This is a genomic window from Thermostichus sp. OS-CIW-30 (assembly GCF_054060215.1).
This window is the reverse complement of the sequence record NZ_JBSSCZ010000023.1, coordinates 1-55,812: the sequence shown is the minus strand read 5'-3', so window position 1 is coordinate 55,812 and position 55,812 is coordinate 1. Positions and strand designations below refer to the sequence as shown.

Annotated in this window: 51 protein-coding genes, 1 tRNA gene, 2 pseudogenes and 1 riboswitch (1 of these 55 only partly in view); of the genes and pseudogenes, 27 read left to right on the top strand and 27 right to left on the bottom strand. The window is 59.4% G+C overall.

Annotated elements, in window-relative coordinates:
- The 4 genes from menA to ACVWZF_RS10590 all read left to right on the top strand — a co-directional run.
- Window positions 1-288 carry the end of a 2-carboxy-1,4-naphthoquinone phytyltransferase gene (gene menA / locus ACVWZF_RS10605; protein ID WP_457411410.1) on the top strand. 654 nt of this gene lie to the left of the window's left edge, so 288 of the gene's 942 nt are visible here — the last part of the coding sequence; its start codon lies beyond the left edge, outside the window; the stop codon is at window positions 286-288.
- A 154-nt stretch (window positions 289-442) separates the two neighbouring features.
- Window positions 443-2,236, top strand: coding sequence for an LptA/OstA family protein (locus tag ACVWZF_RS10600; RefSeq protein WP_457411408.1), 1,794 nt, complete (start codon window positions 443-445; stop codon window positions 2,234-2,236).
- Between the two features lie 77 nt (window positions 2,237-2,313).
- Window positions 2,314-3,492, top strand: coding sequence for an LptF/LptG family permease (locus tag ACVWZF_RS10595; RefSeq protein ID WP_457384261.1), 1,179 nt, complete (start codon window positions 2,314-2,316; stop codon window positions 3,490-3,492).
- The gene (locus ACVWZF_RS10590; RefSeq protein WP_457411407.1) at window positions 3,474-6,926 is read left to right on the top strand and encodes a hypothetical protein; all 3,453 of its coding nucleotides are present in this window, start codon (window positions 3,474-3,476) and stop codon (window positions 6,924-6,926) included. Before ACVWZF_RS10595 ends, ACVWZF_RS10590 begins: the two co-directional genes overlap by 19 nt.
- A 44-nt stretch (window positions 6,927-6,970) precedes the next feature.
- On the opposite strand, the gene ACVWZF_RS10585 is transcribed toward ACVWZF_RS10590, so the two are convergent.
- The 3 genes from ACVWZF_RS10585 to ACVWZF_RS10575 form a co-directional block, all read right to left on the bottom strand.
- Window positions 6,971-8,602 carry an alpha-D-glucose phosphate-specific phosphoglucomutase gene (locus ACVWZF_RS10585; RefSeq protein ID WP_457411405.1) on the bottom strand — a complete coding sequence of 544 codons (1,632 nt, stop codon included), beginning with the start codon at window positions 8,600-8,602 and terminating at the stop codon, window positions 6,971-6,973.
- A gap of 139 nt (window positions 8,603-8,741) precedes the next feature.
- Window positions 8,742-10,028: an organoarsenical effux MFS transporter ArsJ gene (gene arsJ / locus ACVWZF_RS10580; RefSeq protein WP_011433874.1), complete on the bottom strand. Its 1,287-nt coding sequence runs from the start codon at window positions 10,026-10,028 to the stop codon at window positions 8,742-8,744.
- Window positions 10,029-10,053: 25 nt separating this feature from the next.
- Complete coding sequence (locus ACVWZF_RS10575) at window positions 10,054-11,064, bottom strand: ArsJ-associated glyceraldehyde-3-phosphate dehydrogenase (protein WP_011433875.1); 1,011 nt, start codon at window positions 11,062-11,064, stop codon at window positions 10,054-10,056.
- 226 nt (window positions 11,065-11,290) lie between these two features.
- Here ACVWZF_RS10575 and ACVWZF_RS10570 point away from each other — a divergent pair, with 226 nt between their 5' ends.
- Window positions 11,291-11,974, top strand: a complete 684-nt coding sequence (locus ACVWZF_RS10570) for a DUF2232 domain-containing protein (protein WP_011433876.1) — start codon at window positions 11,291-11,293, stop codon at window positions 11,972-11,974.
- Window positions 11,975-12,203: 229 nt separating this feature from the next.
- Window positions 12,204-12,443 (top strand): DNA-directed RNA polymerase subunit omega, encoded by a 240-nt coding sequence (locus ACVWZF_RS10565; RefSeq protein WP_011433877.1) that lies wholly within the window; start codon window positions 12,204-12,206, stop codon window positions 12,441-12,443.
- Window positions 12,444-12,539: 96 nt separating this feature from the next.
- Here the strand turns inward: ACVWZF_RS10565 and ACVWZF_RS10560 are convergent, their stop codons facing one another.
- From ACVWZF_RS10560 to ACVWZF_RS10545, 4 genes and pseudogenes are all read right to left on the bottom strand, one after another.
- Complete coding sequence (locus tag ACVWZF_RS10560) at window positions 12,540-14,414, bottom strand: mechanosensitive ion channel family protein (RefSeq protein ID WP_011433878.1); 1,875 nt, start codon at window positions 14,412-14,414, stop codon at window positions 12,540-12,542.
- 38 nt (window positions 14,415-14,452) lie between these two features.
- Complete coding sequence (gene cax, locus ACVWZF_RS10555; protein WP_011433879.1) at window positions 14,453-15,571, bottom strand: calcium/proton exchanger; 1,119 nt, start codon at window positions 15,569-15,571, stop codon at window positions 14,453-14,455.
- A 215-nt stretch (window positions 15,572-15,786) separates the two neighbouring features.
- Window positions 15,787-16,557, bottom strand: a complete 771-nt coding sequence (locus ACVWZF_RS10550; RefSeq protein ID WP_011433880.1) for a hypothetical protein — start codon at window positions 16,555-16,557, stop codon at window positions 15,787-15,789.
- A gap of 76 nt (window positions 16,558-16,633) precedes the next feature.
- Window positions 16,634-17,862 (bottom strand): annotated as a pseudogene (locus ACVWZF_RS10545) (RNA-guided endonuclease InsQ/TnpB family protein).
- A 13-nt stretch (window positions 17,863-17,875) separates the two neighbouring features.
- Here ACVWZF_RS10545 and ACVWZF_RS10540 point away from each other — a divergent pair.
- A pseudogene (locus ACVWZF_RS10540) lies at window positions 17,876-17,995 on the top strand (IS200/IS605 family transposase); the annotation flags it as partial.
- A gap of 1,031 nt (window positions 17,996-19,026) precedes the next feature.
- Here the strand turns inward: ACVWZF_RS10540 and ACVWZF_RS10535 are convergent.
- On the bottom strand, window positions 19,027-19,929 hold the full coding sequence (locus ACVWZF_RS10535) for a PLP-dependent cysteine synthase family protein (protein ID WP_011433884.1): 903 nt from the start codon (window positions 19,927-19,929) through the stop codon (window positions 19,027-19,029).
- 210 nt (window positions 19,930-20,139) lie between these two features.
- Here ACVWZF_RS10535 and ACVWZF_RS10530 point away from each other — a divergent pair, with 210 nt between their 5' ends.
- Genes ACVWZF_RS10530 through ACVWZF_RS10520 form a run of 3 tightly spaced genes read left to right on the top strand, consistent with a single transcriptional unit; the run spans window position 20,140 to window position 22,849 of the window.
- Window positions 20,140-21,288 carry a cob(I)yrinic acid a,c-diamide adenosyltransferase gene (locus tag ACVWZF_RS10530; RefSeq protein WP_041436711.1) on the top strand — a complete coding sequence of 383 codons (1,149 nt, stop codon included), beginning with the start codon at window positions 20,140-20,142 and terminating at the stop codon, window positions 21,286-21,288.
- A complete protein-coding gene (locus tag ACVWZF_RS10525; RefSeq protein ID WP_457411403.1) occupies window positions 21,288-22,037 on the top strand; it encodes a lysophospholipid acyltransferase family protein in 750 nt (249 codons plus the stop codon). Before ACVWZF_RS10530 ends, ACVWZF_RS10525 begins: the two co-directional genes overlap by 1 nt.
- On the top strand, window positions 22,034-22,849 hold the full coding sequence (locus ACVWZF_RS10520; RefSeq protein ID WP_457411402.1) for an alpha/beta fold hydrolase: 816 nt from the start codon (window positions 22,034-22,036) through the stop codon (window positions 22,847-22,849). The genes ACVWZF_RS10525 and ACVWZF_RS10520 overlap by 4 nt, the downstream gene beginning before the upstream one ends.
- Here the strand turns inward: ACVWZF_RS10520 and ACVWZF_RS10515 are convergent.
- Window positions 22,827-23,552 (bottom strand): HAD-IA family hydrolase, encoded by a 726-nt coding sequence (locus ACVWZF_RS10515; protein ID WP_011433888.1) that lies wholly within the window; start codon window positions 23,550-23,552, stop codon window positions 22,827-22,829. The genes ACVWZF_RS10520 and ACVWZF_RS10515 overlap by 23 nt on opposite strands.
- Window positions 23,549-24,532, bottom strand: a complete 984-nt coding sequence (locus ACVWZF_RS10510; RefSeq protein WP_011433889.1) for a PhoH family protein — start codon at window positions 24,530-24,532, stop codon at window positions 23,549-23,551. Before ACVWZF_RS10510 ends, ACVWZF_RS10515 begins: the two co-directional genes overlap by 4 nt.
- 555 nt (window positions 24,533-25,087) lie before the next feature.
- On the opposite strand from ACVWZF_RS10510, the gene ACVWZF_RS10505 reads away from it, so the two are divergent.
- Complete coding sequence (locus tag ACVWZF_RS10505; protein WP_011433891.1) at window positions 25,088-25,636, top strand: hypothetical protein; 549 nt, start codon at window positions 25,088-25,090, stop codon at window positions 25,634-25,636.
- Between the two features lie 155 nt (window positions 25,637-25,791).
- Window positions 25,792-25,882, top strand: a tRNA-Ser gene (locus ACVWZF_RS10500).
- A gap of 223 nt (window positions 25,883-26,105) precedes the next feature.
- Here the strand turns inward: ACVWZF_RS10500 and ACVWZF_RS10495 are convergent.
- The 3 genes from ACVWZF_RS10495 to ACVWZF_RS10485 all read right to left on the bottom strand — a co-directional run bounded on the left by ACVWZF_RS10495 (window position 26,106) and on the right by ACVWZF_RS10485 (window position 27,338).
- The gene (locus ACVWZF_RS10495; protein WP_011433892.1) at window positions 26,106-26,417 is read right to left on the bottom strand and encodes a hypothetical protein; all 312 of its coding nucleotides are present in this window, start codon (window positions 26,415-26,417) and stop codon (window positions 26,106-26,108) included.
- A 182-nt stretch (window positions 26,418-26,599) separates the two neighbouring features.
- Complete coding sequence (locus ACVWZF_RS10490) at window positions 26,600-26,887, bottom strand: hypothetical protein (RefSeq protein ID WP_011433893.1); 288 nt, start codon at window positions 26,885-26,887, stop codon at window positions 26,600-26,602.
- 130 nt (window positions 26,888-27,017) lie between these two features.
- Window positions 27,018-27,338 (bottom strand): hypothetical protein, encoded by a 321-nt coding sequence (locus ACVWZF_RS10485; protein WP_041436713.1) that lies wholly within the window; start codon window positions 27,336-27,338, stop codon window positions 27,018-27,020.
- A 110-nt stretch (window positions 27,339-27,448) separates the two neighbouring features.
- Here ACVWZF_RS10485 and ACVWZF_RS10480 point away from each other — a divergent pair, with 110 nt between their 5' ends.
- Complete coding sequence (locus tag ACVWZF_RS10480; protein ID WP_011433895.1) at window positions 27,449-28,579, top strand: geranylgeranyl reductase family protein; 1,131 nt, start codon at window positions 27,449-27,451, stop codon at window positions 28,577-28,579.
- On the opposite strand, the gene ACVWZF_RS10475 is transcribed toward ACVWZF_RS10480, so the two are convergent.
- The 3 genes from ACVWZF_RS10475 to ACVWZF_RS10465 all read right to left on the bottom strand — a co-directional run bounded on the left by ACVWZF_RS10475 (window position 28,556) and on the right by ACVWZF_RS10465 (window position 30,814).
- On the bottom strand, window positions 28,556-29,068 hold the full coding sequence (locus ACVWZF_RS10475; RefSeq protein ID WP_414402360.1) for an ATP-binding protein: 513 nt from the start codon (window positions 29,066-29,068) through the stop codon (window positions 28,556-28,558). The two genes, ACVWZF_RS10480 and ACVWZF_RS10475, sit on opposite strands and share 24 nt — an antisense overlap.
- A gap of 119 nt (window positions 29,069-29,187) precedes the next feature.
- Window positions 29,188-30,003 (bottom strand): OmpA family protein, encoded by an 816-nt coding sequence (locus ACVWZF_RS10470; protein ID WP_083757656.1) that lies wholly within the window; start codon window positions 30,001-30,003, stop codon window positions 29,188-29,190.
- Window positions 30,004-30,154: 151 nt separating this feature from the next.
- The gene (locus ACVWZF_RS10465) at window positions 30,155-30,814 is read right to left on the bottom strand and encodes an XRE family transcriptional regulator (RefSeq protein WP_011433898.1); all 660 of its coding nucleotides are present in this window, start codon (window positions 30,812-30,814) and stop codon (window positions 30,155-30,157) included.
- Window positions 30,815-31,456: 642 nt separating this feature from the next.
- Between ACVWZF_RS10465 and ACVWZF_RS10460 the strand changes: the two genes are divergently transcribed.
- The 6 genes from ACVWZF_RS10460 to ACVWZF_RS10435 all read left to right on the top strand — a co-directional run bounded on the left by ACVWZF_RS10460 (window position 31,457) and on the right by ACVWZF_RS10435 (window position 34,964).
- The gene (locus ACVWZF_RS10460) at window positions 31,457-31,705 is read left to right on the top strand and encodes a hypothetical protein (protein WP_011433899.1); all 249 of its coding nucleotides are present in this window, start codon (window positions 31,457-31,459) and stop codon (window positions 31,703-31,705) included.
- Between the two features lie 100 nt (window positions 31,706-31,805).
- Window positions 31,806-32,168, top strand: a complete 363-nt coding sequence (gene ndhC, locus ACVWZF_RS10455) for a photosynthetic/respiratory NAD(P)H-quinone oxidoreductase subunit C (protein WP_011433900.1) — start codon at window positions 31,806-31,808, stop codon at window positions 32,166-32,168.
- The gene (locus ACVWZF_RS10450; RefSeq protein WP_011433901.1) at window positions 32,165-32,899 is read left to right on the top strand and encodes an NADH dehydrogenase subunit K; all 735 of its coding nucleotides are present in this window, start codon (window positions 32,165-32,167) and stop codon (window positions 32,897-32,899) included. The genes ndhC and ACVWZF_RS10450 overlap by 4 nt, the downstream gene beginning before the upstream one ends.
- A gap of 1 nt (window position 32,900) precedes the next feature.
- A complete protein-coding gene (locus ACVWZF_RS10445) occupies window positions 32,901-33,452 on the top strand; it encodes an NAD(P)H-quinone oxidoreductase subunit J (RefSeq protein ID WP_011433902.1) in 552 nt (183 codons plus the stop codon).
- Window positions 33,453-33,499: 47 nt separating this feature from the next.
- A complete protein-coding gene (locus ACVWZF_RS10440) occupies window positions 33,500-33,673 on the top strand; it encodes a hypothetical protein (protein ID WP_011433903.1) in 174 nt (57 codons plus the stop codon).
- A 40-nt stretch (window positions 33,674-33,713) separates the two neighbouring features.
- Entirely contained in the window at window positions 33,714-34,964 is a 1,251-nt protein-coding gene (locus tag ACVWZF_RS10435) for a class I SAM-dependent methyltransferase (protein WP_011433904.1), read from the top strand.
- 35 nt (window positions 34,965-34,999) lie between these two features.
- On the opposite strand, the gene ACVWZF_RS10430 is transcribed toward ACVWZF_RS10435, so the two are convergent.
- Complete coding sequence (locus ACVWZF_RS10430) at window positions 35,000-35,866, bottom strand: hypothetical protein (RefSeq protein ID WP_011433905.1); 867 nt, start codon at window positions 35,864-35,866, stop codon at window positions 35,000-35,002.
- 608 nt (window positions 35,867-36,474) lie between these two features.
- On the opposite strand from ACVWZF_RS10430, the gene ACVWZF_RS10425 reads away from it, so the two are divergent.
- Window positions 36,475-37,989, top strand: coding sequence for a glycoside hydrolase family 3 protein (locus ACVWZF_RS10425; RefSeq protein ID WP_457411400.1), 1,515 nt, complete (start codon window positions 36,475-36,477; stop codon window positions 37,987-37,989).
- Window positions 37,990-38,010: 21 nt separating this feature from the next.
- Here the strand turns inward: ACVWZF_RS10425 and fabD are convergent, their stop codons facing one another.
- The 4 genes from fabD to hmpF form a co-directional block, all read right to left on the bottom strand.
- On the bottom strand, window positions 38,011-38,877 hold the full coding sequence (gene fabD / locus ACVWZF_RS10420) for an ACP S-malonyltransferase (RefSeq protein WP_457411398.1): 867 nt from the start codon (window positions 38,875-38,877) through the stop codon (window positions 38,011-38,013).
- Window positions 38,878-38,881: 4 nt separating this feature from the next.
- The gene (locus ACVWZF_RS10415; protein WP_011433908.1) at window positions 38,882-39,883 is read right to left on the bottom strand and encodes a beta-ketoacyl-ACP synthase III; all 1,002 of its coding nucleotides are present in this window, start codon (window positions 39,881-39,883) and stop codon (window positions 38,882-38,884) included.
- Window positions 39,870-40,994 (bottom strand): phosphate acyltransferase PlsX, encoded by a 1,125-nt coding sequence (gene plsX / locus ACVWZF_RS10410; RefSeq protein WP_011433909.1) that lies wholly within the window; start codon window positions 40,992-40,994, stop codon window positions 39,870-39,872. Before plsX ends, ACVWZF_RS10415 begins: the two co-directional genes overlap by 14 nt.
- 208 nt (window positions 40,995-41,202) lie before the next feature.
- Window positions 41,203-42,930, bottom strand: a complete 1,728-nt coding sequence (gene hmpF / locus ACVWZF_RS10405) for a pilus motility taxis protein HmpF (RefSeq protein WP_457411397.1) — start codon at window positions 42,928-42,930, stop codon at window positions 41,203-41,205.
- A gap of 263 nt (window positions 42,931-43,193) precedes the next feature.
- Here hmpF and trpC point away from each other — a divergent pair, with 263 nt between their 5' ends.
- The 6 genes from trpC to ACVWZF_RS10375 all read left to right on the top strand — a co-directional run bounded on the left by trpC (window position 43,194) and on the right by ACVWZF_RS10375 (window position 49,434).
- Complete coding sequence (gene trpC / locus ACVWZF_RS10400; RefSeq protein WP_011433911.1) at window positions 43,194-44,114, top strand: indole-3-glycerol phosphate synthase TrpC; 921 nt, start codon at window positions 43,194-43,196, stop codon at window positions 44,112-44,114.
- A 63-nt stretch (window positions 44,115-44,177) separates the two neighbouring features.
- Window positions 44,178-44,417 carry a DUF5340 domain-containing protein gene (locus ACVWZF_RS10395; protein ID WP_041436722.1) on the top strand — a complete coding sequence of 80 codons (240 nt, stop codon included), beginning with the start codon at window positions 44,178-44,180 and terminating at the stop codon, window positions 44,415-44,417.
- A 59-nt stretch (window positions 44,418-44,476) separates the two neighbouring features.
- Window positions 44,477-44,671 carry a heavy-metal-associated domain-containing protein gene (locus ACVWZF_RS10390; RefSeq protein ID WP_011433913.1) on the top strand — a complete coding sequence of 65 codons (195 nt, stop codon included), beginning with the start codon at window positions 44,477-44,479 and terminating at the stop codon, window positions 44,669-44,671.
- 112 nt (window positions 44,672-44,783) lie between these two features.
- Window positions 44,784-47,099 carry a heavy metal translocating P-type ATPase gene (locus tag ACVWZF_RS10385; protein ID WP_011433914.1) on the top strand — a complete coding sequence of 772 codons (2,316 nt, stop codon included), beginning with the start codon at window positions 44,784-44,786 and terminating at the stop codon, window positions 47,097-47,099.
- Between the two features lie 128 nt (window positions 47,100-47,227).
- Window positions 47,228-47,363, top strand: a riboswitch (cobalamin riboswitch).
- A gap of 30 nt (window positions 47,364-47,393) precedes the next feature.
- Window positions 47,394-48,437 (top strand): sirohydrochlorin chelatase, encoded by a 1,044-nt coding sequence (locus tag ACVWZF_RS10380; RefSeq protein WP_457411395.1) that lies wholly within the window; start codon window positions 47,394-47,396, stop codon window positions 48,435-48,437.
- A gap of 97 nt (window positions 48,438-48,534) precedes the next feature.
- On the top strand, window positions 48,535-49,434 hold the full coding sequence (locus ACVWZF_RS10375; RefSeq protein WP_238376777.1) for an SPFH domain-containing protein: 900 nt from the start codon (window positions 48,535-48,537) through the stop codon (window positions 49,432-49,434).
- Here ACVWZF_RS10375 and ACVWZF_RS10370 read toward each other — a convergent pair.
- Genes ACVWZF_RS10370 through obgE form a run of 4 tightly spaced genes read right to left on the bottom strand, consistent with a single transcriptional unit; the run spans window position 49,431 to window position 52,314 of the window.
- Complete coding sequence (locus tag ACVWZF_RS10370; protein ID WP_011433917.1) at window positions 49,431-50,048, bottom strand: PAP/fibrillin family protein; 618 nt, start codon at window positions 50,046-50,048, stop codon at window positions 49,431-49,433. The two genes, ACVWZF_RS10375 and ACVWZF_RS10370, sit on opposite strands and share 4 nt — an antisense overlap.
- Before the next feature lie 55 nt (window positions 50,049-50,103).
- On the bottom strand, window positions 50,104-50,817 hold the full coding sequence (locus ACVWZF_RS10365; protein ID WP_011433918.1) for an L-threonylcarbamoyladenylate synthase: 714 nt from the start codon (window positions 50,815-50,817) through the stop codon (window positions 50,104-50,106).
- An 18-nt stretch (window positions 50,818-50,835) separates the two neighbouring features.
- Window positions 50,836-51,210, bottom strand: coding sequence for a hypothetical protein (locus ACVWZF_RS10360; protein ID WP_238376778.1), 375 nt, complete (start codon window positions 51,208-51,210; stop codon window positions 50,836-50,838).
- 60 nt (window positions 51,211-51,270) lie between these two features.
- Window positions 51,271-52,314, bottom strand: coding sequence for a GTPase ObgE (obgE, locus tag ACVWZF_RS10355; RefSeq protein ID WP_457395673.1), 1,044 nt, complete (start codon window positions 52,312-52,314; stop codon window positions 51,271-51,273).
- Between the two features lie 195 nt (window positions 52,315-52,509).
- Between obgE and ACVWZF_RS10350 the strand changes: the two genes are divergently transcribed.
- Window positions 52,510-53,478, top strand: a complete 969-nt coding sequence (locus tag ACVWZF_RS10350) for a 30S ribosomal protein S1 (protein WP_457406009.1) — start codon at window positions 52,510-52,512, stop codon at window positions 53,476-53,478.
- Between the two features lie 330 nt (window positions 53,479-53,808).
- Here ACVWZF_RS10350 and ACVWZF_RS10345 read toward each other — a convergent pair whose 3' ends face one another.
- Together ACVWZF_RS10345 and ACVWZF_RS10340 are read right to left on the bottom strand one after the other, a co-directional pair.
- Window positions 53,809-54,693, bottom strand: a complete 885-nt coding sequence (locus tag ACVWZF_RS10345) for a hypothetical protein (RefSeq protein ID WP_457395664.1) — start codon at window positions 54,691-54,693, stop codon at window positions 53,809-53,811.
- Window positions 54,694-54,737: 44 nt separating this feature from the next.
- Window positions 54,738-55,706, bottom strand: a complete 969-nt coding sequence (locus tag ACVWZF_RS10340) for a CobW family GTP-binding protein (protein ID WP_457395667.1) — start codon at window positions 55,704-55,706, stop codon at window positions 54,738-54,740.
- Window positions 55,707-55,812: the final 106 nt, after the last annotated feature.

Sequence of the window (55,812 nt, the reverse complement as noted above, 5' to 3'; positions counted from 1 at the left end):
CGCTCGCCGGTGGCCCGCCTGGGGACTTTGCGCTCGGCCCGCCTCATCCCCTGGCTCTGCGGCAGCCTTTTTGGCCTGATGCTGCTGTTTGTGGGGCTGGGGATCTTTCCAGCTTGGACCCTGCTGAGTTTGGCCGGGATCCCGTTTGCAGTGCGGCTTTCCCGCCTGCTGGGGGCTTACCATGACCAGCCGCAGCGGATTAGCCACTCCAAGTTCATCGCCGTCAGTCTCCATTTTTGGCTGGGGCTGTTTCTGGGGTTGGGGTTCATCCTCAGCCGCTATGGCTGAAGGCTGAAAAGTCGGCTTAAGGCTAGGTGTGCGCGGGATCCCCCCGGTGCAGCCGGCAAAATGGGATAAGCTACAGCCTAGAGTGCTAGCTCAGAGCGTTGGCTCCAAGGGGAGTGGTCAGTTCGGGTCGAGGTGAGGCGGCAGCAAGAATAGGATGGGGCGATTCTTCAATTCCAACCTGGGAGTGGCGCTGTTGGGGAGCAGCATCTTGGCTGCTTTGGTGGGCTGGGCCTTGTCAATCGACATCGAGGAAGTGAAGGTGGAGTCTCCTTCCCCCGATCAGCCCCTCTCGGTCAGCCGCAGGGTAGACATCTTGGGTCGTCGGGGAGGCCATCAGCGTTGGCGGTTGATTGCCGAGCAGGTGGATCTGGCAGCTGGGCAACAGGTATTTGAACAGGGGGCACACGGCTACTTCTACGGAGAAGGTGCCGACCGGCAAAAAGGGGTGCCGGATCCCTTTTTTGATAGCAGCGAGCAGATGACTTGGCGGGCCAAGCGAGCCCGCTACAATGCCACCGCCGATGAGCTGTATTTGGATGAGGAGGTGGAGGTGAGGAGCGGCGACGGCAGCCTGCTCTTGACCAGCGCCTTGAGAGTCACCCCTGAAGAGCGCATCGAGGTGCCGGCGGAGTTCACCCTCAAAGGCCGGGAAATGGTGCTGCAGGGCCGCTCCGGTTCGTTTAACTTTCAGTTTGCCCTTCTCAGGGCCGAGCAGGGCAAGCTGATAGTGTTGCCCCCAAACGGCTCGGCACCCACCTCCACCACCATCACCGCCGACCAGATCACCTACGACCGCACCAACCAGGTGGCCGAGGGGAAAGGGAACCTGCGCATTCGCGAACGCGGCATCGAGATTCGCGCTCCCCAAGGCACCTACCTGCGCCAGCAGGCCCAAAGCATTCTCTCCGGCGGTGTGGTGTTGCAAGAGGTGGCCGGCGACAGCAGCCGGGATCCCTTATTGGCCGATCTGCGCTTGGCCCAGGCCTCTCCCGGCCCGGAGGCGACCCCAGACCAACAGGATCAAGAAGTCACCATCATTGCCGACCGCCTCACGTACGACCGCAACACACAAATTGCCCAAGGGGAAGGCAACCTGGAGATCCGCCAGGGGGAAACCATCATCCAGGCGGCCCAGGGCACCTACCGCCGCCGCGAATCCCAAAGTCTGTTGACGGGAGGAGTTACCCTGGAAGAGCCCGGACGGGTGCTCACCTCAGCCCGCCTAGAGGGCAACCACCGCGACAAGATCTTCTTCTTTGAAGAGAACGTCCTTTACCGGCAGATGGCTGCCTCTACCCCCACGCCCGGCGGGGGATCCCTGACGGAAGAACTGCGCCAAGCCGAAACCGAAGTGCGGGCTGCCCGCCTGGTTTACAACTCCCGCACCGGCACTTCCGAGTTTAGCGATGCCGTCGAGTTTATCCAGCGGGGACGTAGGGCCAAGGCCAACCAAGCCACCATCACCCCTGAAAAGGTGGAGCTGCGGGGAGAGGTGGTGATCGAGCAGATCGAGGGGGAGTGGCTGGCGCGGCGGCTACAAAACCCGGAGACCCAGGCCGATGTGGATCAGCCGACGGTGATCTACGCCGACCGGGTGGAGATCGACCAAGCCAGCGGCGATGCCCGCTTCTTTGGCAATGTGGTTATTGTGCAGGCCAACCGCGCCATCGAAGGGGATCGCGCCGATTACTTTGACCGAGAACAAATTTTCAAAATCAGCGCCGAACAGGCTCCTGTGGTGCTCTGCGATCGGGGAGAGGTCGGCCGCCTTCCCGGGGAGAGCACCCAAGCTCTGCCGGGCCGCAACGCGCTGGATCAGATGTGCCGGGGCGCCAATCGCCTCAGTGGCAAGCTGGTTACCCTGAACATAAAACAAGATGAATACACCGTCGAAGGGGACGGGCAACAGCAGGGCATGTTTCAGTTTCGCATCACCGACGCCCTCTGATGGGATCCCCCCTCGGGGAGCCATCTGTGGTTTTTGATCGTCCAGGTTTGGCTGAGGTTGTGATCCGAGGTGATGTCATGACGGCTCCACTCGCCGAGGGCAAACTGCGCAGAACCCCTGCTCAAGCGGGCAGCTTTTGGGGATCCCTGAAATTGGGGGCTGCCTTTTTGGAGTTTTATCTCTTCAAAGAGATGATCCGCCCCTTCTTTCTGGGGGTGGCCGGGGGCACGGTGATGATGCTGGGCAACCAGCTCTTTATCTACACCGATCTGCTGGTGAAAAAGGGCGCCCCTCCCCTGACCATTTTGCACATTCTCCTCCTCAATTTGCCCGCCATTTTGGTGGTCACCTTTCCCATTGCCGGCCTCTTTGCCACCTTGCTCACCCTGGGCAAAATGGGAGCCGACAGCGAGATCACCGCCCTGCGTGCTGCTGGGATCCCCTATCGCAAAGTGTTTATCCCCGTGCTCTGTATTGGCCTGCTGATCAGCGGCTTGGCGCTGTTGACCAATGAAGTGATTGTGCCGGAAACCAACCAAAAGGTGAAAATCCTGAACAAGAACCTCATCTTGGCTCAAGATGCTCTTTTGTTTAATCCAGAAGAGATCGTGCGGGTGGATGATGATCTCTGGTTTCATGTCGGATCGATTGACCCGAAGACCGGCTTGATGCAGGATTTGTTGATCCTGGATCGCAAAGCTGAGACCGGCCACCTGCGCTATCCGCAGGTGATCTCCGCTCAAACCGCGCAGCAGGTGGGCCAATCGTGGCAACTGCGAGATGTGGTGATCCGCCGTTATGACGAGCAGGGGCGCACCTACTATGAAGGCCAGGTGGAAGAAATGCAGCTCAACATCGTCAACAAACTGGTGGGCCTGGTGTACGCGGAAAAAGTGCCCCAAGAGCAACGGGCGGGGGAGCTGTGGGAGCAGTGCCAGCGATATCGAGCGGAGCAACGTCCTTCTGCCGATGTGGCCCGCTGCTTGACAGAATACCACCTCAAGTTCGCCATTCCTTTGGCCAGCTTTTTCGCCATCTTGGTGGCTGCCCCCTTGGGCCTGCAAACGGTGCGGCGAACGGGGCGCTACGGCGGCGTGGCGCTAGCGATTGTTCTGGTGTTTATTTACTATGTACTGATGAGCCTGGGACGAGCGATGGGTCGAGTGGAGCATATCGATCCCTGGCTGGCTGCCTGGTTGCCGAATATGATTTTCGGTGGGGTGGGCTTCTCTTTACTGTGGCGGTTTTTACGGTGAAATCCTGCAACTTCCCCCATGACTTCAGCCCTTGGGCAAAGTGGTTGGCTCTTTGCTGGGGCGGCTCCCTGTGGTTGGGGACGGGGGAGGCCGTCTTCGCCCAGTTGGATCCCCCGCCCACTGTTGGCGTCGGCGGGACGGAGTTCTCTCTGGAGGGCTACCAGCGCTTTCGGTCAGCGCAAACACTTGCTCAGCGCCTGCAACTGGCCCGCCGGGCTTCCAGCCCAGAACCGATGGCTGCCGCCGATGAGGAGCCCATCACCTTGGCCGAGGCGCAATCTTCTCTGCCTGCTACGGCCTTGACTGCGGCAACCCTACCCCCTGCGGCCCCGGTCTCTCCTCCCTCTGCCAACTCTCCTGAAAAGCCCCTCACGCCAGAAGAACTGAACCGACAGCGGCTACAACGGCTGTTGGCCGAAGGGGCAGCAGCCCATGCTCGGCGACAGGCGCAGCAGGCCCAGGCAACACCGGCTCCCCAGCCCGCTTCACTGGCGACGCCCACCGCGGCAGTTCCCAGCCTGAACTCCCTTCGGCTTTCCCAGCCCATGACTTCTCAGGCTGAAGCCCTGCAGGTGGAAGAGCAACCCTGGCTGCGCCCCACCAAGGACTCCGTCCCGCTAACGCGATCGGAATCCAATGGCGAAAACCGGGCTACGGCCCAACTGCAAGGTGGAGCCGGTTCAGAGGCAAGGTTAAATCGGATCCCAGCTTCGACGGTTCCTCCCTTGATCTCCCAAGCCGGTGGGAGCTTGGATTTGGGCGGTGTCCTGTTGGCAGAGGCCACCCCTGGGTCGGGGCTGACGGGATCCCCCATGGCCACTCAAAGGGGCAGGGAAGCCTTTGTCCCCACTGCGGGCTCACCCCTGGCTCCTCAACTGCTGGAGCAGTTCCCCCTTTTGCGGGATCTGGGCACCGGGGCAGATGCCGTCTCGGCGACAGGGAACGTTAGCCAGGGATCCCAGATTCGCCAGCAGCTCTCGGCCACCGCGCAGCGGCAAATTCCTCTTGACCCGGATCAAATCAACGTGAGTGGGGATGTGCTCAGCTACATCGCCGAACAAGACCTGGGCATTGCCGAGGGGAACGCCTTGATCCAACTGGCTGACGGCACCCGCATCACCGGCGACCGGCTGCTGTTTTATCGGCGGGAGCGACGCCTGCGCAGCGAGGGCCCTTTTCGCATGGAGCAGCCCCCTGGCCCCCAAGGGCGCGGGATCCGGCAAATCGAAGGGCGAAATTTGGATCTGGATATCCCCGGTCGCACCGCCCAATTTGAGAGCTCGCTGGTCATTCTGCCGGGGGAGGAGCCGGGCACCAAGGTTTTTGTGCGCAGCCAAGAGACCACCGCCATTTTGGGGGATCAGATCTTTTTCGAGAAAGCCACCGTCACCACCTCGCCAGAGCCACCCATCACCCACTACGTGCAAGGGGATCGGGTGGAGGTGTTTCCCGATGACCGGGTGATCGTCTACGACGCCCGCGTGTTTGCCGGCGGCGAACTCACAGAAGCAGGGGATCTGCGGGCAGGCCTGCAGATTGCCTATTTCCCCCTGTTCATCTACAGCCTGCGGGATCACCAGTGGGTGCTGCCGGGGCGCAGCGAGACAGAGGGGGTGTTTGTCAAATCCAGTTGGGCCTACCGCTTCGACGAATACAACTTCGGCGGCCTGCGGCTGGATGTCATGCAGAAAAAAGGCTTGGGCATCGGCTTCCTGCACGACTACATCCTGCCCATCCCGGACAGTGTCAACTACGGGCGAGCCCAGTTTTACTTGGTTACCGAAGCTGACCAACAGCGCTTCTCCAGCCGTTTCCGCATCGACCACAACTTCGACTTTTACGCTGCCAACCTCTTTGGGCAGGAAGGCCAACTGCGGGGGCAGCTCAACCTCAACCTGGACAACACCTACCGTCCTGCCGGCGGACGCAACGACAACGCCGATCTCCGCCTCAACGCCACCTTTCAGGGGGATCTCTCCACCACCACCCTCAACATCAGCCGCACCGGATCCCAGGAGCGGGGCATCTACAGCTTCCCCCTCACCCTCAGCCACACTCAGCGCTACGGGGGCGTGCATTGGCTGCAATCGGATCTGCGCTTGGACTACAACCAGCGGGTGAGCGTCAAAGATGGCCCCGACTTTGCCGATGCGCGGTTGACGCTGGGCACTCAACTGACCCCACCCGGTTGGGGAGGTACCTATCGCCTGGCCTACCGTGCCTACAGCAGTTCCAATGGCGACAACGAGCCGCGTCGCAACTTCGAGCTGGCCTTTAACCCCGACCTCGTTCGCATCACGCCCGATATTGCTCTCAGCAGCGCCCTCACCCTAACTCAAGAGCAACAGCCGGATCAGGAGGTGGGGGCGGGCCTCCACTTTTTCAATCGCTACGAGCTGCGCTCCAGCCTTCAGTTCAACGATATTCAACCGGCTCCCTGGATCACCTTCATGCCGGGTTCTATCGATTACACCCAAGTTCTCTACTCCACTCCTGACCAGGAGTCTACTGTCAGCCTCAACCCTCGCCTCAGCCTCAGACCTGCCGACTGGAATACCATCGACCTGCGCTACAGCCGCACCTTCTACGGCAACAATTCTGTGCCCTTCCAAACCCTCTCTACCAGCCCTAAAGATGTGGATCGCATCAATGCCAACATCAGCTTCTTTACGCCCCGCGATCCCCTACTCGATGTGCCCCCAGGCTACATTGCCTTTGAAGATGACCTGCCCGGCGAGCTGCCGATAGCCCTGACCTTCCCCGACGATACCCCGGAGGATTTGGCAGCGATTGCCTCCCGCAACTTGCAGGAGCTGCAGGCAGAGGTGAAAAACCTGGTGCGCCTGGACACCAGCCTTGGCTACGACTTCATCACCCAGAAGTGGGATACCCTCAACGCCAACTTCACCTGGAGCACCGCCCCTGATCTGTTCAACATTCAGTTGCAGACGGCCTACGACCTGAACCAGGGACAGCTCCAACCCGTTCGTCTGGAGTATCGGGGACGCAGCAGCACCACATTTAACCGGGATCAACGCTCCGGCCTGGAGGTGTATGAACCGGGGATCAGCTATGCCCTGCAGGCGGTTTACGATCCCCGGTTGGGCCAGATCTCTACCTATGGTCTGGAGCTGGATGCCACTCTCGGCACGCAGTGGCAAAACCACTGGCGGCTGCGCTTGGGCCTGACGGAAGAAGGGATCCGCCGCGTGGAAGTCCGCCGCGACCTGCGGGATTTTGAGCTGCGCCTGGCCTACGATCCGGTGGCAGAGTCACTGCGCTTGGAAGGGATCCTGGTGGCTTTCCCCAGTCGCCCGGTGGGCCTCACCCAAGAGCGGGGAGATTTTCAACTGACCTCTCCCATCACCTCTCCTATCGGCACCTTTTTGCTCCGCGACGCCGACGCGACCGGCTGGGATGGCCTCAGGCCCTGATCCCCGCTTCCCTGGGAAGGCTCCCTGTCCACTGTTGCGGCGGGTTAGGTGATGACGTCTGGCTGCTGCCGACCGGTGCGGGCGCGAATCTGGGCAAGGTGATCGGCCAGTTGAATCTGTTCGGCCAAGGCCGCTTGGGGCTCCAGGCCATGTCGGGCCGGATCCAGCTCCAATCGCTCCAGGTACACCCGCAGGGTGGCTCCGTGGGTGCCGGTTCCCGAAAGCCGGTAGATGATGCGGGAGCCATTTTCAAAGCCGATGCGGATCCCTTGGTGGCTGGTGGTGCTGCCGTCTACGGGATCGGTGTAGCTGAAGTCATCGGCATAAGCCACTGTGTGGGATCCCAAGCGCTGGCCCACCCACCCAGGCAGGGAGCGTCGCAAGTCTTCCATCAGCGCCTCGGCCACCTCCACCGGCAGTCCCTCGTAGTCGTGACGGGAGTAGACGTTGCGCCCATAGGTGCGCCAGTGCTCTTCCACGATCTGCCGCACCGGCTGCCGTCGAACGGCCAAAATGTTCAGCCAAAACAGGACGGCCCAGAGCCCGTCTTTTTCCCGGATGTGGTGAGATCCGGTGCCGAAGCTCTCTTCCCCGCAGAGGGTAACTTTGCCCGCATCCAGCAGGTTGCCGAAGAATTTCCAGCCGGTGGGGGTCTCATAGCAAGGGATCCCCAGCTTGGCCGCCACCCGATCTGCTGCCTGGCTGGTGGGCATGGAGCGGGCAATTCCCGCCAGCCCTTCTCGGTAGCCGGGTACCCGGTGGGCATTGGCTGCCAGCACTGCCAAGCTGTCGCTGGGGGTCACGTAAAATTGGCGGCCCAGGATCAGGTTGCGATCCCCATCCCCATCGGAAGCGGCCCCAAAGTCCGGCCCATCTTCCCGAAACAACAGTTCCACCAACGAGCGGGCATGCACCAGGTTGGGATCCGGGTGTCCGCCGCCAAAATCCGGCAGGGGCTGCCCGTTGAGCACACTGCCCTCTGGTGCTCCCAGGGATCCCTGCAAAATGGCGTGGGCATAGGGGCCGGTGACGGCGTGCATGGCGTCGAAGGCAATGCGGATCCCGGAAGCCAGGTAGTCGCGGATGGCCTCGAAATCGAACAGACGCTGCATCAGGCCCAAGTAATCGGCCACCGGGTCGATGACGGACACCGTCAGGGATTCCAGCCGTTGCTCGCCCAAGCGATCCAGATCGACATCGGGAGCTTCCAGGATGCGGTACTCCCGGATCTGCTGGGTGCGGGCGTAAATGGCCTCGGTCACCTTCTCCGGGGCAGGGCCACCGTTGCCGATGTTGTACTTGATGCCGAAATCCCCCTGGGGGCCGCCGGGGTTGTGGCTGGCAGAGAAGATGATCCCCCCGTAGGCGCCGTACTTGCGGATGAGACAGGAAACCGCCGGCGTGGAGAGGATCCCTCCTTGGCCCACCAGGACTCGCCCGATGCCGTTGGCCGCCGCCATCTTGAGCAGGATCTGAATGGCCTCGCGGTTGTAGTAGCGGCCATCCCCCCCCACCACCAGGGTTTGGCCGGCGGATCCCTCTAGGACATCAAAAATGGATTGGACGAAGTTTTCCAGGTAGTGGGGCTGCTGAAACACCGATACCGGCTTGCGCAGGCCAGAGGTGCCGGGTCTCTGGCCAGGGAAGGGCGTCGTGGGAACAATGCGCAGGCTCATAGGCTGCCGGAAAAGCTGCTTGCTCCTCTACTATCTCATCGTTGGGCCTCTCGTTTGTGCTGAGCAGAGTTCTTTCCCCTCCACCCATTTGTGGATGGGTTGAATGGATGCATCGATCTCCGCTGGTAGCCCTCCATCTTCAATCCCCTGGCTTAACCACCCACTCCACCGGGGTTTTGCTGGGATCCGGCAATTTCAACGAGAACAGCCCCGCCGCCAAGATCAAGAGGGTGGAAAACCAAAGACAGCCCTCCAATCCGTAGAACTGGAAGAGGATCCCAGAAGTTACCGTCCCCAACAGCCGCCCGCCGGAATTAGCCATGTAATAAAAGCCCACATTGAGGGCTACGTCGTCGTCTTCCGTGTAGGCCAGCACCAGGTAGGAATGCACTGCCGAATTGAAGGCAAAGACGATCCCGAACAGGATCAAGCCGCCGGTGATCACCAGCTCCGGTGCCAGCCCGGCCATGAAGGCTGTGGCAATGATCGCCGGCACCGCCGTCAGCACGAAGGTCCAAATCTGGATGGTGCGGGCCTTGGGAGCACGGCCAGGGCGACCCCCACCCAGCAGTTGCGGCGCTACAAACTGAATGAACCCATAGCCAATCACCCAGATGGCCATGTAACTGCCCACCTGCATAAAAGTCCAGCCCAGCTCGTCGTAGAGAAACACCGGCAGGGCCACCACAAACCACACATCCCGCGACCCAAACAGGAAAAAGCGAGCTGCCGAGAGGATGTTGATCTCTCTGCTCTTGGAAAACAGCCGCTTGAAGGGGATCTTGGCCTTGATTTTGCCCATGTCTGCCGGCAGCAGCGCCCCCGAACAGAAGATCAAAGCCAACGCCCCCGCCTGGACAAAGTTGGCCATGCGGAAGCCCATGGGATCCCCGTAGATTTCGGTGAAGATCTGCAGCAGGGCCGCTCCCACAAAGAACCCCACCCCCTTGAGGGCGTTTTTGGATCCGGTGAGCATAGCCACCCAACGAAACAGGCGGGATTCCGCTTCTTTGGGCACCACCAGGCGGATGGCGCTTTTGGAGCTCATCTTGGTGAGATCTTTGGCGATCCCGGCCAGAGCTTGGGCGGTCATCACGTAGGCCACCTGACTCCAGACCGGCCACTGCAGGTTGATCACCCCCAGCATCACCAAACCGAAGATCTGGATGGCAATGCCCCCATACAGGGTCAGCCGCAGGCCAAACAGGGATCCAATCCAGCCGCCCAGGAAGTTGGTGATCACCCCGAAGATCTCGTAGAAGAGAAACAGCATGGCAATTTGGATCGGGGTAAAGCCCAACTTGTGGAAGTGCAGCAGCACCAACATGCGGATGGCGCCATCGGTGATGGTGAACCCCCAATAGGCCGCTGTAACCAGGGCGTAGTTGCGAACCGCAGAGGCTTGAGCTGTCGAAACAGAAGTCATGGGCAGGTCTCCAAGGGAGATGTTTCTATAGACTGCGGGCCACTTTGCGGGCCAGTTCCGCCATGCGGTTGGCATAGCCCCATTCGTTGTCGTACCAGGCCAGGATCTTCACCTGGGCGCCATCCACCACCATCGTCGAGGGCGCATCCACAATGCTGGAACGGGGATCCCCTTTGAAATCCACCGAGACCAGGGGCAGCTCCTCGTAGCCGAGGATCCCCTTGAGTTCGCCCTCGGCTGCCGTTTTTAAGAGGTGATTGACTTCTTCCACGGTGGTGGGCCGCCTGACTTCGAACACCGCATCGGTCAGGGAAGCGTTCAAGAGAGGAACACGCACCGCAATGCCGTTTAATTTGCCGTTGAGTTCGGGGTAAATCAGACCAATGGCCGTAGCCGAGCCGGTGGTGGTGGGCACCAGAGACAGCAGAGCGGAGCGGGCCCGCCGCAGGTCTTTGTGGGGGGCATCCACCATGGTTTGGGTATTGGTAACGTCATGGATGGTGGTGATCACCCCGTGAACAATGCCGATCCCCTCGTGGATGACCTTCACCAAAGGAGCCAGGCAGTTGGTGGTGCAGGAAGCCGCCGTCAGCAAATGGTGCCGGGCCGGGTCGTACAGGTGATCGTTGACGCCCATAACAATGTTGAGGGCCTCTTCGTCCTTGACAGGGGCAGCCACAATCACCTTGCGCACCCCCGCTTTGAAGTAGGCATCCAGCTCCGCTGCCTTGACAAATTTGCCCGAGCATTCCAGCACTAGCTCGATCCCCAACTCTGCCCAGGGCACTTCACCAGGAGACTTGTGTTCGCTAAAGGTGAGGGTTTTGTCCTGAATGCGCAGCCGGTTATCGGATCCCTCAATGTCGATAGCCCAGCGGCCCTGCACCGAGTCAAACTTCAACAGGTGGGCCGCCGTCGCAGCTCCCCCTTTGATCTCGTTGATGTGGGCGAATTCCAGCTCTTCCCAGCCCCAAGCAGCCCGCAACACCAGCCGTCCGATGCGGCCAAAACCGTTGATGCCCACCCGCACTGCCATAGCATTGACCCTAGACTTGTCCAGAAGGGATCCCGCTCTCTCAGGGCAAATCCCGCCTCAACTTTATCAGAACGCCCTAGTCGTTTCAAGACAAGTTGATGGGTAGGGTCAGGAGAGACTGGCCGATGGGGGTCGGTTTGCAGTCCAAATCCACACCTCCAAGCAACAATTGCGCCCAGCCCGGCAACCGGTGGCCTAAGCTGGGAAAAGTTGTGCTTTTCTGGATGTGCCCCCGCCGCCTCAGCCTTCTGTGCAGGATGACTTTCCTCCCTTACCCCCCCCACCTCCCCGTTCTCCGGCTTTGAGGGTGGTGGAAACGGCTTTTTTGGCCAGTACCGCGGCCTTGATCTGGATCCTGAGCTACACGCCGCTGGCCCCCTTTATACGTCTGTTTTTCCCCATTCCGGTGGCGCTGGCGGTGATGCGCTGGGATCCCCGCACAGGGGCAATGGCCCTGGTGGTCTCCGGCCTGTTGCTGACGGTGCTGATAGGGCCCACGCGCAGCATTCTCTATGTCATTCCCTATGGTCTGCTGGGCTATTGGTGTGCCCGCCTGTGGCAGCAGCGTCTTTCCTGGTACGTCTCGGTGGTGAGCGGGGCTGTGCTCAGCGCCCTGGGCTTGATCTTTCAGTTGGTGCTTTCCTCCCTACTGGTGGGGGAAAACCTCTGGATCTACGTAACCATTCAACTTACCGGCCTAACCAACTGGCTCCTGGATGTGTCCCTCAGCCGATGGGGCGTCTACTGGGTGGCAGAACCCTGGATGGTTCAGGTGGTGGTGGTGGGATTTATTGCCTTCAATTCCCTCATCTACGTATTCACGGTGCATTTGGTGGCCGCCCTGGTGATGGAGCACTTTCGTTGCCCGCTGCCACCCCCGCCGAAGTGGGTACAGTTTTTGCTGGATTAGCAGCCCCTGTGAGTTGTACAAGAGCAGAGCAAGCTGCTCTACAAATGAGTTCTTGACAAATCTTGACAAATGAGTTCTTGGCAAAAGTCCCACCCTATTGCCATGCAACGCTACAGGAATGCAAGAACTGGAAGGTTCTCTGCTAGGATCGCGGTAGCGGGACGGAGTCCTTTCGCGTTAGCGGGACGGAGTCTCGTTGGGATCCTGGTGGCGATTTAAGACTGCGATTATGGCTTCCCGCAAGAATCAACTGGCTATTGACAATGACGAGCTGATGCGTCGGGTAGAGGCTCTGATCAACGCTTCCAAAAATCGCTATCGCATCACGGTACAGGTGGCCAACCGCGCCAAGCGCCGCCGCTACGAGGATCCGGATGATATAGAAGATGGCTGGATGAAGCCGATCCGCCGCGCCGTCATCGAAATGTCGGATGAACTGACTGAGCCGGAAATCATCGGCGATGAGTAGTCACTAGACTTGCGGCCTGCTGGCGCGACCGCCCTGTTGAAACTGCTAGCCGGCTGAGCGGCTAAGGGTAGAAGCTTTCGGCAGCCGCCTATTTTGTCAATTTGTCAAGTCGTTTGCAACGGGATCCCTTTCCCGCAGGCGAGCCTCGAGCCGCGATTCCATCAGGTGCAGCAGGCGGTGGGTCTCCTCTGGGCTGAGACCCTGGATGCGCATCTCCAAGGGGCTGTGGAACCAGAGGGTCTGCTGTGGGAAAGGAATCTGGATCCCTGCTTGATCGAAGGCGTGCTTGAGGCGACGGCGGTATTCCCGCGCCACCCTCCACTGCTGCAGGGGCTGCACCTTGATCCAAATGCGCAACGTGATCCCCCGCTCCCCCAGATCATCGACACCGTGCATTTCGGGGGGCTCGAGGATTTTTTCCCGCCAAGCTGGCTCCCGGTACATCTGCAGAGCCACCTGCTCGGTGATGCGTATTGCCTGTTCCAGATCGTTTTCATAGGCGATCACAATCCCCAGATCCACCCGTGACCAGCCGTTGGAGAGGTTCTCCACCACCCGGATGGCACTGTTGGGAATGGAGATCAAGCTGCCTTCGGTGTTGCGCAACTGGGTTAGCCGCAGATCCATGTGTTCCACGAGGCCGCCCCGCCCGTCCACCACGATCACATCCCCTTCGGCAAATTGATCTTCGATCAAAATCAACAGCCCATTGATCACGTCCTTAATCAGATCCTGAGCAGCCAGGGAAATCCCCAGCCCAATAAAGCCTAGGCTGGCCACTAAGGGGCCAATATTGACCCCCACCGAGGCCAGGCCAGCCAGGGATCCGAGCAAGACCAAGGTAGTGGCTGCAACTCCTTTAGAGACGCTGGCAAAGGTGCTGAGACGTTTGCTGAGGCGATAGGTGGGGGCATTTTGCTCTTGGCGCAGGGCAGCAAAGAGGTTATCCAGCACCAGTCCACTCAGCCAGACACTGCCATAGGTGGCCAGACCCACCCCTACCAACCGCAACAGAGGGCCGCGCAGGGAAACCAGGAAAAACCTTTGCAGGGGTCGCGTTTGCGGGAAAAGGCCCAAGCTCACCCCGACTCCGCCCACCCACAGGCTAATTTGCACCAGGCGTAGCAGGCGAATTTGCAGCTCCAAGTAGGATTCCTGCCGTTTGCGTCCGGCCTGTTGTTCGACCAAGACGGGATCCACACCCGACTGCTCTTCCCCCGCTAGGTGCTCCTGTACCTCTGCTTGGATGGCCTGGTATTCCGTCTGCAGGGCATCGCGTTTTTGCTGCAGCCGTCGCCGTTTTCGCTGGCAGAGCTGGCTCAGGCTCCCTACCACAGCCAGGATGCCGAGGGCAATCACCGCTTGGCGGCGCAAAAATTGAGGCTGCCGCTCCCGTTGCGAAGTGCGCAGCGCTTCCTCAACAATGCCGGCTACCTGCTCAGCCCAGTCCATGGGTTGGGCGCCCTGGAATTGAGCATCGAGGGAGGTGATGGTCAGCAAATGTCGCCCATTCACCCGGATAACAGGCTGGTTGGTCTGGCCGTCCAGGGTGACTTCAACCTGCAGCGCCTCTGGATCGAATCCGGCGCTGGCCAACTGGTGCAGGGTTTGTTCAATGGAGCGCACCCGCTGCAACACCGGAGGCAGGCTGCCGGGATCCCCCTGCGGTGCGGTAACCACGAACAAACGCCGCCCATCCAGCGTCACGGCCTCCGCCTGGACAGAGGAGGTGGGGAGGCTAAGCGCTTGCCGCAGCTCTTCTAGGGCATCCAAACGGTTGAGCAAAGGCAGGTTGGGGGCGGTGCCGTTGTTTTCAGCAGTTTCCTGCCCCCATGCGGGCCCGCCTATGGGGGATAGGGCAAAAGATGCACCGAAAAGGAGAGGCCACAACAGGGATCCCGTTTTCCTCGGCTTCGGCCTGCCTACCGTTCCCGTCAGCGGTGCGGGGCACCATTCGCAGCTTCGCAGCATGAGCCGTTTGCGTCAGCGGTGCAGAACACTTTAACGCCTCACTCCAGAAAGAAGAAAGCAATCCCGAGGATGGCATAGGTGGCCAAGAGCAGTAGCCCTTCCAGCCAGTTGGAGCGCCCATCGCTGCTAACGGAATTGATCAGCAGCACCGAGACGGCAATGGCCACCAACTCCACCATGCCGAAGTTGAAGTTCATGGGCTGATGCAGCACATCCCCGGCCAGCACCAGCAGAGGTGCCACAAACAGGGCAATCTGCATCGTCGAGCCCAGCGCCACCGAGAAGGAGAGATCCATCTTGTCTTTCATGGCCACCGTGATCGCCGTCGCATGCTCTGCCGCGTTGCCGATGATCGGCAACAAAACCACCCCCATAAACAGCGGCGTCATGTGAAAGTGTTCCAGCGTGTCCTCTAGAGTGCTCACCAACAGTTCCGACTCCAGCGCCACCAACACCGTCAACCCCAAGAGGGCCAGCACCCAAAACCCCAAACCGGCTCCCTCGGGCGGAGCCGTCAGCACTTGGGGAATGGATCCTTCCGCCTGCAAAACCGGATTGGGGGCCAGGCGATTGGCCGCCTCATCTTCTGCGGCTTCTGCTTCGTGAAGGGCGTAGAGGTAACTGTGGGTTTTGAGGGAAAACAGCAAAGTGAGACCGTAAACCCCAATCAGCACCAGGGCTACTGCCGTGGATAGCTCTTGGATGGAGATCTCCCCCAAGTTGGCATCGGCATAGGTGACCACGCTGGGCAAGATCAAGGCCACCACCGCCAGGTTCATCACCGAGGCATTCATGCGGGCCACCTCGGGTCGAAAGCTCTGCTCTCGAAACTTGATCCCGCCCAAAAACATGGCCAAGCCGGCCACCAGGAGCAGGTTACTGATGATCGCGCCGGTGACGGAGGCTTTTACCACATCCACCAGCCCCGCCCGCAGTGCCACCAAGCCGATGATTAACTCCGCCGCATTGCCAAAGGTGGCGTTGATCAGCCCCCCGACTGTCGGCCCTGTCAAGGCTGCAATCTCTTCCGTGGCCTGACCCATAAACTTTGCCAAGGCCACCACCGCCAAAGCCGCACAGAGGAAGACCAGGTTGGGATCCCAGCCCCGGAAGTGCCCCACCCAAGATAGGGGAACCCCCAACAGCAGCAGGAACATTATGCTGTTCAGACCTCTCTGCCAACCTGATGCAGAGCGATCCGGCGAAACCAAAGGATTTGCGTTAGCCAGGGTCATGGTTCACAAGGGGAAAATAAGGTAGCGAGGCTGTTTGGGTTTCGGGGATCCGCGCCCCCTATGGCCAGAGGCGGCCACCATGAGGCCATCTCCAAGAGTCTAGCGGCTGCGAGGGGAGGTTGGATAGGTGCTGCTGGCTAGAGGGAGATAACCCGGTTGCGCTGCAACTGCCGGGCGATCTCGGCTCCCAATTGATCGGACAGATGCTGGGGATCGGCGATTTTCAAAAAACTGCTGCCCTCTACCTCAAAGGGAAAGGATCCCTCGATGCCGTCGCGGGGGAGTTGTACCAGCAGCAATTGTTCGGGGCGCTTCGATTGCAGGGCATAGCCCAACTCCAGACAGACCTGAGGGCTGGGTAGGGGACGCCCCCGGCCATTCACCTGCACAGGGGTTACATCGGCCACCACCAGCAGCGCGTGCTTGAGCTTGCGAATCAAGGCCGCATCGATGAGCGGGGTCTCAGCCTCAGCGGGAAGGGATCCCTGAAGCTGTAGGGGCACAACCGGCCCGTGGTTGCGATTGAGGGTCTCTACCACGGCTTGCAATGCCCGGTGCAGAGTGGCGCTGGAGTCGGGGTAATCCGATTGGCCGCAGAAGTAGATGACCGGCTCGGTCATGTTCAGAGTGGCCCGCTTATTAAAGTAGATCTCGCGGCTAATTAAATCGAGGTTGGAGATGCTGTAGGCACCGCTGCCCTCGATGTAAAACTCCACCAGCTCTCCTTCCAGGTAGCGCTGCCACCACAGGGAAGCCTTCACCTGCTCCACATCGTCGAGAAAGTCGGCCCGCATCGCCGTTTTCAAGAGGCCGGTACGGCTCAGGCGCAGGTCGGGGGCCCTCTGTTGGACTTGGGAAGCAGACAACACCGAATCCAAATACCAGGCTTTCAGGACGATGATCGCCATGGGATCCCTCTGCGCTCAGCCTTAAAGGTACGTGACATACTCCCACACTCATGCTGACGCAAAGCGCTCCGCGCCGCTAGCGCGAAAAGGACGTTTCCTGCGCTTGAGGACTACGTCCCGCTGACGCGAAAAGAACGGGATGCCCCACCGCCCTGTGCTTGATGTTGATGGCCGCATGGTGGTCGCGTCCTAGTTCTAGCCCACAATGGGAACAAGAATGCCATCTGTCTTGAATCGCTTTCGGTACTCTTTGACCGCACCGAGAGCAGTTTTGACTGCTGCCGTTGGGATTCACTGCAATCGCCCTCAGCCCAGCTCTTTCAGCCTTGACTGCCAGCATTTGCAGAAATTGTCCCCACCCAGCATCATAGGTAGATTTTGCTAGTCGGGTTCTAGCAACACCTTTGATATTCAGGGCTTCGTACCCAATATGTTTGCCCTTGCTTACCAGCCAGTTCGCTGTTTTGTCATGAAAATCTTTGCGCTGAGATAGTGGTTAGTGGATAGTCACTATTCACTATCCACTGGTCACTATCCACTAGTCACTAGCCATAGGCGGTTTGACCCTTTCTTCTTGCGAGACACTGCCCGCTGCAGTCTCTTTAACCGCTTTTGGGCTCTGCGGTAATACTGGGGAACTGGAACAGACTCCCCCGCGTCGGTCACCAAAAAGGAGTCCAGTCCCACGTCGATCCCCATCGTGTTCTCCAGTGTTGGCGGGTCAGGGGTAAATACGGGGACAGATGAATCTTGCAGGCTCAAGGTCACATACCACCCGTCTGCCTTGCGGGTGATGGTAGCAGTCTTGATGACAAAACCGTCAGGCAAAGGACGGTGCTGAATTATCCGAACAGCACCGATTTTGGGCAGATGGATAAACTGCCCGCAAATGCAGTCTTGTTTCATCTGGGGGAAACTGAAGGAGCGATACCGCCCAGCTCCCTTAAATCTGGGTTTCCCTGCCCGCTTGCCGTTACAGTCCCCCTTCAGCCAGCGGTCGAATGCTTTGTGCACTCGCTCTATGCAGTTTTGCAGGACTTGCGAATGGACTGCTCTGTACTCCGGAAACAGGGCTTTCGTGCTCACCAAGTCCCGTTTCTGGGAGTAGAAATCGGGCTTGTCTTTCAGCTGGGGCAAATGACAGACTAGGGGACAAGCATTGATGTCACAGCGATTGTGTTCCCACCACGCAAAGCGCTCTGCCAAGCGGTAGTTGTACTGCTTCCGTAACAAGTCTAGCCACTCGCTCATCAAAGCAATCTGGCTGGGCGTAGGTCGCAAACGGTACTGGTAAGCAGTTCTCATTGAGGCAAGGGTAATCTACTGGAATGAATCCTACCTTATTGCTTCATGCGGTGGGGTTACCGTCTCGGTTTTAGGCCAGTCCATTGAAAACCAAAGTGTCCCCGCCTTTCATCCCGACCCTCACCCTGGATAGTGGTGAGTGGATAGTGACTAGCCACTATATAGAGGGCGGGGCTTCCCAGCGGTGTAGCTAACGGGGTGCAGGGGCAATCAGTCCCGCGCCCTGCCCGCAGGGTGAGCACCGGGATACATGGATCCCCGCCATACCCCTGAGCAAAATCTGTAGTAAAACGTACCTGTGCTGGCGTACCCTACAAGCACCGGATTGATCCAGATGCCTCCCAGCAAGCCGCTCGCGTTAGCGGGACAGAGTCCTCGCTGTTGACGTGGCTGGAGATTGGCCGGCGCGTATACAACTACGCTTTGCCAGAAATCTAAGGAGTGGGTAGAATCTTGCTCTTGGCCACTGGACAGGGGTTCCTTGCTGCAGGAGTCCATCCTGCCTGCCGATGCACCCTTCCCTTCTGATTACCGTCAGCAGAACCCCTTGCCAGACAGCGTCTGCCGGGAACGGCCCAAGGGTTTCAAAGCCCTGCAAGGCCAGCTGAGAAGGCTGCAACCCAGGGGGGCGAGAAAACAGCAGGGGTCTTGCCACTGGAAGAGAGCACCACTGCAGGTTGCCAGGATGCAGCAGGGCATTGCCAATGGTTGCCAAAAGTTCCATTTCCAGAGGGCCCATTGGCGTTAGGACCGAGGGCAGACCCTCTTTATCTTTATCTTTATCTTTTCTTTGTGGAAGACCTCAAGGCCAAGGGCTGGGCAAGGGGGATGTTGCCCAAGGAGTGCGTCGAGTCGGTTGCAAGTGCTGAGGGACGGTTAGCAACAGCTGGGCTGTCGGGGGGCCTCAGTGCCCTGAATGCCGGTACCGGGTGCATCGGGACTCAGCCTTGGGAACTGTGCTGGGTGGATTAGAGGTTGTTTTGCGAGCTGGCAGTAGCCAGGGAGGCTGGGGAAGGAGAACCGCCTGTCCAGTTGTTTTGTCGGGGGTTGTAGACCCAGGCAAGTGGCGTGGGGCAGGAATGCCCAACTGCGAGGTAAGGACTCCGTCCCGCTGACAGGAAGAGTAGCCCGCGCTCTGTCCACAGGACGAGCGCCGGGAGGATGTCACTCCTCTGTCCAGAAACGCTCGGAAAGATATTTGTCAGCCCCGTCGCAAAAGATGGTCACCACCACTCCAGAGGAGAGCTGACGGGCCACCTCTAGGGCTGCCACCACATTGGCGCCGGCAGAGATGCCCACCAGCAGGCCTTCTTCCAACGCCAAGCGCTTGACCATTTTCTGGGCTGCTTCTGTGGAGATCTCAATGTGCTGGTCAGGCAGGGTGGGATCGTAAATCTCGGGTTTTAGAGCTGTGGCCATGTGCTTGAGCCCTTCCAGGCCATGGAAGGGAGAGTCGGGCTGCATGGCAATGATTTGGATATCCGGGCGATACTCTCGCAGGCGCCGCCCCACCCCCATACAGGTGCCGCTGGTGCCTAGCCCGGTAACAAAATGGGTGACCTGCCCCTGGGTTTGCTCCCAAATCTCCACCCCAGTGGTTTCGTAGTGGGCTTGCCAGTTGGCGGGGTTGCTGTACTGGTCAGGGTAGAAATAAAGCTCGGGGTTTTCCGCATAGAGGGCGCGGGCTTTCTCGATGGCCCCATCGGATCCCAGAGCGGGATCCGTCAGAACCAAGTCCACGCCATAGGCAGCCAGGATCTTCTTGCGCTCCGGGCTGGCGTTGGCGGGAAGAGCCAGCTTGACCTTGTAGCCCAAGGCGGCCCCGATCCAGGCATAGGCGATGCCGGTGTTACCGCTGGTGGCATCGAGGATGATCTTGCCGGGGGTAAGCTTGCCCTGGCGTTCGCCAGCGCGAATCATGTTGAGGGCCGGGCGATCCTTGACTGAACCCCCAGGGTTGTACCACTCTGCCTTGCCATATACCCGTACCGATTCCGGCAAATCGGCAGCAACCCGCCGCAGACGGATCAGCGGCGTCCCCCCCACCAGCTCAATAGGGCTATCCACAGCAGGGAGTAACGGGCGAGAAGAAAATGCAGTCGGATACAAGGGGGATCCCTCGCTAGACAGGCATCGGCTGGACAACCATTGCTCATCTTACCCCGGTCTTTCCGGCCTCTTGGGAGCTTTTTAGTTTCCCCCTCCTGCCCAAGTTCTGGCTAGGCTCCAAGTAGGCTCTAAGATGGGGGTAGAAAAGCGGGATTTTCCCACAGCAGGATGACGCGGAGGGGCATGGCAGAAATTGGGATTGTGACTGCCCAGCAGTTTGATCGGCGACGGGGCCAGATCCATGTCTACGACGGCGAGGGCAAAGGCAAGTCCCAGGCGGCCCTAGGGGTTGTGCTGCGTTCCATTGGCTTGGGGATCGAAAAGGCGGCCCCCAGCCGGGTGTTGCTGGTGCGGTTTCTCAAGGGGCCAGGCCGAACCTATGCTGAGGATGCGGCCATTGCGGCTCTGCAGCGAGGCTTCCCCCATCTCATCGATCAATTGCGCACCGGGCGGGGAGAGTTTTTCGGCCCAGATGAGATCACCAAGTTTGACCGTCAGGAGGCCCGCCGCGGTTGGGATGTGGCCAAAGGGGCTTTGGCGTCGGGGTTTTACTCGGTGGTGGTGCTGGATGAGCTCAACCCGGTGCTGGATCTGGGCCTGTTGCCTGTGGAGGAGGTGGTCAGTACCCTCAAGCAAAAGCCGGAGGCCATGGAGGTGATCATCACCGGGCGCGGCGCTCCCAAGGAAATTATCGACCTGGCGGATTTGCACTCGGAAATGCGCAGTGTCCGGCGGGCGACGGATCCCCAAAACGGCCAACCCCCTTGCAGCGGCATCGAGATCTACACCGGCAACGGCAAGGGAAAATCCACCAGCGCTCTGGGGCGGGCTCTGCAGGCGATTGGACGCGGCATCAGTAAGGATCTCTCCCATCGTGTACTGATCATGCAATGGCTGAAGGGGGGAACGGGCTACACCGAGGATGCAGCCATTCGGGCCTTGCGGGAAAGCTACCCCGATTTGGTGGATCACCAGCGTTGCGGTCGGGACGCCATTGTCTGGCGGGGCAAACAACAGGAAATCGACTATGTAGAAGCGGAGCGGGGCTGGGAGTTGGCACGGGCGGCCATCGCTTCTGGCCTGTACAAAACCATCATCTTGGATGAGTTGAACCCGACGGTGGATCTGGAGCTGCTGGACGTGGAGCCGATTGTCCAGGCTTTGCTGCGCAAGCCGCGGGACACGGAGATCATCATCACGGGGCGGTGCCATGCCCCCTTACCTTACTTTGAGCTGGCCTCTGTCCACTCGGAAATGGTGAGCCACAAGCACTATGCCGAGCAGGGGGCCGATCTGCGGCGCGGGGTGGACTATTGATGGGATCCTTCGCAGCGTTCTCAGCCAATTCTGCTCTCTCTTGGCCTCCAGACCCCAGGACTCTGGCCCAGTTGTTGCTCACCCTTTTCCAGACGGAAGTGTGGGTGGAGGGCAAGGAGCACGTTCCCGCCGGCCCGCTGGTGGTGGTGAGCAATCACCGCAGTTTTCTGGATGCGCCGGTGCTGATCGCGGGGTTGGGCCGACCGATTCGCTTTGCCTGCCATTACTACCTGGCTCAGGTGCCGCTGCTGCGGGAAATCACCCTGGCTTTGGACTGCATTCCCCTCAAGCAGGGATCCCGACAGCAAATCCATTTTTTTCGCCAGGCGCAGGCCAGTTTGGCAGCGGGGGTGGGTGTGGGGATCTTCCCAGAAGGGGCGGAGCAGATCACCCGTGAGACCTCGCCTGGGGAGGTGGGGCGGTTTCAGCCAGGTTTTGCCCACCTGGCGCTGGCGGCAGCGGTGGATCCCTTGCCGATTCTGCCGGTGGCGGTGTGGGCGCAGGAAGAATGGCGGGGAGTAGATATTCCTATGGCTTTTTTCCGCTGGTTTGACCCCACTGAACCCCGATTTCAACAGGAAGGGGGACATCCGGTGGTGTTGTATCGGCGGGTGGTGCTCAGGGTGGGATCCCCCCTTTGGGTGGGCAGGAAGCAGCGCCAGGGATCCCGACGCGAGCGAATGCAGGTCATTCAAGAGCTAACTGCAGCGGCCCGAGAACAGGTGCGATTGGGATTGGCAGAGAGATGAGAAAGTTGAGTGGCGAGCCGGTAGCATCTGCCTCTAGCTTGGTCAGCCCGGCAACGGGAGCGGTCGGTCAGGAGCGGCCCCTGCTGCTGTATTTGCCCGGTATGGATGGCACAGGTACGTTGTTTTACCGGCAGGCGCAGGCTCTGCAGCGGGAGTTTCGCATTCGCCCCCTGAGTTTGAACCACCCGGAAGCGGGGGATAGCTGGGAAACCCTGGCCGATTGGGTGGGATCCCAGCTAGAAGCGGGGGCGTACTTGTGTGGAGAATCCTTTGGGGCCTGCCTGGCCTTGCTGGTGGCCGCCCAATGGCCGGAACGGTGCCGCGGCCTCATTTTGGTCAATCCAGCCTCGTCGCTGCGACGTAGGCCCTGGTGGTGGGCAGGGCATGTTCTCCTGCCTTTTTTGCCGCCGGGGCTCTATCAGCAGTTGTCGGAGCGGGGGTTGGGGGTTTTGGCGGAGCTCAGCCAAATGGAGCCGCCGGATCGGGAGCGGCTGCGCCAGGCGGTTCACAGTGTTGAACCCACAGTAGCTGCTCGGCGCTTGGCTTTGCTGGGATCCTTTGCTGTGGAGAAGCTGCCCCTGGAGTCGATGACCCTGCCAACTTTGCTGGTGGCGGGGGGGCGGGATCGCCTGTTGCCCTCGGTGCAGGAGGTGGGCTGGCTGGCGGAACGGCTGCCCCAGGCGCAGGTAGAAATCTCGCCCCAGAGCGGCCACGCTTGCCTGCTGGAGCGGCGGATGAACCTGCGGCGTTACCTGCTCAAGCCGGATGGCCTTTTTGCCCCTCTGCTGCTCAATTCTGCTTCGGCCCATTGAGCATGGACAGGGATCCCCACAGATCTTCTATCCGCTCTGGGCAGGAGCTATCCTTCCCCTCTCGATCCAGCCAAAGGGCTCGCAAGCCTGCTGCTTTTGCCCCCTGATAATCGTCGCGGCGGCTGTCGCCAATGTGGCCGGCGGCTGCGGGGGGGATCCCGTGGGCTGCCAGGGCAGCTTGGAAGATGCGGGGATCGGGCTTGGCATAGCCCACTTGGGTGGAGAGGGTGAGGGTGGAAAAGTAGGGATCCAACTGCAACTGCTGCAGCACCCTGGGCAAGCGGCTGTCGAAGTTGGAGATCACCCCCAACCGGATCCCTTCCTGCTGCAGGGCCCGCAAAGCCGGCAGCGTCTCGGGATACAGCTCCCAGGGATCCGCCCCGGCAAAGTGCTCAAACAATTGGGCGAAAAAGTCTTCAAACCGGTGCTCTCCGAAGGCAGCCAGGGATCCCACCCGGGCAAAAGTCTCCCGCACCACCTGGCGCCACCAGGTCCGCTCCCACTCCCGCAAAGGGGATCCCGTCAATCCTGGGCAGGCCGGGGCTGGAGCCTGGGCAAAAACTTGGCCAAAAGCGCGATCCAAGGCCTGGGGATCCACCCTTACCCCATACTCCGCTGCCACCTGGCTGTAAACCTGGCCCACGCTGCCCCGCACCCGAAACAAAGTGCCCACAGCGTCGAAAAAGAGCACCCTCAGCTTCACGACTGCCCCTCGTAGCGGGCGTAGGCATCGACAATCCGCTGCACCAGAGGGTGGCGCACCACATCCCGCTGGTCGAAGTAGCAAAAGGCAACCCCCTCTACCCCTGTCAGAATACGCTCTGCCGCTGCCAGGCCGGACATGCGATGTTTGCCCAGATCCGTTTGGGTGAGATCCCCGGTAACCACCATACGCGACCGGAATCCCAGCCGCGTGAGGGCCATCTTCATCTGCTCGGGGGTGGTGTTCTGGGCTTCGTCCAAAATGATGAAGGCATTGCTCAAAGTACGGCCTCGCATATAGGCCAGCGGCGCCACCTCGATCACCCCCTGCTCCATCAACTGCGGCAGCTTGGCCGGGTCGATAAACTCGAACAGGGCATCGTAAAGGGGCCGCAGATAGGGATCCACCTTTTCCACCAGATCCCCCGGCAAAAACCCCAGTTTTTCTCCCGCCTCCACAGCCGGGCGAGTCAAGATCAAACGCTCGTACTCCCGGTTTTGTAGGGCAGCAATGGCCACAACGGCAGCCAGATAGGTTTTTCCTGTGCCCGCCGGTCCAATGCCAAAGCAGAGGTCGTGGGTGCGAATGGCTCGCACGTACTCCTGTTGGCGGGGCGTTTTCGGTCGGATAAGCTCCCCTTTGCGGGTGCGGGCCAAAATCCCTGCTTGTGCTTGCTGGTAGGCGGCAACCTCTTGTCCGGAGAGGGCGCGAAAAGCTTGCTCTGCATCGATCACAGTGACGGGGTGCCCAGTTTGCCAAAGCGGCCTCAGCAATTCTAGCCATTGCCGCACCTGCTGCCGCTGTTGGGGAGTGCCTTTCAGGTACAGGTCTTGTCCGCGCAGCGTTACAGAAGCACCGCTGGAGCGACTGATCCACCTCAGGTTGGCCTCCTGAGTGCCCGCCAAAGACATGGCCTGTTGAGGATTGGACAGAGAGATGACTTCGAAATCAGAAGAGAGGGAAGTAGGGTTGTCGTGCATGCCGTGGGCGCCGGGCACCCTGGGAGACCTGTAGGGGTGATCTTACCAAAAACGCTTGTCAGGGCGCTCTGGGCTGTGGAAAGCCGCTGCAGAGCCCAGGGGTCGAGCGCAAGAGTGCTTAACAGGCGATTACACCATTAATGTGTTCCAAAATACAAGCTTCTGGAAGATCTGCAGCAAACCTGGATTTGGGTTCTGGCCTTCATTCGCAGCCGAGTCACAGGGAATTAACAACTCCCTAAGGTTCCCTAAAAAAGTATTGCAAAGGGCTATCTTTTCGGGAATAGCTTTTATTCATCAAGTAACGTTGATCTATCTGCTAAAGGAGCTTGAACTCCCAGTCTCTCGTCGGTCGGGCAAGAGCTTGAGGTTTTCAACTCCGTTGGTCATCGTGCATCTGACATTCTCCATCCAGCAGCAGGGATGTGGATGGGGGTCTCTTACAACCTTTCCCCAGGCTCCTCTTGAGGATCCCTGTGACTCCTCAATTTCTGAGCAAGAGGCTCATCCCTTCTGGAGTCACTTTGAAAAATCAGATGGAAAAAGGAGAGATAGATGTTTACCCAATCTGCGTCTGATACCCTGGGGTTGGCACAACTGGATTTGGCGCAAATTCCGCGGCAGATCACCTGCGATGGCAGTGACTTGGATTGGAGCCAGGCCCTGGCCATCGAAGGGATCCAACCTGAAGAAGAAGCTTTACAGGCTTGGATGGCTTTCCGTGACCTGCGGGTGAACCAAGAGGCGGGCAACATTTTACGCTGGCAAGGGCGTCCGTTGCGGGCCAGCCGTATCCGCTTTTTCCCCAGGAATGTGGCTTGGCGCTATGGCTTCTCATTTTCCACCAGCATTCGCTCGCCCCTTGGCAAAGGGATCCCGACCCCTGAGGAGTGGCGCTACCCGGGCCTCTGCCGCTACGGGATTGTGCTGTTTCAACCCAACGCCCAACTGGTGGCCCATCAGGTTTTCGAGTCCTCGCCAGAGCAGCCCCAAGAGGTGGATCTGGATCCCAACCTGGATATTGCCTTCAACATCAATGACGCCAAGGGCAGCTACGGCGACAATAGCGGCAGCTTCGATATTTACCTGCAGGTGGTGAGCTAGACTCACCCAACCCCAGGAGGGATCCCGGCTGATCGCGATAGCGGGACGGAGTCTTTGCAGGGCGGGTCAGGGGGCAGTTGCCGGGTGGGATCCCATCCCCTACAATGAGTGAACTGGTGGCTGGATCCCAGCTTGCCATTGCCCTTCCTGGCCCTGGAGAGGTGGCTGAGTGGTCGAAAGCGGCTTCCTGCTAAGAAGTTACGGGGCCCAAAAGCTCCGTCGAGGGTTCGAATCCCTCCCTCTCCGTCCATATTTGCTGACCAAGGTTGTTGACGTCCTCTGCGCGCCGTTAGCTTACTTCCCCATAGCGGTAGGGCGGGGCTTTTCTCAGTAGCTCGGGCGTCTCAGACTAACCTGAAACGACCATAGAGGCCAACTCCGCTACCAGTCATGGGTCGTGGAAGCAGGAAGAAATCAGAGACGTCACCTCCTATTGGGGTTTCGTAAGTTTTTCAGAGGGGTGTAGTCCTCAATCCAAATAGGCGCTCAACTCCTGCTCCAATGTAGGCAGTTGCACCTCTCCCTGCTCCAGCTCTTCCAAATCTTCCAGTTGCTTGCGCAAACGGGCGATCCGCTCTTGCAGGCACTCTTTGATGCCTTTGGCCCCCAAACCGAGGCAGCTGCGGCAGACTTCCCCGTAGATTTGCCCGCGGTCGTTATAGACCACCGCCAGCAACACTTGGTGCCCTTTTTTCTGGATGGGGTTGGCCCATCCCCCACAGATAATGCAGGGCACTCGGCCATTGCCCCCGTAAATGCTGCGTTCCCAGACGATTCTCACGCTCAGCCTCAATGCAACTTGTTGCCCACCAGCATAAAAACCCAGGGGGATCCCTTGCCACCCCAAGATGCCGCGTTCCTTCCCTTCCCATTGCGGTGAAACGGTTTGCTGGTTAAATGCCTGCCCCCCTCTCCCCCTGGGAGAGGGGCTTGGGGGTGGAGGCCAAAAAGGGATCCCGGCGGCTAGGTGCTGGGCCGGGCAGATTGAGAGCGGTCGATGGTGCGATAGGTGAGGCTGGCAGCCACCTCTAGAGCTTTGGCGGCGTCGCGGAAATAAAACCCCAACTCCTCATCCTTCTCCGTGCGGTTGGGCTTATTGAACTTGGCCTTGAACTGCACGTTGCAATACATGGCCAACCCCACCAGAACCTCTGACAGTCCGTGCTGGTTGATCAGCCGCTCCACGTCCGTAAGCAGGCTTTTGATCAAGGCATCGGCTACTGGTTCTGGCAAACTGTCCAGGTCGTGCATGGGGGCTCCTCAACCAACGAGAGCAAACAAGCCAACGGGTCTGGAAAATCGAGATGGATCTGGGATCCCGAAGGCAACCTCTCCTGATTTTCCTGCATCTTTTCCAGAATGCCCAATCCCCTTGCCAACGCTACCACCACTGCCGCAGCCAGCCCCACAGGCCCGGATAACGAATGGAGCGCTCCCGGGCCGCTTGCTCCAGATGATGGGCGTGGTCTTGGCTGCCGGGATCCCGCAGACGATTCAGGCGCATCAAATAGGCATAGCGGTGGATCTGTTCTCGCAACTGAACTGGGGGAAGGGCAAAGCACTCTGGGCAAATAGGGCCGAGATTCAGACCCCTATCGTTGAAAAGGCAACGAACTCGCTTCCCGCCCGCAAAACGCTTTCCGCAGGCGGCACAGTAGCAAGCTGAGGGCTGGTTGGCAAGGCGCTGCCAGCGAATTCGCATGGTCTTCCCGACAAAAAGGCAAGCAACGTGCAGGCAATTCGCTGCAGCCATAATAGGCTAGAAGCTGGTGAGCAGAACCCAGGATGGGGGGGCCTGGAGTATCGAAAACCATGCCGCAACTCTACGACTGTGTCATCGTCGGCGCCGGCCCTGCTGGAGGATCTGCCGCCTACCATCTGGCCAAGCGGGGACGCTCGGTGCTGGTTCTGGAAAAGGATCCCTTGCCCCGCTACAAACCCTGTGGGGGCGGCGTTTCTCCTATGGTGGCGGCTTGGTTTGACTTCGACTTTGGCCCCGCCATTTCCCTCAAGATCCGGCAAATCCGCTACACCTGGCGCGGCGGCGATCCGGTGGTGGTCGATTTGGATTTGAAAGAGCCCGTTTGGATGGTGCGGCGGGATGTTTTCGACCACTACCTGATTCAGCAAGCGCAAAAGCAAGGGGCAGCGCTCCAGGCAGAATGCCCTGTCTCTGGCCTCGAGTGGCAAAGCGACCGCTGGCAAGTGATGACAACCGCCGGCCCGGTCTGGGGTCGGTACGTGATCGGGGCCGATGGGGCAAAAGGCTCGATGGCCAAGTGGCTGGGCTTTCAGGAACGCCGCCGTCGCTTGGCTGCCGCCTTAGAAGCAGAAGTGCCTCTCCTGCAGCCGCAAACTGCAGCCGCCCATTTTGACTTCGGCGCCGTCAGCAATGGCTACATTTGGAACTTCCCCAAGGCTGATGGCTACTCGATTGGAGCCGGCACCTTTCGGGGTGGAGAAAAACAAAACCTGCGGGAAATTGCCGCCCAATATGCCCAAAGCTTTGGTGTAGACTTGAAGTCGGTCAAGCCGTTTGGCCATCCCATCTGCCTCTGGGACGAAGATCAACCGCTACACACCCAAAATGCCCTCTTGGTGGGAGATGCCGCCTGCGTCATCGATCCGTTTACCGCCGAAGGGATCCGCCCTTCCCTTCTCACCGGCATGTTGGCGGCCCAGGCCATCGATCAAGCTCTAGGCGGGGATACAGAAGCTCTGGCGAACTACTCTGCCCGCGTGCAGCAGGAATGGGGCTCAGAAATGCGCTGGGCTAAGCGGATTGCGGCGTTGTTCTATCGCTTTCCGGGCGTGGGCTACAGGGTGGGCGTCAAACGACCGGGAGCCACTCGGCGCATGGGCCAGATCTTGGCCGGTGAACTGCGCTACAGCGATGTGGCCAGCTCGGCCATTCGCAAGTTAAGCGGTGGTCTGCTCGCCTAAGCCCGGCACCGACAGACGCGGGCGAGATCCAGGATCGTCGAAGCGCTTGCCGATCAACAGGCAGTTGCGACCATCCGCTTGGCGGCTGTAGCTGAGGTGAGTAGAGAGAGCTTTCATCAGCAAAATACCCCGTCCCCCCTCGGACTCAAGATTGGCGTTGGGCGATGTGGGATCCGACAAGTTCCGAGCAAATCCCTCCAGATCAAACTCCTGCCCCTGATCCCAGATGCGCAACTCCAGCCCTTGCGGCATCAGCAGCAGCTCAATGTCGATGGGCGTACTTTCCGGCAGAGCGCGGTGGGCGTGGCGAACGGCGTTGGTAAACCCCTCTACCAAAGCCAACTGACATTCCGCCCAAATGGGATCCGGGATGCCCGCATTTCGGAAAGACTCAAACCAGGTCAAAACCTGGTCAAGCGCGTCCAGGGTTGTGTCAACCCTCAGCGCAAACGTTTGCCTCTTGTCCAGAGGGATCCCTGCCGCGTTCAAAACCGAACCCCAACGATGAGGATTGAACTCAAGCCCATCAATCCTGGCCGGATTGACCCTACCAGATTCTAGACCAGAGCCCTGCTAGAACGTGTCATCCCCCACTTTGGGGGGTGCAGCTAGGGAGCGATGACCAAATCCACACGGCGGTTCCGCTGCCGTCCGGCTTCTGTGTCGTTATCGGCAACGGGCAAGGTGGGACCAAAGCCAGAGGTTGTCCAACTGATGGGATGGCCTTCCGGCAGCAGCTTCGTCAAATAGTCCTTAACCGCATTGGCGCGGCGCAGAGAAAGGGCCAAGTTGTAGTTTAAGGGCCCGATGTTATCGGTGTGGCCATTCACTTGAACGCGGGCGCCGGGCATAGCTTCCAAGGACTTGGCCACCTGGGCCAACAGCGAGGCTGCTTCAGGTCGAATCTCGGCTTTGTCAAAATCGAACAGCAAATCGCCCGGCAGGCTGATGGTTTGGGTTCCCACCTGAAAAGAGGTCAGCGTTTTGGTCGGGGCTGGGGTGCTTTCTTCTCCTGGGACGATCTCGGCAGCAGTGGAAGATTCCCTGACAGGCTCAGGGGCTGTTTGAGAACGCAGCCGTTGCAGCCGCGACTCCAATTCCTCAATTCTGATCAAGAGCTGGATCACCTGCTGGCGGATCTCCCGAATCTCTGCCTCCAGATCCGTGGGGCTCTCATGATTTTCCTCTGGATCTGCATCTGCTGTTGGGCTGGCCACCGGAGGATTGGCCTGGGGCGGAGCCAAGGTGGGCAGGATCGGTGGTGTGGGAGAAGCGGGTTGAGTGGGAGAGATGTTGGTCTCCGGCTGGGGCTGAGGTTGGGCCTGCTGGGGAAGCACCATCCCGACCCAGATTCCGCTGCTGACCAAGAGGATCCCGCTTAGGGAATGGAGAGCGACTGTTAGGAGCTGGGACGAACGAGCCATTGCAGGCAAACCTCCGGCTGGATGGGCGCAGGCAAGGAGCAGGAACTCCTCTCAACTCAACCCTCAAGACCCATCCTAACCGGCGACCCGATCTCGCCAAGGGGATTCTCGGTCGGTCCAACTGCCACTTCCCGCCATCTGCTGTGGGAGGCTAATCAAAACTGATGCGACCTCGATAACGCCCTATGAGGGTTAGGCCGTTGATGGGATCCGCCAAATCCGCCACAAAAGGGGGAAAGCGGGGATTGTCGCTGATCACCTTCACCTGGGACCCAGGCAGGCGCTGCAGCCGTTTGACCAACAGATCCCCATCCATCTGAAAGACGTAAATGCCTTCACAGCCCAGGTCTCCACCCTCTTGCCGCTCCACAAAGATCCAGTCGCCATCCTCCAACGTGGGAGACATGCTATCCCCCTGCACCCGAATCAGGCTCAGCTCGGCAGGATTTCCCTTCAAGTGCGTCCGCAGCCAGTTTCGCTCAAAAGCAATCACCGATTCGATCGATTCTTCGCGCACCAACGCCCCCGCTCCGGCAGAGGCGGCCACATCGACAAAAGGCACATACACATACTCTGCTTTCGCGTCGGGATGCAACTGCGGGGATCCCTCCCCTGTAATCAGCCAATTGAGGTTGACCTGGCCCACTTGGGCAATTTTCACGGCCTTGTCAATGCTGGGCACGGATCCCTTCAAGTAGCTGCGCAAGGCCGTATCGCTAATTCCGGCCCGTCGCCCAAACGCATAGACGGCTTCATCGCCAATCACCCATCGCAAGCGGTCTGCAAAAGAAGAGCCAGAGGAGATGGACATCGGCTTAACGCTACATATTGTGTATAAGTAGATTTTTGCCACTATATCTTGACAAGTCAACAACCGGTGCAGCCATTTGGGGACAATCTTCAACCTGAGCTGACCAAGCGGCAGAAGGGAAATCTCACTTATTGTTAGCAGGCTGGCTGGGGAATCCTACTGGCGCTACCGTGGTTTTGGGTTGTGTTCACAGCGGGTCAGCAGCGGGCCGGCACAGCTTACTCTACCCAAAAAGGTGCACGTGGGATCTTCACCAAGTGCTGGGGTAAGCTACCCTGTCTGTTGAACTTATTCCGGCAGTCTGTCTGGGTGAAAGATGGTAAACTACCCGACTCAGACCGCTAAAGCGATACGGAGCGGGCTTTCAGTAGCCCTGCAGTTAGTAAACTAACCACGGACCTCTGGGCTGGTTTACGACAACCCCAATCGACCGTTACCAGTGCCCTAAAAAGCCGTTTCTGGTGTCCGCATTATTATTATAACATAAAACAAATAAAGTCACGCATTCCTCCCAACACTGACTTTATGAGTACAGTGCGGGGCTCCTGCGATTTCTAGCTGAGATATCGGCATTAGCGGCCCAAAAGGTTCGGTTCCCAGATTGCCTCTGGGTCTACTTCAAGCTGTTCTGCCTCAATCCCTATGGTTTCCTCTGACCTCAAGCGCTGGCTGGATAACTTCCTGATTGCCGTTGTCTTTCTGGTGTTCGCCGGGTTTGTCTGGTTTGTCTTTTCCGTAACCGGGGCTTTTCTTGGGATCCCACTGGGCTACAAACTTTGGATGCGGCTCTGGCTGCCTTTGTTTCAGCCGGCTTTGGGGATCCTGATGGCCGGGGCGGTGGTGAGCGGAGTGTGGGGCTGGCTGGAAAAACGCCGCTCCCAACAATCATGATCATCAACAGAACTGAAGATCCCGTGGCGCAGGGGAGCCCCAGACTGGCTCTATACTGGAAACGTATCTAAATGTTGAGCACCTGAGGCAGTCTGGCGTCGTGTTTGTTCTGTCCGGCTACGAGTATTTGCTGGTTTTTCTAATCGTCTGCTCTCTGCTGCCGATTTTGGCTCTGGGGGCTTCCGCACTCTTAGCGCCAAAGCGGCGGGGATCCCTGCGGCGCAGCACTTACGAGTCGGGCATGGAGCCGTTTGGGCAAGCCTGGATCCAGTTCAACATTCGCTACTACATGTTCGCACTGGTCTTCGTCATTTTCGACGTAGAGACGGTGTTCCTCTATCCCTGGGCAGTGGCGTTTCACCGCTTGGGGCTGTTGGCCTTTGTGGAGGCCCTGATTTTCATCGCCATCCTTGTGGTGGGTCTTGTGTACGCCTGGAGAAAAGGAGCATTGGAATGGTCATGACGTCTGAGAAATCGCAAGTCTTGTTTCCGGGGGCTGCCCCCCAGGTGACTACCGACCTCTCCAACAACGTCGTTCTGACGACGGTGAACGACCTGTACAACTGGGCCAAGATGTCCAGCCTCTGGCCGCTGCTCTACGGCACTGCCTGTTGCTTCATCGAGTTTGCTGCCATGCTGGGATCCCGCTTCGACTTCGACCGCTTTGGCCTGTTGCCTCGTTCTTCGCCACGCACCGCTGATTTGATCATCACGGCGGGCACGGTCACCATGAAGATGGCTCCGGCGTTGGTCAAGCTTTACCAGCAAATGGCTGAGCCGAAGTACGTGATTGCCATGGGGGCCTGCACCATCAGCGGTGGCATGTTCAGCTCCGATTCCTACACGGCAGTGCGGGGGGTGGACAAGCTGATCCCGGTGGATGTGTACATTCCCGGCTGCCCCCCTCGTCCAGAGGCGATCATGGATGCCATTGTCAAGCTGCGCAAGAAGATCGCCGCCGAGGACATGCGGGAACGAGGCCGTCTGCAGCAAACCCACCGCTACTACACGGTTAAGCACAACCTCAAGCCTGTGCCGGAGATCATCACCGGCAAGTATCTGGAGAGCGAGACCCGCCAAGCTCCCCCGCCAGAACTGGCTGCGGCCATTGGCTTGCCAGTGCCCCCGGCTTTGCAAACTGCCGACTTTAAGCAGGCGGAACAGCAGCTCAAAGCCTTGCAGGGAGGAGTGTGAGATGGCAGAGGAAAATGCCCAGGAAAAACAAGCGCCGCCATCCGCAGGCGAGCAGTCGGAACCCTTGGTGACGTTGGAGCGGGGCCCGGTTTCCCAGTTTCTGGCCGACAACGGCTTCGAGCACCAGTATTTGGGGAGAGACGCAGCGGGGGTAGAGCTGTTGGAGGTGGAGCGGGACTTTCTCCTACCCTTGTGTACCGCCCTCTATGCCTACGGCTTTAACTACCTGGAGTGTCAGTGCGGATATGACCTGGGGGCAGGGCAGCCACTGGTCAGCCTTTACCACCTGATCAAGCTGTCAGACGGGGCGGATCGCCCTCAGGAGGTGCGGCTCCAGGTGAAGTTGCCTCGCCAGGATCCACGCCTACCTTCCGTATACTGGATTTGGAAGTCGGCGGATTGGCAGGAACGGGAAACCTACGACATGTACGGCATTGTTTTCGAGGGACACCCGAACCTGAAGCGGATTTTAATGCCGGAAGACTGGATAGGTTGGCCCCTGCGCAAGGACTACATCACGCCTGATTTCTATGAGCTGCAGGATGCCTACTGATTGGGGATCCCTGACCTGGTGAGCAGCGTTGAACAGGATGGGTTGAGATGTGGCCTTTTTTGCTCTTGGCAATCTACGCAGGAGGAGTTTGGTACTCGGCCCGCAAGGCGGATCGCATCTATTCGGGCTCCGGGAAGTGGCTGGTATCGGCCCTCTGGCCGGTGCTGCTGCTCTCAAACCGTCAGTTTCGCCAAAATTGGCGTCGTCCCCTGAACAAGTAAGTTTGAGTTGAGTAAGTCTGGATCCCTGGAATCCTCACCTGTGATCGCTCCTGAGCAACACCTACGCGACCCGAGTCTTTCTCTATCGACACCTCAGGCCACGCAGAAGTTGCGGGAGTTGATTGTCAGCCGCATTCGCGCTCAGGGACCGGTGACCTTTGCCCAGTTTATGGAGTGGGCTCTCTACGAGCCAGGGTTGGGCTATTACGAGCAGGGATCCCCGATTGGCCCCGACTACCTCACCTCTCCCCACCTGGCGGCGGACTTTGCCCAACTGTTGGCGGAGCAGATCCTTCAGTTCTGGCACATTTTGGGATCCCCCCCTGACTTCAAGGTGATCGAGATGGGGGCGGGCAGCGGTCGCCTGGCCCAGGATTGGCTGACCTACGTGCGCTCTGCAAGGCCTGCGGCCCGCTTACGCGAACAGCCCTCTTTTTGGCAGGCGCTGGACTATGGGATCCTGGAGCGTTCTGCCCACCTGCGGCGGCTCCAACAGGAGCGATTGGCTCCTTTTGGGGAGAAGGTGCGCTGGTTGGATTGGGACGGGATCCCGGATGAGTCGGTCACAGGCTGTTTCTTCTCCAATGAGCTGGTGGATGCTTTTCCGGTGCATCGGGTGCAGGTACAGGATGGGGCTTTGCGGGAAATCTATGTCGATTGCAGCGAGGCTGCAGAAGCCGACTTCCGGGAAGTGCTGGGGGATCTGTCCACTCCTGAGCTGAGGGAGTATTTTGCCCGCTTGGGGATCCCTGTAGAAACTTATCCGTCCGGTTACCAAACCGAGGTGAACCTAAAAGCCTTGGAGTGGCTGCAGCTCCTGGCCCGCAAGCTCAGGCGAGGCTACGTGCTCACCATCGATTATGGCCACACCGCCCAGCGCTACTACAGCCCCCACCGCGCCCAAGGTACGCTCTTGGCCTACCGACAGCACGGCAGCTATACGGACCCCTATGTTCGGGTGGGATCCCAGGATCTCACCGCTCATGTGGACTTTACGACCCTAGAGCAAGTGGGAGAATCTCTGGGGCTAAGATGTCTGGGGTTCACCCGGCAAAGCAGCTTTTTGGTGAACCTGGGATTGACCGAGCGGCTGGCCGCCCTTAGCCAAATGGGGAACCCGGTTGATGGCGAAGCTGTGGATGTGGGCCAAGTTTTGCGGCGGCGATCCGCTCTTCATGCGCTGCTGGATCCCATGGGGTTGGGGGGCTTTGGAGTATTGGTGCAGGCTAAGGGCCTGACCCCCTCAGAATATGCTCATCCTCTGCGGGGCTTTGGCGAGCCAGAGCTGTGAACCGTTTCGGTGCTATTGGGATGGGATGTCTGCCCCTACCGGCTACCGTTGCCTTCCATCGATGCCAGTTCTGCCATTGCTCTGGCGCTATCTTCCAGGTTGTCGATTCGCTCCTCGAGGGTTGCAAAGACTTCGTCATATTTGTCGGCCCATGCGACGCCGGCGGCAGTTTTGGTCATGCGGACCGAGCCAAGAGATACGTCTGAAGATCCTTTCGCGGGCATAGGTGACCGTTTAATGGAGTTACTAGAGCCTGTTGACCGACAAGCCTGGGTTAAGCGGGCAATATCCTGCTTCAGGAGATTCTGTTTTGATTGGAGTTGTTCTACCTTGGCTATGCCCTCCTTAAGGGACTGAATGAGTTTCTGTTTCTTGGCTTGTAAATCTCCAATCGAGGCTTTCAGACTTTGCTCTTCTGCGCGTAACTGAGGAAGTCGTTCTTCTTGAGATTGGATCTGGATCTCTGTTTCAAAATGAAGCTGAGGAGTTTGAGCTTGCGAACGAGCCTCATCATAAGGTTGGGCAGCAGCCACCCCCTTCTGCTGGACTTTTGCCCAATCTTCAAGGGCAGCACGCAGGTTGGCCAGTTCGCTTTGCAGTTGCTGTAGGTCTGAAGGAGTGATTTCGTTTTGCTTCTGTCGATTTTCGAGGTGCTGCAGAAGCTGGATTTTGGCTTTGGCCTCGCTTCCAGATAGAGCAGAAGCCACATAGCCCGTCATCCCCGTGGCCAAACCTGCTGCTCCTGCCTGCCACAGGGATCCTCCCGCCCCAAGGCCGCCAATAGCCACCGTAACTCCAGCCAACGCGGGAAAGGCAGTTATCCAAAGCTGGCGGCAGGAGAAAGGCAACATCATCGACCCCAGGGTGGAAGAGGAGATTGTCTTGAAGATTGTTTTGACCATAGGTAATGTTTGGGTAGGTTTTCTCTCACTCACAACTCCTCTTTTTTTAAGGAGAAAGGGGAGCTAGAACCAACACAAAGAACAAAGAACGCCTTAGAGACAATTTTACTGCACTATTTCACTGCACTTCATCACTGCACTTCAAGATGACTCTGGTGTACTGCTGAGGTTACAGTTCTTTACGCCATCCCTCCAGTATGGCCACAACTACAAGTCAATCGCCACTCTAAACCTGCAAGAGCCACTTCAGCTAGAAATTGCAGGAGCCCCGCACTGTACCCGTAGGGTCGGTGTCGGGAGGAATGCTATAATAATACTGCGGACACCAGAAACGGTTGTTTAAGGCACTGGTAACGGTCGATTGGGGGTGCTGTAAACCACCCCAGAGGCTCGTGGTTGGCTTGCTAACTGCAGGGCTACTAAAAGCCCGCTCCGTACCGCCTAGCGGTTGATGTCGGGTAGTTTACGCTCATCCTGACCGGCTTTCTTGGCAGCGACGCCCAAGGACATCTGCTTTGACATGCTCGATAGGACTCCGTCCCGCTGACGCGAAAGGACCCCGTCTCGCTGCCGCAGTGGATCCCAGGGCTTGGAGCCTTGAGGAGAAAGTGGGGCAACTGTTTCTGGTTTATTTTGAGGGAGCTGAGTTTTCCTCCGCTCTCGAGGAGATGATCCGGGACTACCACGTGGGCGGGCTGATCTTCTATTCGATTGCCGGCAACATTCAAACGTTGCCTCAGGTGGCCCAGCTCATTGCCGCGGCTCAGGCACAAGCCCTTGTCCCCCTGTGGATAGCCATTGATCAAGAGGGGGGGCCGGTGGTGCGCCTTACCGAGGGGGTGACGGTGTTCCCCAGCGCCATGGCAGTGGCAGCAGCGGGATCCCTGGCAAAGGCGGAAGCTATGGCCCGTGCGGTGGGAACGGAGCTGAAAAGTTTGGGGTTTAACCTCAACTTCGCCCCTGTTGTGGACGTGAACAGCAACCCCCACAACCCCATCATCGGCATCCGAGCCTTTGGGTCAGACCCGAAACAGGTGACAGATTACGGCCTCGCCCTGTGGCGCGGCTATCGGCAAGCCGGGATCCTCTGTACGCCCAAACATTTTCCCGGCCATGGGGACACCGATATCGATTCCCACCTGGGGTTGCCGCGGGTGGATCGCCCTCTGGAGGCGCTACAAACCACGGAATTGCGCCCGTTTCAGGCTTTGATCCGGGCAGGGGCAGAGGCGGTGATGACGGCGCATGTGGTGATGCCGGCTCTGGGATCCGTGCGACCGGCAACGCTGGCCCCTGAGGTGGTGTCCGGCTGGCTGCGGCAGAAGCTGGGTTTCAAGGGTCTTGTCCTGACGGATTCCCTGACCATGGGGGCCATTGCCCGCACCTACGGCATTCCCGAAGCGGCAGAACTGGCCTTTAAGGCAGGAGCCGATGTGCTGGTGTTTGGGGCAGATCCCGGCTTTACCCCGGCCATCCAAAAAGAAGCCTATGCCCATCTGCTGCGGGAGTTCCGTGCCGGTCGTTTGTCGGTTGAGCAGTTGGATCGGTCAGTGGAGCGGATTTTGGCCTTGAAGCGGCGCTACAGGCTGGGATCCCCCTGCCCCCCTTTCCCCCCTTCCACCCTGGAAAGCCACCAGGCGCTGGCCCGCCAAATCGCCCAAGACAGCATCACCCTGGTGCGGGGATCCCTGCCCCCCTTAGCCCCCGACCCGCTGCTCATTACCCCTGTGCCTCTTCTGGGGGATCTTTTCCAAAATGTCTGGCCCGGTGCTCAGGTTCTCAAGATCAGCCCAGAGCCTACCCCTGAGGATTTGCAAACAACCCTGCAAGGGGCGTCAAGAGCTGACCAAGTGCTGGTGGGATCCCTTGATCTGTTTCGTTACCCGCTTCAGAAGGAGTTGCTGGCGGACTTACTGGGATCCCTTCCGCCGGAAAAGGTGATTGGGTTGGCCTTGGGATCCCCCTACGACGCCTTTGCCCTGCCCCAGATCCCGGTCTATTTGGCCTGCTACGGCACTACCCCCGTCTCTCTACAGGCGTTGCTGCAGGTGTTGTTGGGACAGATCCCGGCCCAGGGTCGCTTGCCGGTTGGATCCCACTTGGAGGGATCCTGGTCGCGTTAGCGGAGCTCCATAGCAGATCCCCTAGCTGCTGAGGTTGCTGAAATTGCACCGCGTCAGGGTCGGCACCGTTCGCCTCACCAAGCCCGTCAGCACGTTGCCGGGGCCGATTTCCCACACCTCTTGGATGCCGTCGGCGGCCATCTGCAACACGGTTTCTCGCCAGCGGACAGGGGCAGTCATCTGGGCCAGCAGCGCCTGCTTAAGGGCTTGTGGATCCCGGCTGGCGGTGGCAGTGCAGTTGCTGTAGACGGGCACTCGCGGCGGCTGAAAGTCAACAGCGCGCAAGGTGTGGGCAAACTCCTCGGCAGCAGCCTTCATAAAGGGCGAGTGAAAGGCGCCACTTACCTTGAGGGGAACGGTGCGCTTGGCCTGCAACTGCTCACAGACGGCTTGCACCCCCTCCACTGAGCCGCTGATCACCACCTGATCCGGGCTGTTGTCGTTGGCAAGGGTGACATCGGGGATCATCTGGCACAGGTGCTCCAGCTTGTCGCGGTCAAACCCCATCACTGCCGCCATGCTGCCCGGGGGATCCCCTGCAGCTTCCATCAGTTGGCCCCGCAGCGCCACCAGCCGCAGGCCGGTCTCGAAATCAAACACGCCGGCAGCGTAGAGGGCGCTGTATTCGCCCAGACTGTGGCCGGCAGTGCAGGCAGGAGCCTGACCCTGGGCGTAGAGATAGTCCGTCAACAGGGCCGATACGGTGAACAAAGCCGGTTGTGTGTAGCCGGTCTGGTGGATCTGGTCTTCCGACAGAGCTAAGGGATCCCATCCCAACATCTCACGGGCCAAAGCCAACTTCTGGCCTGCTCCCTGCCAGTTCCGCAAGTCCCTTCCCATGCCCACCGCTTGGGATCCCTGGCCGGGATAGATCCAGGCAACGGTCATCAATTCATTTCCCCCAACGAAACACAATCGCCCCCCAGGTAAGGCCGGCGCCAAAGCCCGCCATCACCCCCAGATCGCCGGCGCCAAAGCGTCCCTGCTCGATCCAAGTGGCCAAGGCAATCGGCACCGAAGCGCCCGAGGTGTTGCCGTAATGCTCTAAGACGCTGGCCACCCGCTGCGGATCCAGCTGCAGGCGCTTGGCTACCGCATCGAGAATGCGCTGGTTGGCCTGATGAATAAAATATCCCTGCACCGCCTCCGCCGGGATCCCAGCCCGAAAGAGAGCCTTCTCGATGATCTCCGGCACCGCCTGGACGGCAAACTTGTACACCTCGCGGCCATTCATGGTGATGGGGCAGCAGCGATACTGCCCCACCTGCAGGGATCCCACCAGGGGCTTGGCCTCTGTAGCCATGGACAAGCTGAGTAGCTCGCTGCCACTGCCATCGCTGCGCAGCTCAATGCTGAGGATCCCGCCGGTTTCCCCCGCCTCTAGAACCACCGCCCCGGCCCCATCTCCAAACAAGACACAGGTGGTGCGATCTGCCCAGTCCACCGTACGGGAGAGCACATCCGCCGCCACCACCAAGGCCCGCCGATACAGCCCGGTTTGCAAAAACTGCGCTGCCGTGGCCACTGCAAAGACAAAGCCCGTGCAGGCTGCCGTCAGATCAAAAGCCACCGCCCGCGTTGCTCCCAGAGCTGCCTGCACCTGAGGGGCCGAGCCAAACCGATCGACACCGGTGGAAGTGGCCAGCAGGATCAAATCCAGGTCTTGAGGCAAGATCCCGGCCTGAGCCAAAGCGGCCTTGGCTGCCTGGACCGCCAAATCCACCAAGCTCAGCTCAGGGGGCAGAATGCGCCGCTGACGAATGCCGGTGCGGGGCCAGATCCATTCGTCGGAAGTTTCGACGATCTGGCCGAGATCGTCGTTGCTCAGGCAGGGATCCGGCAGGGCAGCCCCTGCCCCCACCAGCCGCACGGTCGGGAGGCTATGGCTGGGCATCTTCCACGGGTTCGGGACAGCGGGAGGAAGTCCTTTCCAGGGATCCCAACGGCAACACTTCCGGGCCAGAGCCAGAGTAGACCTGAAGGGGCCGGGTGCGCCGCCTGGGGTTGGATTCAGGTTCGCGAGGGTCAACCATTTCCGCCTGCAGCCGCTGTAGGATTTTCTGTTCTGCCGCCTCTTTGGCCAGGCGAATGGCGTGGTAGACCATCGGCGCCTTGGAGCTGCCGTGGGTAATCACGCAGATGCCGTTGACGCCGAGCAGCAAAGCACCGCCATACTCCACGTAGTCCATGCGCCGCTTTACCTGCTTGAGGTTGGGCCGGAGCAGCCAGCAGCCCAACTTGCCGCGCCAGCCGCGGGGCAGCTCCTCCCGCAGCACCTGGGTGATCACCTGGCCAACACTTTCGGCAAACTTGAGGAGGGCATTGCCCACAAAGCCGTCACACACCACCACATCAAACTCCCCGGTCAGCACATCCCGCCCCTCGGCATTGCCGGCGAAATGGATCCCTGGCAACTGGGCCAGACGCTGGTGGGTGGCCAGAGCCAAATCATTGCCCTTGTTGGGCTCCTCGCCGATGTTGAGCAGGCCCACCCGCGGCTTCTCGATCCCCAGCACGCACTGGCAGTAGAGGGATCCCATGCGGGCAAACTGCTCCAAAAAGCGGGGCCGGCAATCCACATTGGCCCCCACATCCAGCAGCAGCACCGGCTTGCCTTTCAAAGTGGGCAAAAGAGCGCCAATGGCCGGGCGATCGATCCCTGCCAGCCGGCCCAAATTCAGGTAGGCCGCAGCCATCGCTGCTCCGGTATTCCCGGCGGCCACCACGGCATCCGCTTGGTTGGAGCGCACCTGTTGCATCGAGATGTTGATGGAGGCTTTGGGCTTTTTGCGCACCATCAGCGGCTCTTCCGCCATGCCCACATCCTCTTCGGCAGGCACAATGGTGATCCCAGCAGGCAAGGGTTGGGGCAGAAAGGGCTTGAGGGAATCTGGACGACCGACTAGTGCAATCCCGACCCGGAGCTGCCGATGGGCCAGCAGGGCGCCCTTGATGATCTCTTCGGGAGCGTAGTCACCCCCCATCGCATCGACCGCAATTCGCACAAGCTGACCTCACACTGGAATATCCTTGGCAACTGCAAGCAAGAAGCGGGGCAAAACGCACTAACCTCTGCAGTCCCCTCGCCCGAGAATTGGGAGCCCCAGTGGCTGCAGGGTGCTAGCGAATTTTACCAGATTTGTTTTCCTCAATTAAGGCCGTAGTTCCCCTTGCGCCGGTTCTCCCCACCCCCCACAGGAAACGTGAACTCCCTCACGCCTGCGCGAGGGTAGCCAGGAGAAAGTGTACCTGTTGGACGTGGTCGCATGCGGTGGAGTTTCTGGCTTGGTGTTGGCTCAGCTCCGTCTCCAACTGCGCCAATTCTCCCGCCAACGCTGCCCACCGATCCCGCTCTGGATAGAGGGTGGCCTGCAGGTGATTGAGGCGACCCCAGGTTTCTGCCATGGCCTGGGCGCGCGCCCGCAGGGATCCCTCCTCTTGCTCCAGGTGTTGCCACTGCTGCTCCAATTCCTGCCGTTGGCGGGCGAGCTGCTCCTGCTGAGAAGGCAAGGACGATTCCAGTTGTTGAATGAGGGTTTGCAGACGACCTTTTTCTTGGAGAAGATCCTGCTTCTGGCTGCCGATCTGTTCCAGGAGCGGCCCAATATCGACCTGAACCGGGGCAGCAGCTTGATTTTGCAGCTGTCTAAGGCGGGCTTCCTGGCGGGTCAACTCTTCATACTCTCGCTGCAGGTTTTTTTCCTGAGGCAGCAGGGCTTCTTCCAAAGCACTGCAGGCAGACTGGGCATAGTCGATATCCATCTCGATGTCAAACCGCTCCTCTGGAGAGGCGCTGGCCAGCCGCTCTTGCAGCTCCCGCAGGGTTTGCCGGTTTTGCTCCAGTTCGGCCCGCTGCTGGCTGACCTGGGCCGCCCGCTGCTCGTAATCTCGGCGCAGTTGGCTGACCAAAGCCGCCAGCTCCTCGACCGAGATCGCCGGCTCCCCAGCCCTGCCGTTGCTGCTGCCATCGACGATAAAGTCGTATTCCTGCACCAGACGAGAGGCTTTCTGGTATAGGCTCTCTTGAGATTGCAGCTGCTGGAGAATCCTCTGCAGGTGCTCTTGATGGGCTCGCAGGGATCCCTGTCGAGTTTGCCACTCTGCTTGGCTTTGCTCCAGGGATTGTCGGGATCCCCACCAAGCGGTGTGGCGTTCTTGCCAAGCGCGGTAGTCTCGATCCAGCTCGTCTTGCCGGGCCTGGGCCTGCTGACGTTCTGCTTCCAGTTGGGCAATCTGTTGATTCAAGTGCTCCTGCTGCTGCTGAATGTGGCTTTTCAAGCTCTGCAGAAGCGCCAAGGGATCCCCAGCCGGATGTAGAGTCTCCTGGAGCTGCTGCACCAAAGCCTGTAGCTGCGCTGCTTCTGCCTCCCCCAAGCGGCTGGAGCGAGCTTCTTGCAACTGGGCTTCCAACTCTTGCCGCTGCCGATTCAGAGCTTCCCGCTGCTCTCCGATCAGGCGCTGTTGTTCAGCTAAGTAAGCTTGCTGGGCTGCCAGTTCCTCTTTGAGGCTGTCCAGGAGTTTGCGATCTTCCTCTACACTCTTGTACTGCTCGTACAGCCGCTGCACCTCTTCTTCTTGGGCTGCCAGATCCATCTCGCGGCGTTTAAGCTCATGCGCCTGAAAGGTGAGGGACTGTTTCCAAACCTCGATCTCCTCTTCCTGGCTGCGGGCTCTGAGCTGAAGTTGGCTGAAGTTTTGCAGATAGGTCACCAGTTGGCGAGCGGCTTCGCTGATGCGGGCGACCTGACGGTTGCCGGAGATTTCCGCCAGCACCAATGACCCATCCTTGAAGCGCCCGGCCTCCTGGGCGATGCGGCCTTCCAAAGTAATGGATTCTTCGTTCACGGCCACCCAGGTATTGTCCTGCTGCTGCTTGGCCAGCAATTGCAGAGACGACTTGGCAAATCCAATCGGCTTGGATAGCTCTGCTAGGTACAGCACGCCTGAACTCCTCTAAAACAGCATGGACAGCACCAGCCTTGACCCCACCGAGCCATTGCCCCTGGCCGGGGAAAAATGGACGGCCGCCAGAACATGGCTCGCCGAGGCGCATAAAGACTACACCACCTTTCTAGACTCAACCATAGGGTAAAAAAAACGCCTTCGCCAGATGAGTTTTGGGGATGTCCGGGGTAGCTATTCAAACCGGTGGCGGAGCACTAAGGTAGTCTAGGGTGTGGTGTAGGGTTCCGCTCAGGGTTTGTATGGAGCTGCAAGGTGAGCCGCTTTCTATTCGTCGGCGTTCTCCTGCCCCGCCGGTGGTCGTAGCCTCTCAGGTGTACCAGACAACAGCGCCGGAAGCCAAACCGCGCCACATTTTGGAAGCGATCGTCTGGCATAAAGAGCAGGAGGTGGAGCGCCAACGGGAGCAGCTTCCCCTCAAGGAATTGCAACGGCAACTGGATCAAGCCCCGCCGGTGCGGGATTTTGTGGCGGCCCTCACCCAGTCGCCTCACCCTATCTCTGTGATTGCCGAGGTCAAAAAAGCCTCTCCCAGCCGCGGCGTTCTCCGGGATCCCTTTGACCCGGTGGCCATTGCCCAGAGCTATGAGGCCGGTGGGGCCAGTTGCCTCTCGGTGCTCACAGATGAGCGGTTCTTTCAGGGCAGCGGCGAGTATCTGCGCCGGATCCGTCAGGCAGTAGGGATCCCCATCCTCTGCAAGGAGTTCATCCTCTACCCCTACCAAATCCTCTGGGCCCGCAGCCTGGGGGCAGATGCGGTGCTCTTGATTGCCGCCATTCTCTCCGATGCGGATTTGGGCTACTTTCTCAAGCTGATTCGGCAATTGGGCATGGCGGCTCTGCTGGAGGTGCACACCTCCCAAGAGTTGCAGCGGGTGTTGCGTTTGCCCCAACTGCAAGACTCCAGGGGGCAGGTGCTCATTGGCATCAACAATCGCGATCTGAGAACCTTTGCGGTGGACTTAAACACAACGCGCAACCTGTTGGCCGCCCACTCGGAGCTCCTTGGCGATCTGCCTGTGGTCAGCGAGTCCGGCATCCATACCCCCGCCGATCTGCAGCAGTTGCGGGCCTGGGGGGTGCGCTCTGTGCTCGTGGGGGAAGCGCTGGTGACCCAGCCGGATCCCGGCCAAGCTGTGCGCCACCTGTTGTCATCTCAGTGAATGAAAACCATTTATCAATGGATCTCTGCGAGAACAATTGATCTCTAAGGATTGCTTGGATCGATGAAACGTATTCCTGTGCCGGCTCATATCCACTACGAATTTCTGCTGCGGGTGTTGGAGCGGCAAACCTTTCCGGCAGTAGAGGAACAGGATTTTGGCAACCGAGGCCGCACGCAAGAGCTGATCAACTCCCTGCGCAAAGCCCTCACCCAACAGGTGCAACTGGAGGAAGAGTGGCGACAGCGGGGCTATCAGGTGGACTACCGCTGGAATATGGACGAGCCTCAGCCTCCCTCTTGACCTTCCAGCCCACTGTAAGGTTTAGCATCCTTTCAGTGGCATTGGGGGGGGTTTCCAAGATGCAGGTTGTTTTGACGGTGCCCAAGCTGGCCTGTGGGGCTTGCGTGGACACCATTGCGCAAGCGGTGCGGCAACTGGATCCCCAGGCCCAGGTGGAAGGGGATCCCAAAACCAAACAGGTGCGGATTACTTCTGAGCGGCCTGTGGGCGATTTGCGGCAGGCCCTCACCCAGGTGGGATATCCCCCGGCCTAGTCAATTTTGGGCCGGGAACGGTCGGGTGTCTGTTTTGAATTTCTGTACAGATGGCTGCCTTCGCCCTGCCCAGGGTGGAGAGTAGCTGTCGTTTCATCAACAAGGTGTTGCCATGTCTGCCCATAAAGGGTCATCGGCTGCACTATCGGCCTCTGCGCCTTCTCCTGAGGGCACTTGGCAGTTGGCCTTACAAGGGATGAGCTGTGCCTCCTGCGCCCGCAGCATCGAACAGGCCCTCGCTCAGGTGCAGGGGGTGTCCCACGGATCAGTGAATTTTGCCAGTGAGCAGGCCACCGTCAAAGGGGATCCCAGGCTGGTGGATCCGCAGGCGCTGATTCGGGCGGTGGAGCGGGCGGGGTATCGGGCGCGCCTTATCCAGGAGGATTGGCAGCTGGACGATCTGTCGGATCCAGAGCGGATCGCCCAACGGGCCGCAGAACGGGAACTGAAGCTCAAGGTGGCGATAGGGGTGGGCATCAGCACGGTGCTGGTGATCGGATCCCTGCCGATGATGCTGGGGATGGACATCCCGGGCTTTCCCATGTGGCTGCACAATCCTGGGTTGCAGTTGCTGCTGACGGCTCCGGTGCAGTTTTGGGTGGGCAAGCATTTTTATCGAGGCGCTTGGGCCGCTTGGCAACGGCGCTCGGCGGATATGAACACGCTGGTGGCCTTAGGGACGAGCGCGGCTTTTTTCTATTCTGTTTTCCCAACGGTTTTCCCCGACTATTTTCACCGGCAAGGACTGCACCCGGATGTCTATTATGAGGTGTCGGCGGTGGTCACCACCCTGATTCTGGTGGGCAAGTGGATGGAGCAACGGGCTAAGGGGCAAACCTCCGAAGCCATTCGCAAGCTGATCGGGCTGCAACCGAAAACGGCAAGGGTAATTCGCCATGGGGTGGAGCAGGATATTCCGATTCGGGAAGTGCAGGTGGGGGATCGGATCCGAGTGCGCCCCGGAGAGAAGGTGCCGGTGGATGGGGTAATCCTAGAGGGATCCTCCACCCTCGACGAGTCCATGGTGACCGGCGAGAGCCTGCCTGTACTCAAGTCGGCGGGGGATGAGGTGATTGGGGCAACGCTGAATCGGACGGGCAGCTTTGTGATGGAGGCGCGGCGGGTGGGCAAAGACACGGTTCTGGCCCAGATCGTGCGCCTGGTGCAGGAAGCCCAGGGATCCAAAGCCCCAATTCAACAGGTGGCGGATCGGGTGACTGCCTGGTTTGTGCCGGCAGTGATCGGGGTGGCAGTTCTAACTTTCGTGCTCTGGTGGGTGTTGGCGGACAACCTGACGCTGGCCTTGGTGAACACGATTGGGGTGCTGATCATCGCCTGCCCTTGTGCGCTGGGGTTGGCAACCCCCACCTCGATCCTGGTGGCCACGGGACGAGGGGCAGAATTGGGGATCCTGGTGAAAAGTGGCGACAGCCTGGAATTGGCCCACCACTTGCGCACGGTGGTCTTGGACAAAACCGGCACCCTGACCGAAGGTCGCCCTACCGTCACCGATATTTGGGCCCACGGCTCCTCTCCCCTGGCGGTGTTGCGCCTGGCAGCGGCGGTGGAGCGGCACTCGGAACATCCTTTGGCCCAGGCGGTAGTGCAGAAAGCCGAAGCCGAAAAAATTGTGATCCCTCCTGCCCAGCATTTTCAGGCAAGGATAGGCAGTGGGGCAGAAGCCTGGGTGGAAGACCAGTGGATCTGCATCGGTCGGCTGAGCTGGCTACAGGAGATGGGGATCCCTTGGGATCCCTCTTGGTCAGAGCGGGTTCAGACCTGGGAAAGCCAGGGCAAAACGGTGATCGGCGTAGCCCAATCCCAGAGCCTGGTGGGGCTGTTGGCCATTGCCGATCCGCTCAAACCCACCTCTCCTGAGGCAGTGCAACAGCTGCAACAGATGGGTCTAGAGGTGATCCTGCTAACCGGGGATAACCCCACCACGGCCCAAGCGGTTGCTCGGCAAGCAGGCATTCAGCGGGTAATTGCCCAAGTCCGTCCGGATCAGAAGGCAGCTTACATACGCAGCCTAAGACAACCGCGACGGCGGGTGGCGATGGTGGGAGATGGCATTAACGATGCTCCGGCTCTGGCAGAAGCGGATGTGGGGATCGCCATCGGTACGGGTACGGATGTGGCGATGGCCGCCAGCGATATTACCCTCATGTCGGGAGATCTGCGCGGAGTCGCCACAGCCATTCAACTCAGCCGGGCCACCCTCAACAACATCCGCCAGAACCTCTTCTTCGCCTTTATCTACAATACGCTGGGGATCCCGATTGCCGCTGGGGCGCTCTATCCCTTTACAGGCTGGTTGCTCAACCCTATGCTGGCGGGGGCAGCCATGGCCCTGAGTTCCGTTTCGGTGGTCGCCAATGCCCTGCGCCTGCGACACTTTCAGCCCCCCAGACCAGCGGGCCGGCGTTAGGCCCTCTCCCAGGGGCAAGGGGGATTAGCGCGGCAACAGTTTTGCTGCCCTTTGAGCATGAGTCTGCCGTACCGCTCATGCCTCAGGGCTATCTTCTGGCAGACAAGGACATCCCCCCCAGGGGGCTTGGTGAACGACAAGCGGCAAGCTAACCTAAAAGGCTCAGGCAGACTGGGGAAAGCGCGGTGCAAGTCCGCCACTGTGACGCAACTGTGATGGGATCCCTCCCTCAGCCAGAACACCCACCTGCCGTTGTCCTGTACCCCTTGCGATTCACAAGGAACGGAGTTTTTTGTGTTGAATACCCTCAGTGTTTCCCCTCCGCTTGCGGTTGTGCAGTCTCCTGTTGTCCCCCTGCCCCTGTTGCTCATCGGCCACGGATCCCGCGACCCCCAAGGGCAGCAAGCCTTTCTGGAGCTAGCCCAGGCTTACCAAGCTCTCACCCCCCATCGACCGGTGATCCCCTGCTTTCTGGAGCTGACCCAGCCAACCATTGCCCAGGGGGTAGAGCAGTGCTTGGCCCAAGGGTGGCAAGAGATTGTGGTCCTGCCGCTGTTGCTGTTTGGGGCCCGCCACAACAAGTTCGATGTGACGATGGAATTGGATCTCCTGCAGACCCTCTATCCCCAGTTGCGCATTCATTACGGTGGGCCGTTGGGGATCCGCATCGAGATCCTGCAACTGCTGCGAGACCGATTGGCCGCTTTGATGGCCGCCCAACCGCAGCGGATCCCAGAAGCAGAAACCGTGCTCCTGTTTGTGGGTCGCGGCTCCAGCGATCCCGAGGCCAATGCCGAAGCCTGTAAACTGGCCCGGTTGCTTTGGGAAGGATCTGGGTTTGCCGCTGTGGAAACTTGCTTTATCGGCATTACCCATCCCCGCCTGCCCGTGGGATTGGAGCGGGCCTTGTCCTGGCATCCGCGCCGGGTGATCGTGCTGCCCTACTTCCTGTTTACCGGAGTGCTGGTGAAAAAAATTGAGGCGGCAGTGGAACAACAACGACAACGACAGCCGGAAATCGACTGGCTGATGCTGCCGGAATTGGGCCTTGTGGACACGGTGCTGCACAGCCTGCAGCAACTGGAGCAGGAAGCCCTGCAGGGCCAAACCCCGATGAACTGCCACCTGTGCAAGTTTCGCCTGGCCGTGAGCGCAGAGGTCAGAGCTGGATCCAGCCATCACCACCCTCACGAGCCTCATGACCACCATCACGGGCATGGATCCCATCACCACCCTCATTCTCACCATCACCCTCAGCACGGCCACACCCACGCAGCGGCTGGGGATCCCTGGGCCCAATTAGAGGGCTACCACCAACGGGCATGGCAGGTGCCCTAAGAGGGAAACAGAGGCTGCTGGCGGGATAAACTGAGTGCAGACAGGCAATTTTTGAACCTGGTTTTCCCGCTCTAGCGGTTGTGATGACGAAAAAACGATGATGCTCTCCCGCTCCTCTTGGGTTTCAGGTGCCGCTGCCGTGGGGAGCGGGATCTTTGTTTTCGCCCTGGTGGTGGGGCTGCTGGATCAGATCCTGCCCACCCTGCCCAAGGTTTCCCTCTCCCTGGCCGGGATCCCTGGGATCCTGGCTGCCGCTGGGGCCTCCTATGGGGCCTGGCGGGTGGTTCAGATGGGTCTGCAATCGGCTTCCTGGAGCGACTTTCGAGAATCGCTGGTGGCGACCCTATCTCCCTTTGATCCTGCCGACCACGGCGGCGAGCCACGACAACCTAAGGGGGATCCTCGCCCTTGGCAGGTGGCTCAGGAGATCCGGCAAACCCAGCTCCGCCATCAAAAGATCCTTGACCGCATCAAGCAGCGGGTGAAAGCCGAAATCCAGACCTGTGAACGCGCCCAAGCCCAACTGCGCAGCGAGCAGCAACGGTCTCGAGTCCTGCAGGCCCAAGCCCAACAGTTACAACAGCATCTGCAAAACCTACAAACATCTTCCCCTTCTCCAAGCTCCGAGTCGACCAAACCCACGCCAGAGCAAGCGCTGCGCCAAAAGCTCCGCCAACTTCAATCCCAGGTCACCACCCTGAAAATAGAATTGGAACGCCAAAGGACCCAACTGCAACACGCAGAAGCAGAGCGGGCTCAACTCCAGCAGCAGCAGCAAAAACTCAAGCGCATCCTGCAGCGCAAAAAATTGGAAAATCGAGAGTTGCGCTCCCAACAGGCAGAATGGGCCCGGCAACTGGAGCAAACTCAACAGGAGCTGCAAACTTTGCGAGAGTCCTACCGCGCCTTGCAAGTTCTCCAGGAAATAGGCTTCACCCTAACCCAAAACCCATCTCACGAAAGGGCGGAAACGGAGTCCTCTGGATCCTCCGACTAGCCGACCCGCTTTAGAACAAATACACTCCCCTCGCTGCCCCGACCCAGCCGCAAGTCTTCATCTAAATAGGTGATATCCAGCCAACCCGTTGGCTCGCGGCGGCGAATATCGATTTGAATAGCCGGGATCCGCTCCGGAGCCTGCTCGAGCAAATCGAGAAAACTCTCGATCTCGTAGCTCATCAAAGCTTGGGATCCGAACACCAATCGCTCGAAAATCACCCTCACCCGACGCTCCGATTCGGGGTAAAAGCGTGCCGATACCGCCAAGATTCCCCGTGGCACCCAAGCCCCCAGCCAGCCGGATCCCTGGATCTCCGCCACGTTGAAGACCCGTCCAGCCTTGGCCCGAATACACTGGTAGATCTCGCCGGTGGTCAAAAAAGGCAACTGTGCCAGCCGCAGCAGAGCTGTGCTCGTGGTAAATAGGGTGAGCCAGTTCCCCTCCAACCCTTCAGGAGCCGATGTTGGCTTGGGGGTGGGGTTGAGCGCTTCTAGGACGGCAATTTGAGACAAAATCTGGGCTTTTTGGTCAGGGGAAACTTTCCGGCCCCGGTCGGTCGCCTCCAGTAGGTGCAGCAGAGCCGATTTTTGCTGAGCCAGGGCCTCAGACATGGGCACACTCCGAAGGCACTGACCCTATTTTAGAGAACGCGGGATCCCTCTGCCCTTAACCGTCTTCTCCCACCAGTTTCAGGTTCAGATCTGCCACCTGCTCATACCCCAGCCCGGCCCGCACCACCAGCGGCTCGGATCCCGTCAAGTCAATTACCGTAGAGACCTTGGCCCGACGGGGGGCATCGTCATCCAGCACCAGATCCACCTGTTTTTCCAACTGCCGCATCTCTTCAGCCGCAAAGATCCCACCCTCATCCCAGGGGTCGCTCTCCCACTCCCAGGCTTGCCCAGAACTTAAGTCCAGGGATCCGACGGGATCCCCCCCCAGCTTGGCAGAGGTGGAGACAATTGGATTGCCCAACTCTTCCAGCAAAGCCTGACAAATGGCCGAGTCGGGCACGCGGATGCCGGTGGTTTTCCGTTTGGGCTCCATCACCAACTTGGGCACCAGCTTGGTGGCCGGCAACAGAAACGTAAACGGGCCCGGGATCAGCCGCCGCATCAGCCGATAGGCCGAATCGGTTACCTGGGCATAGTGGGCAATGCGTGAGAGAGAAGGGCACAAAAAGGTAAGAGGCTTGTCGTTGGAGAGCTGCTTGATACGGCGTACCCGCTCCACTGCTTGTTTGTGGGTCGCGTCGCAGCCAATGGCGTAAACCGTATCGGTGGGGTAAAGCATCACCGCCCCCTCCCGCAAAGCCGCCGCAATCCGCCGGATGGAACGGGCCTGGGGCTGTTGCGGATGCAGCTTAAAGTACTCGGCCATCGGGCAGATGGGAAGAGGTCAAGACTGGGAGCAGCTACCCCCCAGGGGGTTTTCCACAAGAGGGCGGGGGGTCGGTGGCACCGACGCGGGCGGGGATCCCTGAGATTCGGGCCAGTCCTTCAGTTGTTGCATCAGGGCTTGGATGTGCAGACGGGGCAGATAGGGCCAGTCGCCGGCTTCTTCCAAATCTTGAAGCACCCGATACAGAGCTTGACGGGTGTTGGGCAAAGACTCCCGAAAGGCACCTTCCAGGATCGCGCGGTGCAACTCCTCCAGCAGCCGCAGGAGCATCAGCAGCTCCACACACGCTCCCGCCCTCGCCTGGGCCGCCTGTTCAACGGCCAACATGATCTGACGCAAATCCGGTGGCAGATCCTCCGCCGAGATATACATAGCCACTCGTCTCTGGGTTCTGGGAAGGCAGGGGCTTTCCTATTCTAAGATTCTTCTGCCCTAGGACTGGATGGATTTTGCCCCCACAAGATCCAACCGCGCAGGCTGTTGGGATCCCCGACCCAGGCACTGCCACACCCGCTGCAAGAGGGCATCCAGCCCCTGCTTGGCAATCGCAGAAATGGTCACCACCGAAGTGCCGGCAGCAGCAGACAGCCTCTGGGCGCGCTCGGCAACCTGCTGGGGATCCAGAACATCGATCTTGTTCAAAACCAGGATTTGTGGCTTATCGATTAACCCGTGGCCGTAGGCGCGCAGCTCCTGCTGAATGATCTGGTAATCCTTGACGGGATCCGCCGCCGTGCCATCCACCAAATGAATCAGTACCCTGGTGCGCTCCACATGGCGCAAAAACTCGTGGCCCAGCCCCACCCCCAAGTGCGCCCCCTCGATCAGCCCCGGGATATCGGCAAACACCACCCCATCTCCCGATGGATGGGGCACCACTCCCAAATTGGGCTGCAGCGTGGTGAAGGGGTAGTCGGCAATCTTGGGCCGGGCAGAGGAGACCACCGAAATCAGAGTGGACTTGCCCGCATTGGGCAGGCCGACAATGCCCACCTCGGCAATCAACTTCAGCTCCAGGCGCAGGCGCACCCGTTCTCCCGCTTCGCCCTTGGTGAATTGGCGGGGGGCGCGATTGTGGTTGCTCAAAAAATGGGCATTGCCTAAGCCGCCTTTGCCCCCACGGGCTACCAGCAATTGATCCCCCTTGCCCACCAGATCGCCCAACAATTCCCCCGTCTCCGCATTGAACACCACAGTACCGCAGGGCACCCGCACCAGCCGATCCGCACCACTGGCCCCGCTGCGATGGTTGGGCCCCCCTTTGGCCCCGTGTTCCGCCTTGATCACCGGTTGAAAGCGAAAATCCAACAGAGTTTGCAGGCCGGGATCGGCCACCAAGATCACCGAGCCGCCCCGCCCGCCATTGCCGCCGGATGGCCCCCCAGCCGGCACATACTTCTCACGGCGGAAGGCAACGATGCCATCCCCGCCATTTCCCCCTTGCACTTCAATTTCGGCTTGGTCGATAAAGTGCAATTGCTCTTCCTCCGAATCTTCTATCTTTCAGCTTGGCAAGATGCCGGGAAACTTGCCACAAAAGACGCTCCTCTAAGCTACGATGGTATTTCCCAGCCACATCCTCCCCAGGTGGGAAAGTGGAAGTGGGATCCTGCCAAACTCGATTGGCCTTCTACCCTTTATCCCGCGCAACTGATCTGTTACTGCACCCCTATGAGTCGATTCACTGCTGCCGATGTAGGTTTTACCACTGAAGACTTTGCCGCCCTTCTGGATAAGTACGACTATCACTTCAGCCCTGGCGAAATTGTGGCGGGTACAGTATTCTCGGTGGAGCCACGCGGTGCTTTGATCGATATTGGGGCCAAAACGGCTGCCTTTCTGCCGCTCCAGGAGATGTCGATTAGCCGCCTGGAAGACCCGCACGAGATGCTGCAGCCGGGAGAAACCCGCGAGTTTTTTATCCTCACCGAAGAAAACGAAGAGGGACAGCTGACCCTCTCCATCCGCCGCATCGAGTACATGCGGGCCTGGGAACGGGTACGGCAGCTCCAGAAAGAAGATGCCACCGTTCGCTCAACCATTTTTGCTACCAACCGAGGTGGAGCCCTGGTGCGGATTGAGGGGCTGCGGGGCTTTATCCCCGGATCCCACATCAGCAGCCGCAAGCCAAAAGAAGAGCTGGTGGGCGAAGAGCTGCCCCTGAAGTTTCTGGAGGTGGACGAAGACCGCAACCGCCTGGTGTTGAGCCATCGCCGCGCCTTGGTGGAGCGGAAGATGAACAAGCTGGAAGTGGGCGAGGTGGTGGTTGGCACGGTGCGGGGCATCAAGCCCTATGGTGCCTTCATCGATATTGGCGGCGTCTCCGGCCTGCTGCACATTTCCGAGATCTCCCACGATCATGTTGACACGCCCCACAGCGTCTTCAACGTCAACGACGAAGTGAAGGTGATGATCATCGATCTAGATGCGGAGCGGGGGCGGATCTCGCTGTCCACCAAGCAACTGGAGCCCAATCCCGGCGACATGATTCGGGATCCCAAGCTGGTTTACGAGAAGGCTGAGGAAATGGCAGCCAAGTACCGTGAGCAACTGCTGGCCGCTAAGCAAGGACAAGCGGCAGAGGCCCCACCGGAAGTGGTGGAAGAGGAGCTGGAATACGCGGCGACGGCTGTGGAATGATCACAAACTTTGCGTATTTCTGCCTGCTACAAGGCTTAGCTAGGCCGCCGAGAAGCCCGGCCCTCTCTCGCTTTAGCGGCGCGGAGCGCTTTGCATCAGCATGAGTGCGGGAGTATGTCACGGCATGAGCCTTTGGTTCCATCAGTGTGAGTGGGGAGCTGAGGAGCGATCCATAAGCCCGTGGGGGCGGGGGCAGTCCAAATGTCCGAAGAGACGGGTACTGCTGCTGTGGCGAGGTAGGCTAAAACAGGAAGTGCGGCTGGCGTTCACGTAGTGTTGCCAACCTGCGCCAGTAACAGGAGTCCCCCACTTCTGAGCTTGAGGATCCTGTCAAAGACTGTAGATCTGCCCATCCATGAGCAGATGGGTGATGCCTTTCTTTTGCAGTTGGGTGCGCACAATCTCCAGAATGTAGCCGGGAAACTGGATTACCCGGTAGGGTGGGTAGGTGTTGCTGCCCCGACGGCTCATTTCGGAAAAGCGGCGGGCCACCTTGTGGCTGTCGAAAATCGGCAGCGTATTGGCGTTATCCATCCCTTCGATGGGCAGGGATCCCGAGCCAAAGAATTCTTTGAGAGGGCGGGTGGTCAGTTCTTGGTAGCGGTCAACAACGACATAGCAGGTTTCCGGTAGGGTGAGCTCTTCCAGGGGTAATACCTGAATTTGATAGCCGGGATCGGTGAGGGGATCCTCTTCTGGCCCATCTTCATCTTCTAGGAGATAGTCAGGGTCGTCCTCATCCTCGTCTTCGAGGTCACGGTCTTCTTCGGTCTCTTCCTCATCCTCTTCCCCGACATCCTCCACATCTTCCTGAAGCTCAGCCGCCAACGGCAGTTCTTCTGGGGGCAGTTTTGGCAGAGACTCTGTTCCAGCGGTGTTATCCTCGCCTTCGTCGTTTGCGTTCGGCTCTGCGGGGGGCTCCGGCAAGGGAGATGGAGAAGGCAGCTCCGGCTCCAGCGGCAAAATCTGCTGCTCTGGGGCTGGGATCCCGCCAACAACAGCTTTTTCCCCCATGTCTTTGCGGCGGGCAGCCGAGCGTTTGAGATGGATCAACCGCTGATACTCATCGGCAGCGATATTTTCCTTCAACACGCGGGTGATGGTGGTGATGCTCACCTGAAATTGCTCCGCCAATTCGACGGCGGTCGCTGCCGAGCCGCGGTAGGCGCTAACAATTTGCTGTTGTTCTTGCTCTGAAAGTTTGCTGCGAGCCATCCCAGATCACCCAATCCAAAAACCGAAAAAACTGAAGAGGATCCTTAGCCAGCGGCGGTTGCCCCGCACACCCGGCTGAGGCCGGCAGCCAGCTGTTCCGGCTCCAGCCCTTTGCCAATCAACACAATTTTGGACAAGCGGGGCTCATCGGGATCCCAGTCCCGTTCCAGAAAAAGGGTTTGCCGCTGGCCCACTTGATGGAAGATAACCCGCTGCGGCTCATCCAGAACCGACAGCACCCCCTTGGCGCGAAAAAGGGTCTCGGGCATGTCTTGTAGCCAATCGCGAAAAGCCGCCAAATCCAGCGGCTGCTGCAGTTGAAAGCTCACCGATTGGATCCCGTCTTCCTCGAGGTGATGGCTATGGTGGGCCTCAGTCTCTGCATTGGGGAGCCTGGGATCCCACAATTCCGGACGAAAGGCATGCACATCCAAGATGCGGGCCAAGGGCACCTGGGCATGGGTGGTGAGCAGGCAAGGGGCAGCGGGGTTGTAGCGGCGCAGATCCAGAAGGATCCGCTCTCGTTCGGCTTCGTAGATCAAATCCACCTTATTGAGCAACAAAATGTCAGCGCTGCCGATCTGGTGGGCGGCGGTTTGCGAGCGCTGGAAATTGCGCCAGTATTCGGCACCGTCAACCAAGGTCACCACGCCATCCAGGCGCAACTCCTCATGAAAGACCCTCTGCACAAATAGCTCGGTCACCTGCCTGGGATCCGCCACCCCACTGGTTTCCACCACCAGATAGTCCAACGCCTGGGCATGCTGGAGCAGCTGGCGGGCCGCCCGTTCAAAATCCTCTCGCACCGTGCAGCAGAGGCAACCATTGTTGAGCTGCATCAGCCCCCCCTCGGGCATGTTGACCAACTCGCCATCGATGGAAATCTCGCCAAACTCGTTGAGGATAACCCCAATGCGCAACCCATGCTCCTCTTCCAAGATGCGCTTGAGCAGCGTGGTTTTGCCACTGCCCAAAAAACCTGTCAAAATCGTCACCGGAAGCTGAGCTTTCATATCAGGTGAGGGTAAACTACCCGACCCTGACTGCTTCGCAGTACAGGGCGGGCTTTCGGCAGCCCTGCAGTTGGCAAGCCAACCACGAACCTCTAGGCTGGTTTAC

What these genes read in the sequence shown, in the direction of transcription:
- ACVWZF_RS10395 (WP_041436722.1), top strand. Translation starts at nt 44,178, where the DNA reads ATGAAACGTATTCCTGTGCCGGCTCATATCCACTACGAATTTCTGCTG.
- ACVWZF_RS10460 (WP_011433899.1), top strand. Translation starts at nt 31,457, where the DNA reads ATGGTTTCCTCTGACCTCAAGCGCTGGCTGGATAACTTCCTGATTGCC.
- ACVWZF_RS10470 (WP_083757656.1), bottom strand. Translation starts at nt 30,003, where the DNA reads ATGGCTCGTTCGTCCCAGCTCCTAACAGTCGCTCTCCATTCCCTAAGC.
- ACVWZF_RS10530 (WP_041436711.1), top strand. Translation starts at nt 20,140, where the DNA reads ATGACGCGGAGGGGCATGGCAGAAATTGGGATTGTGACTGCCCAGCAG.
- ACVWZF_RS10345 (WP_457395664.1), bottom strand. Translation starts at nt 54,693, where the DNA reads ATGGCTCGCAGCAAACTTTCAGAGCAAGAACAACAGCAAATTGTTAGC.
- ACVWZF_RS10565 (WP_011433877.1), top strand. Translation starts at nt 12,204, where the DNA reads ATGGCTTCCCGCAAGAATCAACTGGCTATTGACAATGACGAGCTGATG.
- ACVWZF_RS10465 (WP_011433898.1), bottom strand. Translation starts at nt 30,814, where the DNA reads ATGTCCATCTCCTCTGGCTCTTCTTTTGCAGACCGCTTGCGATGGGTG.
- ACVWZF_RS10370 (WP_011433917.1), bottom strand. Translation starts at nt 50,048, where the DNA reads ATGTCTGAGGCCCTGGCTCAGCAAAAATCGGCTCTGCTGCACCTACTG.
- ACVWZF_RS10575 (WP_011433875.1), bottom strand. Translation starts at nt 11,064, where the DNA reads ATGGCAGTGCGGGTGGGCATCAACGGTTTTGGCCGCATCGGACGGCTG.
- ACVWZF_RS10525 (WP_457411403.1), top strand. Translation starts at nt 21,288, where the DNA reads ATGGGATCCTTCGCAGCGTTCTCAGCCAATTCTGCTCTCTCTTGGCCT.
- ACVWZF_RS10490 (WP_011433893.1), bottom strand. Translation starts at nt 26,887, where the DNA reads ATGCACGACCTGGACAGTTTGCCAGAACCAGTAGCCGATGCCTTGATC.
- ACVWZF_RS10360 (WP_238376778.1), bottom strand. Translation starts at nt 51,210, where the DNA reads ATGTATATCTCGGCGGAGGATCTGCCACCGGATTTGCGTCAGATCATG.
- ACVWZF_RS10480 (WP_011433895.1), top strand. Translation starts at nt 27,449, where the DNA reads ATGCCGCAACTCTACGACTGTGTCATCGTCGGCGCCGGCCCTGCTGGA.
- ACVWZF_RS10385 (WP_011433914.1), top strand. Translation starts at nt 44,784, where the DNA reads ATGTCTGCCCATAAAGGGTCATCGGCTGCACTATCGGCCTCTGCGCCT.
- trpC (WP_011433911.1), top strand. Translation starts at nt 43,194, where the DNA reads ATGGAGCTGCAAGGTGAGCCGCTTTCTATTCGTCGGCGTTCTCCTGCC.
- ACVWZF_RS10485 (WP_041436713.1), bottom strand. Translation starts at nt 27,338, where the DNA reads ATGCGAATTCGCTGGCAGCGCCTTGCCAACCAGCCCTCAGCTTGCTAC.
- ACVWZF_RS10505 (WP_011433891.1), top strand. Translation starts at nt 25,088, where the DNA reads ATGTTTACCCAATCTGCGTCTGATACCCTGGGGTTGGCACAACTGGAT.
- ACVWZF_RS10600 (WP_457411408.1), top strand. Translation starts at nt 443, where the DNA reads ATGGGGCGATTCTTCAATTCCAACCTGGGAGTGGCGCTGTTGGGGAGC.
- ACVWZF_RS10445 (WP_011433902.1), top strand. Translation starts at nt 32,901, where the DNA reads ATGGCAGAGGAAAATGCCCAGGAAAAACAAGCGCCGCCATCCGCAGGC.
- ACVWZF_RS10585 (WP_457411405.1), bottom strand. Translation starts at nt 8,602, where the DNA reads ATGAGCCTGCGCATTGTTCCCACGACGCCCTTCCCTGGCCAGAGACCC.
- ACVWZF_RS10450 (WP_011433901.1), top strand. Translation starts at nt 32,165, where the DNA reads ATGACGTCTGAGAAATCGCAAGTCTTGTTTCCGGGGGCTGCCCCCCAG.
- ACVWZF_RS10510 (WP_011433889.1), bottom strand. Translation starts at nt 24,532, where the DNA reads ATGCACGACAACCCTACTTCCCTCTCTTCTGATTTCGAAGTCATCTCT.
- cax (WP_011433879.1), bottom strand. Translation starts at nt 15,571, where the DNA reads ATGTTCCTGCTGCTGTTGGGGGTTCCCCTATCTTGGGTGGGGCACTTC.
- ACVWZF_RS10430 (WP_011433905.1), bottom strand. Translation starts at nt 35,866, where the DNA reads ATGGTCAAAACAATCTTCAAGACAATCTCCTCTTCCACCCTGGGGTCG.
- ACVWZF_RS10390 (WP_011433913.1), top strand. Translation starts at nt 44,477, where the DNA reads ATGCAGGTTGTTTTGACGGTGCCCAAGCTGGCCTGTGGGGCTTGCGTG.
- ACVWZF_RS10365 (WP_011433918.1), bottom strand. Translation starts at nt 50,817, where the DNA reads ATGGCCGAGTACTTTAAGCTGCATCCGCAACAGCCCCAGGCCCGTTCC.
- ACVWZF_RS10440 (WP_011433903.1), top strand. Translation starts at nt 33,500, where the DNA reads ATGTGGCCTTTTTTGCTCTTGGCAATCTACGCAGGAGGAGTTTGGTAC.
- arsJ (WP_011433874.1), bottom strand. Translation starts at nt 10,028, where the DNA reads ATGACTTCTGTTTCGACAGCTCAAGCCTCTGCGGTTCGCAACTACGCC.
- ACVWZF_RS10520 (WP_457411402.1), top strand. Translation starts at nt 22,034, where the DNA reads ATGAGAAAGTTGAGTGGCGAGCCGGTAGCATCTGCCTCTAGCTTGGTC.
- ACVWZF_RS10560 (WP_011433878.1), bottom strand. Translation starts at nt 14,414, where the DNA reads ATGCTGCGAAGCTGCGAATGGTGCCCCGCACCGCTGACGGGAACGGTA.
- fabD (WP_457411398.1), bottom strand. Translation starts at nt 38,877, where the DNA reads ATGACCGTTGCCTGGATCTATCCCGGCCAGGGATCCCAAGCGGTGGGC.
- ACVWZF_RS10415 (WP_011433908.1), bottom strand. Translation starts at nt 39,883, where the DNA reads ATGCCCAGCCATAGCCTCCCGACCGTGCGGCTGGTGGGGGCAGGGGCT.
- ACVWZF_RS10350 (WP_457406009.1), top strand. Translation starts at nt 52,510, where the DNA reads ATGAGTCGATTCACTGCTGCCGATGTAGGTTTTACCACTGAAGACTTT.
- ACVWZF_RS10375 (WP_238376777.1), top strand. Translation starts at nt 48,535, where the DNA reads ATGATGCTCTCCCGCTCCTCTTGGGTTTCAGGTGCCGCTGCCGTGGGG.
- ACVWZF_RS10340 (WP_457395667.1), bottom strand. Translation starts at nt 55,706, where the DNA reads ATGAAAGCTCAGCTTCCGGTGACGATTTTGACAGGTTTTTTGGGCAGT.
- ACVWZF_RS10550 (WP_011433880.1), bottom strand. Translation starts at nt 16,557, where the DNA reads ATGGCGATCATCGTCCTGAAAGCCTGGTATTTGGATTCGGTGTTGTCT.
- ACVWZF_RS10595 (WP_457384261.1), top strand. Translation starts at nt 2,314, where the DNA reads ATGACGGCTCCACTCGCCGAGGGCAAACTGCGCAGAACCCCTGCTCAA.